Below are 56,512 nucleotides of genomic sequence, written 5' to 3'. Positions count from 1 at the left end.
GGTCCTGCGCGGCGACCTCGCCGCCGTCCTGCACGAGCACACCGCCCGCGACGCCGAGTACGTCTTCGGCGACGAGATCGTGGGCGCGACCGAGACGACGGACGGCGTGCAGGTCGCGTTCGCACACCGGCCGAGCGAGCGGTTCGACCTGGTGGTGGGCGCCGACGGCGTGCACTCCGCCGTGCGGCGGCTCGCGTTCGGCCCGGAGGAGCAGCTCGTCGAGTCGCTCGGGTACTGCTACGCCGTCGCCGACGCCGCGGCGCCGCTCGACGGGCTGGAGACCCGGCGCCCCGACGGCCGCGCCGTCGCCTACGGGTACAACGAGCCCGGCCGGCTCGCGCTGCTCGGCGGGCAGAAGGCGCCGAGCCTGTTCGTCTTCCGCGCGCCGGGCGGCGGGGCACCGTACGACCGCCACGACGCCGCGTCCCAGCGGGCGTTCCTCGAGGCCGCCTTCGCCGGCGCCGGCTGGCGCGTGCCCGCCGCGCTCGACGCCGTCCGCCGGGCCGACGACCTCTACCTCGACGCCCTCGCGCGCACCCGGATGACGTCGTTCACGCGCGGGCGGTTCGCGCTGGTCGGCGACTCGGGGCACGCCAACACCCTCGGCGGCTTCGGGACGGGCCTGTCCCTCGTCGCCGCCTACGTCCTCGCCGGCGAGCTCGTGGCGGCGCGCGGCGACCACGAGACCGCGTTCGCGGCCTACGACCGGCGGATGCGCAAGCCCACCCGGGTCGCGCGGACCGGCAACGCGGGGCCGTTCCTGGCACCGCCGACGAACGCGCGCATCCGGATGCGGGACCGGACCTTCACCACGCGGTGGATGTACCGCTCGATGCTGTGGATGACGGACGTGTTCGCGACCGACACCAGCGTCCCGGCGTACGCCCTGCGCTGAGCGTCGCGCTCAGACCCGGCGCGCCAGCAGGCTGAACGCGTTCGGGACGCGGCCGTCCCAGGCGGCGGCGTCGATGCCGTCGGGGCGCCAGAACGGGTCGGGGTGCTCCTCGAGGTGCTCGATCTCGAACCCGCCGCGCAGGCAGTCCATGACGGTCTCGGCGAGCGTGCGCTGCCGCTCCACCGCCCCGTGGCCGGGGAACGTGTCGTTGACGTGCGACGCCTCGAAGTACCCCCGGTCAGGGCGCACGCGGAGCTCGTCGGCGTCCCACGCCCACAGCGGCACCAGCGGGTGGGTCTCGTAGACGTAGAACCGCCCGCCCGGCCGCAGCAGGCGGCGCACCTCGGCGAGGAAGGCGGGCAGGTCCGCGACCCAGATGAGCGCGCCCTTGCCGGTGTAGACGAGGTCGGCGCACGCGTCGTCGAGGCCGCTGTCCGGCAGCGTCGCGCGGGTGTACCGGCAGGGCACGCCGAGCTCGTCGGCCCGGCGCTGCGCGCTCTCCACCGGCGCCGGGCTGTAGTCCAGGCCGTGCACGGACAGCGCGCCCAGCCGCGCCAGGGCGACGTCGTCCAGGCCGTGGCCGCTCATCGGGTGCACGACGTCGGCGCCCCGGACCAGCTCCCCGATCGCGGCGACCTCCGCGGGCAGCAGCCGGGCGGTCCTGGCCTGCGCGAGGTGCTCGTCGTACTCGTCGGTGTACTTGCGCGAGGCGACGGCCCACGCGGCCCGGGTGTCGTCGTCGACGGAGTCCATGCGGGGCAGCCTGGCACGGCCGACCGCCGCCACGCGCCGGTTTTTCCGAGGTGGCGGGGCCACGCCCGTAGGGCTTCCGTCAGGGTGCGCCCCGGCGCCGTATGGATCCCGTGAGGACGGGGTACACGGGCTTCCGGCGGGTGTTGCATCGTCGTCGGCACCCGGGAAGGGCGCCCGGCCCGACCCTCTCCGGAGGCCGGCCGTCGGAATCGAAGTGGGGACGTGCTGGTGCTTGACGTCGTCTACGTGCTGGGCGTGATCGCCCTGTTCGCGCTGGTCGCCGGGATCGGGAAGGCGGTGGAGAAGCTGTGATCGTCGTCGAGCTCCTCGCCGCCGCTCTCGGCGTGGCCGCGCTGGTCTACCTCGTGGTGGCCCTCGTGAAGCCGGAGAAGTTCTGATGGGCTGGGTCGGGGCGGTCCTCGCGCTCGGGACCGTCGCCCTCGTCCTCGCGGTCGTCCACCGGTCGTTCGGCGACTACATGGCGACCGTGTACACCACCCCTCGCGACTGGCGCGTCGAGCGGGGCCTGTACCGGCTGCTGGGCGTCGACCCGCGCTCCGGGCAGACGTGGCAGGCGTACGCGCGCGGCGTCCTGACCTTCTCCCTCGTCGGGCTGCTGCTCGTCTACGCCCTGCAGCGCACGCAGCAGTGGCTGCCGTACTCGCTGGGGCTGCCCGCCGTCGCGCCGGACCTGTCGTTCAACACGGCCGCGTCGTTCGTGGGGAACACGAACTGGCAGTCGTACTCGCCCGAGCAGACCGTCGGCTACACGGTGCAGCTCGCCGGGCTCGCGGTGCAGAACTTCGTCTCCGCGGCGGTCGGCATGGCCGTCGCCGTGGCGCTGGTGCGCGGGTTCGCGCACCGCCGCACGGGGACGATCGGCAACTTCTGGGTCGACCTGGTCCGGGGCTCGCTGCGCATCCTGCTGCCGCTCTCGGTGGTGGGCGCGGTGGTGCTGATGATCGGTGGCGTCGTGCAGAACTTCGACGGCTTCACCGACGTCACGACCGTGGCCGGCGGCGCGCAGAGCATCCCCGGCGGGCCGGTGGCGTCGCAGGAGGCCATCAAGCTGCTCGGCACCAACGGCGGCGGGTTCTTCAACGCGAACTCGGCCCACCCGTTCGAGAACCCGACGGCGTGGACGAACGTCGTCGAGGTGCTCCTCATGCTGGCCGTCCCGTTCTCGCTGCCGCGCACGTTCGGCCGGATGGTGGGCGACCTGCGGCAGGGGTACGCGATCCTCGCGGCGATGGGCGTGATCTTCGTGGCGTCGTTCGCCGCGCTGACGGCGCTCGAGTCCGCCGGGAGCGGCACCGCCCCGCAGCTCGCGGGCGGCGCCATGGAGGGCAAGGAGGCGCGGTTCGGCATCGTCGGGACCACGCTCTTCGCGACCACCAGCACGACGACGTCGACCGGCGCCGTGAACGCGATGCACGACTCGTTCACCGCGCTGGGCGGGATGATCCCGATGCTCAACATGATGCTCGGCGAGGTCGCGCCCGGCGGCGTCGGGTCGGGCCTCTACGGCATGCTCGTGCTGGCCGTCATCGCGGTGTTCGTCGCCGGCCTGCTGGTGGGCCGCACGCCCGAGTACCTGGGCAAGAAGATCGGGCCCCGCGAGATCAAGCTCGCCAGCCTCTACATCCTCGTCACCCCGACGCTCGTGCTGGCGGGCACCGCGCTCAGCTTCGCGATCCCGGCGGTGCGCGAGAGCGTCGTCTCGACGACGATCTGGAACCCGGGTGTGCACGGCATGTCCGAGGTCCTGTACGCCTTCACGTCCGCGGCCAACAACAACGGCTCGGCCTTCGCCGGCATCACGGCGAACACGCCCTGGATGAACACGGCGCTCGGCGTCGCGATCCTGCTCGGGCGCTTCGTGCCGATCGTGCTCGTGCTTGCCCTGGCCGGGTCGCTCGCCCGGCAGGACAAGGTGCCCGCCACCGCGGGGACGCTGCCCACGCACCGCCCGCAGTTCGTCGGGCTGCTCGTCGGGGTCGTCGTCATCCTCACCGCGCTCACCTACTTCCCCGTTCTCGCGCTGGGTCCCCTGGCGGAAGGGCTCGTGTAACTCATGACCACCCTGATCGATACCCCGTCGTCCCCCGCTCCCTCGTCACCGGAGGCCGCCCGCACGCCGGGCGGGGTCTTCACCTGGGCCCAGGTGCGGGCCGCCCTGCCGGGCGCGTTCCGCAAGCTCGACCCGCGCCAGATGTGGCGCAACCCCGTGATGTTCGTCGTGTGGGTCGGCGCTGCGCTGACCACCGTGCTCGCCGTCGTCGAGCCGTTCCTCGGCGGGCCCGTGACCTCGGGCGGCACCGTCGTCCCCGGCTCGTTCACGGCCGTGATCGCGCTGTTCCTCTGGCTCACCGTCGTGTTCGCGAACCTCGCCGAGTCGGTCGCGGAGGGCCGCGGCAAGGCCCAGGCGGACACGCTCCGCCAGACCCGCACGGCCACGGTCGCGCACCGCGTCGCCGCCTACGACGACGCGGCCGACCCCGAGGCCCTGCACGCCGCGCTCGCCGACGTGTCGTCGGCCGACCTGGACCTCGGCGACGTCGTCGTGGTCGCCGCCGGCGACCTCGTGCCGGGCGACGGCGAGATCGTGCGGGGCATCGCGTCCGTGGACGAGTCCGCCATCACCGGCGAGTCCGCGCCCGTGATCCGCGAGTCGGGGGGCGACCGGTCCGCCGTCACCGGCGGCACGCGGGTGCTGTCCGACCGGATCGTCGTGCGCATCACCTCGAAGCCGGGCGAGACGTTCGTCGACCGGATGATCGCGCTCGTCGAGGGCGCCAGCCGGCAGAAGACGCCGAACGAGATCGCGCTGAGCATCCTGCTCGCGTCGCTGTCGATCGTGTTCGTCGTCGTCGCGCTCACCCTGAACCCGATCGCGTCGTACGCGGCGAGCCCGGTGAGCGTGGCCGTGCTGGTGGCGCTGCTGGTCTGCCTCATCCCGACGACGATCGGCGCGCTGCTCTCGGCGATCGGCATCGCCGGGATGGACCGCCTCGTGCAGCGCAACGTGCTCGCGATGTCCGGCCGCGCCGTCGAGGCCGCCGGCGACGTCACGACGCTGCTCCTCGACAAGACCGGCACCATCACCTACGGCAACCGGCAGGCGAGCGAGTTCCTGCCGCTGGCCGGCGTCGACGCCCGCGACCTGGTGCGCGCCGCCGCCCTGTCGTCCCTCGCGGACCCGACGCCGGAGGGCGCGTCGATCGTGGCGCTCGCCGTCCGGGCCGGGGTGGACGTGGGGAGCCACGAGAGCACCGCGGTGCCCGGCGAGGTCGTGCCGTTCACCGCGCAGACCCGCATGTCCGGCCTCGACGAGCCGGACGGCACGCAGATCCGCAAGGGCGCCGGCAGCGCGGTCATGGCCTGGCTCGCCGGCGGCGGCGCCCCCGCCGCCCCGGTGGTCGCGGAGGTGGAGGACGCCGTCGAACGGGTCGCACGGTCCGGCGGCACGCCGCTGGTCGTGGCGGTCCGGGCGCCGGGCGGGGCCGGGCGCGTGCTCGGCGTCGTGCACCTCAAGGACGTCGTCAAGGAGGGCATCGCGGACCGGTTCGCCGAGCTGCGCGCCATGGGCATCCGCACCGTGATGGTCACCGGCGACAACCCGCTGACCGCCGCGGCCATCGCCGCCGAGGCCGGCGTCGACGACTACCTCGCCGAGGCCACGCCGGAGGACAAGCTGGAGCTCATCCGGCGCGAGCAGGAGGGCGGCAGCCTCGTCGCGATGACGGGGGACGGCACCAACGACGCCCCCGCCCTCGCGCAGGCCGACGTCGGCGTCGCGATGAACTCGGGCACGTCGGCAGCGAAGGAGGCCGGCAACATGGTCGACCTCGACTCCGACCCCACCAAGCTCATCGACGTCGTCCGCATCGGCAAGCAGCTGCTCATCACCCGCGGCGCGCTGACGACCTTCTCCATCGCGAACGACATCGCCAAGTACTTCGCGATCATCCCCGCGATGTTCATGGGCGTGTTCCCCGGCCTCGAGGCGCTCAACGTCATGGGCCTGAGCTCGCCGTCGTCCGCCGTGGTCTCCGCGATCGTGTTCAACGCGCTCGTCATCGTGCTGCTCATCCCGCTGTCCCTGCGCGGCGTGCGGTACCGGCCAATGGACGCGTCGAAGACCCTCGGGCGCAACCTCCTGGTCTTCGGCCTCGGCGGCATCGTCGCGCCGTTCGTCGGCATCTGGCTCATCGACCTCGTCGTCCGCCTCGTCCCCGGGTTCTGAACAGCACAGTGTTCTGAGCAGAGCAGGAAGAAGGAACAGCACCATGAACGCCACCACCCGCAGCACCGGCCGCACCCTCGGGGTCGCGGTCCGGGCGATGATCGTCCTCACCCTGCTGCTCGGCGTCGGCTACACGGCGGCGATCACCGGCGTCGGGCAGCTCGTGCTGCCGGCGCAGGCCGACGGCTCGCTCGTGCACGACGGCGACGGCACCGTCGTCGGGTCGGCCCTGATCGGCCAGGGCTTCACGGACGCGGAAGGGGCGCCCCTGCCGCAGTACGTCCAGCCGCGGCCGTCGGCCGCGGGCGACGGCTGGGACGGCGCCGCGTCGTCCGGGTCGAACCTCGGCCCCGAGAACCCCGACCTCGTCGCCGCGATCGGGGAGCGGCGCGCGGCCGTGGCCGCGCTCGAGGGCGTGGACCCGGCGGACGTCCCGGCGGACGCCGTCACCGCGTCCGGGTCCGGGCTGGACCCGCACATCAGCCCCGAGTACGCCGACCTCCAGGTCGCGCGGGTCGCCGCCGCCCGCGGTCTGTCCGAAAAGGAGGTCTCGGACCTCGTCGCGAGGCACACTGAGGGTCGCGCCCTGGGATACCTCGGGGAGCCCGTGGTCGACGTGCTGGAGCTCAACGTGGCCCTCGACGAGAGCACGGCCGAGCTCGGGAGGTGAGCATGGGTCGCGGCAGGTTGCGCGTCCTCCTCGGCGCGGCGCCGGGCGTGGGGAAGACCTACGCCATGCTCGAGGAGGGCAAGCGGCTGCGCGACGACGGCCGGGACGTCGTGGTCGCGCTCGTGGAGACGCACGGGCGCGCCGCGACGGCCGCGATGGCGGCGGGCCTGGAGGTCGTGCCGCGCGCGTCGGTCGTGCACCGCGGCGTCGAGCTCACCGACCTGGACCTCGACGCCGTCCTCGCGCGGCGGCCGGACGTCGCGCTGGTCGACGAGCTGGCGCACACCAACGCCCCCGGCCTGGCGCACGCGAAGCGGTGGGAGGACGTCGACGCCCTGCTCGACGCCGGCATCGACGTCCTCTCGACCGTCAACATCCAGCACATCGAGTCGCTCAACGACGTCGTCCAGAAGATCACCGGGGTGGCGCAGCAGGAGACCATCCCCGACGCCGTGCTGCGCGCCGCGGACCAGATCGAGGTCGTGGACCTCGCCCCGCAGGCGCTGCGCGACCGCCTCTCCTCCGGCGTCGTCTACCCGGCCGAACGCGTGGACGCCGCGCTGTCGAACTACTTCCGCCTCGGGAACCTCACCGCGCTGCGCGAGCTCGCCCTGCTGTGGCTGGCCGACGAGGTCGACGCGGCGCTGCAGCACTACCGCACCGAGCACGGCATCGACTCCACGTGGGAGGCCCGCGAACGCGTGGTCGTGACGCTCACCGGCGGGCCCGAGGGCGAGACGCTCCTGCGGCGCGGGGCACGGATCGCGGCGCGGTCGGCCGGCGGCGACCTGCTCGCCGTCCACGTCACCAGCCAGGACGGGCTGCGCGGCGCGACCCCGGGCGCGCTCGCCCGGCAGCGGATGCTCGTCGAGGAGCTCGGCGGCACCTACCACCAGGTGGTGGGCGACGACGTCCCCACGGCGCTCGTGGAGTTCGCGCGCGGCGTCAACGCGACGCAGCTCGTCATCGGCGTCTCCCGCCGCGGCCGCCTCGCCGCCGCCCTCAGCGGGCCCGGCATCGGCGCGACCGTGACGCGCGAGGCCGGCAACATCGACGTCCACATCGTCAACCACGCCGCCGCGGGCGGTCGCACCCGGCTGCCGCGGATGGGCGGCGCCCTGTCGGCGAAGCGCCGCCTGGCCGGCTTCCTGCTCGCCGTCCTGGGCGGGCCCTTGCTGACGTGGGGGCTCGTGTCGGTCCGCAGCGAGGAGTCGATCGTCTCCGACGTGCTGTCGTACCAGCTCCTGGTCGTCGTGGTGGCGCTGATCGGCGGGGCGGGGCCCGCGGTCTATGCCGCGATCCTGTCCGGGGTCACGCTCGACTTCTTCTTCGTGGAGCCGATCCACACCATCACCGTGGGCGAGCCGCTGCACGTCGTCGCCCTCGTCCTCTACGTCGTCACGGCCGTGCTCGTGAGCGTCGTCGTGGACCGCGCCGCCCGCACCACGCGCGCCGCCCACCGGGCCGCCGCCGAGTCGGAGGTGCTGGCGACGGTCGCCGGCAGCGTGCTGCGCGGGCAGGACGCCGTGCAGGCGCTGGTGAGCCGGGCGCGGGAGGCGTTCGGTCTCACCGGGGCCCGCCTCGTCGCCGGCGGCGCGGTGCTGGCCGCGGACGGCGGGGACGACCCCACGGGCCCGCGCACGACGATCGACGTCGGCGACCGCGCCGTCCTCGAGCTGTCCGGGGGCGACCTCGCGGCCTCCGAGCGCCGCCTCCTGAACGTCATCGCGGTCCAGCTGCAGGCCGCGCTGGAGCGCAGCGACCTGGCCGAGGTGGCGAGCGAGGTGGACCAGCTCACCGAGTCCGACCGCGTGCGCAGCGCCCTGCTGTCCGCGCTGAGCCACGACCTGCGCCGCCCGCTGAGCTCCGCCGCCGCCGCCGTGAGCGGGCTGCGCTCCGCCCGCGGCGCGCTGAGCGAGGCGGACCGGGACGAGCTGCTGGTGACGGCCGACGAGAGCCTCACCGCGCTGGCCACCCTGATCACCGACCTGCTCGACGTGAGCCGCCTGGAGGCGGGCGTCCTCGCCGTCTCGACCGCGCCCGTCGAGACCGCCGACGTCGTGCTGCCCGCGCTCGACGAGCTCGGCGTCGGCCCCGGCGAGGTGGAGCTGGACCTCGACCTCACGGCGCCGAGCGTCGTCGCCGACTCCGTGCTGCTGCAGCGCGTGCTGGTGAACCTGCTGGCCAACGCGCTGCGGCACTCGCCCTCCGCGCGGCGGGTGCGGGTCTCGACCAGCACGTTCGCCGGCACGGTCGAGATCCGGGTGGTCGACCACGGCCCCGGCATCCCCGCCGACCGGCGCGAGGACGTGTTCGTGCCCTTCCAGCGGCTCGGCGACACCGACAACACGACCGGCCTGGGGCTCGGCCTCGCGCTGTCCAAGGGGTTCGTCGAGGGCATGGGCGGCACGCTCACCCCCGAGGACACGCCCGGCGGCGGCCTCACGATGGTGGTCGCGCTCCCGGCCGCGGTCGCCGCGCCGCAGGACCAGCCCGACCAGCTCGATCAACCCGATCAGCCCGACCAGCCCGACCAGCCGGAGGCGACCGCCCCATGAAGATCCTCATCGCCGACGACGACCCGCAGATCCTGCGCGCCCTGCGGATCACGCTCACCGCGCTGGGGTACGAGATCGTCACGGCGACCACCGGGACGCAGGCGATCGCCCGCGCCATCGACCACCGGCCCGACGTGTTCATGATCGACCTGGGCATGCCGGAGCTGGAGGGCATCGACGTCATCCACGCCGTCCGCGGCTGGTCGGACGCGCCGATCCTCGTGGTGTCGGGGCGCACCGGCGCGGCCGACAAGGTCGAGGCGCTCGACGCCGGCGCGGACGACTACGTGACGAAGCCGTTCTCCATCGAGGAGCTCCTGGCCCGGATCCGCGCCCTCACCCGCCGCGTCACGCACGAGGACTCCGACCCGGTGGTGCGGTTCGGCGACGTCACGGTGGACCTCTCCGCGCACAGCGTCACGCGCGCCCGTGACGGGCAGACGGAGCACGTGCGCCTCACGCCCACCGAGTGGCAGATGCTCGAGCGGCTGGTGCGCAACCCCGGCAAGCTCGTCACCCGCCAGACGCTCCTCACCGAGATCTGGGGGTCGGAGCACGTGACCGACACCGGGTACCTGCGGCTGTACGTGGCGCAGCTGCGCAAGAAGCTCGAGCCCGACCCCGCCGCCCCGCGCTACCTCGTCACCGAGTCCGGCATGGGCTACCGCTTCGACCCGGACGGCGGGGAGTCGTGAGGATCGGGCTCGTCCCCGTATGCGTCCCGTGAGGTCCGGGTCCCGCGGGACCGCCCCGCAGTAGACCGGAGGCATGAGCCTCACGACGCTGTTCACCACCCTGGTCCGCACCCGCCGCCCCGCGCTCGAGGGGTGGCCGGAGGGCACCGAGCTCACCGGCGACGACGTGCTCGTCGACCGCACCAGCCTGGCCCGGCTCGCCGAGCACTACCCGACGCCGCGCGTCTACGTCCCGGTGGGTGCCGACGTCACCCGGGTCGACCGCTACTGGGGCGACCCCACGGCGCGGACGGTCGTCCTCGCCCGCGTGCTGGACGCCGTCCCGCGGCTCGGGGACGACGCACGACAGGCCTGGCTCGACGCCGACCTCGGCGGGTGCGCCGTCCTGCTCGACCGGGCGCGGCTCGTGGGCCGGGCGTCCGCGGAGCCTCGGCGCCCGTTCACCGTGCACCCGGCCCCGGGCCGCGGCGGGCCGGTCGTGCTGCTGCCGCGCGACCTCCGCCGCGGCGACGTCCTCGCCGTCCCCTGCGCCGGGCTGGTCGACGCCGCCGACCTCGCCCGGTAGCCCGCCCGGAACGCGCCGGAGGCCCGGTGGGTCCTCCCCACCGGGCCTCCGTCACGTGCTGCGGGCCGTCAGGCCTTCGCGCCGGCGCCCACCGGCTCGCGGCCGGCGCCGTCCTGCGCGGTCTCGGCCTGGGCGGCGGCGTCCTGCACGTCGTCCTGCGCAGTCTCGTCCTCGTCGAACAGGTGCTCCGACGACGCGGCGCGGTACTGCTCGAGGTCGAGGATGCCCTCGCGCTTGGCGACGATGGTCGGGACCAGCGTCTGCCCGGCGACGTTCACCGCGGTGCGGCCCATGTCGAGGATCGGGTCGACGGCGAGGAGCAGGCCCACGCCCGCCAGCGGCAGGCCCAGCGTGGACAGCGTGAGGGTCAGCATGACCATCGCGCCGGTGAGGCCCGCGGTGGCGGCCGAGCCCACCACGGACACGAACGCGATGAGCAGGTAGTCGGTCAGCGACAGGTCGATGCCGAAGATCTGCGCCACGAAGATCGCGGAGATCGCCGGGTAGATCGAGGCGCAACCGTCCATCTTCGTCGTCGAGCCCAGCGGCACCGCGAACGACGCGTACTCGCTCGGCACGCCGAGGTTCCGCTCGGTGACGCGCTGCGTGACGGGCATCGTGCCCACGGACGAGCGGGAGACGAACGCGAGCTGGATCGCCGGCCACGCGCCCTTGAACCAGGCGATGACGCCGAGGCCGTTGGCCTTGAGCAGCACCGGGTAGACGACGAACAGGACCAGCGCGAGGCCCACGTAGATCGCCACGGAGAACGAGGCGAGCGAGCGCAGCGACTCCCAGCCGTAGGTGGCGACGGCGTTGCCGATGAGGCCCATCGTGCCCAGCGGCGCGAGGCGGATGATCCACCACAGCACCTTCTGCACGATGGCGAGCGCGGACTTGTTGAACGCGAGGAACGGGTCGGCCTTGGCGCCCGACTTCAGCGCGGCGATGCCGATGACCAGCGCGACGACGAGGATCTGCAGCACGTTGAAGCTGATGCCGGTCTCGGCGCTCAGCGCGCCGTCGGCCCCGGCCTCGACCGACGTCTTCGCGCCCAGGCCGAGCACGTTGGTCGGGATGAGGCCGTTGAGGAAGTCGAGCCACGTGCCGGTGCTGGACGGCTCGGCCGCCTCCGCCGTGGTGAGCGTCGTGTTGTGACCCGGCTGGAACACGAGGCCCAGGCCGATGCCGATCGCCACGGAGATCGCGGCGGTGATGGCGAACCAGAGCAGCGTCTGGCCGGCCAGGCGGGCCGCGTTGGTGACGGAGCGCAGGTTCGCGATCGACGCGACGATGGCCGTGAAGATCAGCGGCGGCACGATCGCCTTGAGCAGGGTGACGAACGACGAGCCGATGGTGTCGAGCGTCGTGGTCAGGCCGTTGGGCGTCTCGCCGTCGGCCTGCGGGCCGAGGGCCAGCGCCAGCCAGCCGAGCAGCACGCCCAGCGCGAGGCCCAGCAGGATCTGGACCGAGAACGACGGGAAGCGCAGGCCCTTGCGTTCGCGCGGCTGCGCGCCGGGGACCTTGGTTGCGGAAGACACAGGTGAACCTTTCGCCTCGGGCGCCCGAGGGCGCCTGGGTGTGGACGACGGCGGCAGGCGGTCGTCCGGATGATCAGGGGGTGCACGAGGGTGCGGGGGACGCGGGCTCGGGGCCGCGTCGTGGAGCGGCGTCGTCGGCGTCGACGACGGTCACCGTTGGGGTCAGCGACGCGGGAGGTTCACCGACACAGCGCGCTGGCGACGCGACGGAAGTCGACGTCGAGACGCGCGGTGAGGTCGGTCCTCGCGGGGACGCTGACGGTCACGGGAGCTCCATGCACGATCGAAGGTGGCCGGATCCGGCGATCGAATGATCGACGTGATCGAACGTAGGTATCGAACCCACGAATGCCAGACCATAGCAGCGGGATACCACGATGCCCAGGGGGTCCCCCGGGTGTGTGAGGCACCTCATGGGAGTCGTACGGTCGGCAGGTGACCTCCGCTCCCCTGCCCCCCGACCCGCTCTGGCCGCGCGCCGGCTCCTGGCCTGCACCGTCGCCCGGGGCCCCTGCCGACCTGGCCCTGATCGGCGTCCCCACCTGGCGCACGTCGCTGTCGCCGACCGGTGCTCACGCCACGCCCGCCGCCGTGCGCGCCGCGCTGCGCCGGTACAGCCCCGCGCTGAGCCGTGGCGCCGACGGCGCGCCCGTCGACCTGGGCGAGCCGGCCGTCGTCGACCACGGCGACGTCGACGAGCCGGACGGGCCGGACGGCGAGGCCCGCGCGCGAGCCGCGGTGGGGGCGGCGCTGGCGGGGGCGCGCGCCGTCGTCGCGCTGGGCGGGGACAACGCGCTCACGGTCCCGGTGGCCCTCGGCGCCTGGGGGGACGACGTCGCGACCGCCGGCCTGGTCACCGTCGACGCGCACTACGACCTGCGCGACGGCGTCTCCAACGGCTCGCCCGTACGGCGGCTGATCGAGGCCGGCCTGGACCCCGCGCGCGTCGTGCAGATCGGCATCGCGGACTTCGCCAACTCGGCGGCCTACGCCCGCCGGGCGCGCGACCTGGGCATCACGGTCGTGACGCTCGACGAGGTCCGTCGGCAGGTCCACGAGCGAGGTCCCGGCGGGCCGGGCGACGTCGTCCGCGCGGCCCTGGACGTCGCAGGCGCCGCGGGCGGGCCGGTGCACCTGGACGTCGACGTGGACGTCTGCGACCGCTCCGTCGCCCCCGGCTGCCCCGCGTCCGTGCCGGGCGGGCTGGCGGCCTGGGAGCTGCGCGCCCTCGTCCGCGCGGCCGCCACCGACCCGCGCGTCCGCTCCGTCGACCTCGCCGAGGTGGACGCGACCGCCGACGCCCCCGACGGCCGCACCGTCCGCCTCGCCGCCCTCTGCGTGCTGGAGGTGCTCGCGGGCCTCGCCCTCCGCGAGGTAGTACCGAACCCCGCGAAGTAGTACCAATCCTGCCGAGGCAGGACGGACAAAAACCGCACATCCCTCAGATCCTGAGGGCAGGGCGCTACCTCGCGGATTCTCGTACTACCTCGCGGAGGTGCGTACTACCTCGGCAGGACTGGTGCTACCTCGCGGGGTGGCCGTCCTTCCACACCGCGTGCACGAGCGGGACGCCGGGACGGTAGGCGAGGTGCGTGCGGGACGGGGCGTCGAGGACGACGACGTCGGCGCGGGCGCCGGGCGCGAGGTGCCCGACGTCGTCGCGACGCAGCGCACGGGCGCCGCCCGCGGTCGCGGCCCAGACGGCCTCGGCGACGGTCATGCCCGTCTCCCGCACCGCGAGCGCCACCATGAGCGGCATCGAGCTCGTGTACGACGAGCCGGGGTTGCAGTCGCTGGCCAGCGCGACGACGGCGCCCGCGTCGAGCAGGCGGCGCGCGTCGGGGTACGGCTGCCGGGTGGAGAACTCGACGCCGGGCAGCAGCGTCGCGACGGTTCCCTGCGCTTCCCCACCCCACGACGCCGCGAGCGCCGCGACGTCGTCGTCGGACAGGTAGGTGCAGTGGTCGACGGCGGCGGCGCCGAGGTCGACGGCGAGGCGCACGCCCTCGCCCGGCCCGAGCTGGTTCGCGTGCACGCGGACGCCCAGCCCGGCGGCGGCGCCCGCCTCCAGCACGCGGCGCGACTGCTCCGGGGTGAACGCGCCGGTCTCGCAGAACACGTCCACCCAGCGCGCGTGCGGGGCGCACGCGGCGAGCATGTCGCCGACGACGAGGTCGACGTAGCCGTCCGGGTCGTCGGAGAACTCGGGCGGCACCACGTGCGCGCCGAGGAACGTCACCTCGTCGGTGACCTCCCGGGCGAGGCGCACGGCCCGCTCCTCGTCGGGGACGCTCAGCCCGTAGCCGCTCTTGGTCTCGAGGGTCGTGGTGCCCTGCGCGAGCGCCTGGTCGACGTGCCGGCGCAGCACCGCCCGCAGCTCGTCGTCCGACGCCGCGCGCGTGGCCGCGACCGTGGTGCGGATCCCGCCGGCCGCGTACGGACGGCCGGCCATGCGCGCCTCGAACTCCGCCGACCGGTCGCCGGCGAACACCAGGTGGCTGTGCGAGTCCACGAAGCCGGGCACGACCGCGCGCCCCTCGACGCCGACGACGCGGTCGGGCGCACGCCCCAGCGCCGCCTCGACGCCGTCGGCGCACGCGCTCTCCGGGCCCGCCCAGGCCACGCGCCCGCCGTCGAGCAGCAGCGCGGCGTCCCGGATCACGCCCGTCGGGTCGTCCACCGGGTCGACGCCGACGGCCTCGGGGGCGTTCGTCGTGAGCTCGCCGATCCCCAGGATCAGCGTGGCCGGGTGCGAACCGCCCGGGTGCTCCACCTCGCGCATGCCTACGACTCTCGCATCGGCACGCGGAGCCCGCCCCGCGACGCCGCGGCCGCGGCGTCGTCGTACCCGGCGTCGACGTGCCGCAGGACGCCGAGCCCCGGGTCGTTGGACAGCACGCGCGCCAGCTTCTGCGCCGCCAGGTCGGTGCCGTCCGCGACGGACACCTGCCCGGCGTGGATGGACCGCCCCATCCCGACGCCGCCGCCGTGGTGCAGCGACACCCAGGTGGCGCCGGACGACGCGGCGGTGAGCGCGTTGAGCAGCGGCCAGTCGGCGATGGCGTCGGAGCCGTCGGCCATGCCCTCGGTCTCCCGGTACGGGGAGGCGACGGAGCCGGAGTCGAGGTGGTCGCGGCCGATGACGACCGGCGCGCTCACCTCCCCGGACGCGACGAGGTCGTTGAACGCCAGCCCCGCACGGTCGCGCTCGCCGTGGCCGAGCCAGCAGATGCGGGCCGGCAGGCCCTGGAACGCGACGCGCTCCTGGGCGGCGCGGATCCAGCGGTGCAGGTGGTCGTCGTCGGGGAAGAGGTCGAGGACGGCCTTGTCGGTGGCGGCGATGTCACGCGCGTCGCCGGACAGCGCGGCCCAGCGGAACGGGCCCTTGCCCTGCGCGAACAGCGGCCGGATGTAGGCGGGGACGAAGCCCGGGAAGTCGAACGCCCGGTCGAAGCCGCCGCGGCGCGCCTCGTCGCGGATCGAGTTGCCGTAGTCGAACACCTCCGCGCCCGCGTCGAGGAAGCCGACCATGCCCTCCACGTGCCGGGCCATCGACTCGCGCGCCCGGTCGGTGAACTCCTCCGGCTTGGCGTCCGCGTAGTCGTGCCACTCGTCGACGGAGACCCCCACCGGCAGGTACGACAGCGGGTCGTGCGCCGACGTCTGGTCCGTGACGACGTCCACCGCCACGCCCCGACGCAGCAGCTCCGGCACGACCTCCGCGCTGTTCCCCTCGACGCCCACCGACAGCGCCCGGCGCCCCGCCTTCGCCGCCTCGACCCGCCGGACGGCGTCGTCCAGGTCGTCGGCCACCTCGTCGAGGTAGCGCTCGCGCACGCGCCGCTCCAGGCGCGACCGGTCGACGTCGACCACGAGGCACACGCCGCCGTTGAGCGTGACGGCCAGCGGCTGCGCGCCGCCCATGCCGCCGCACCCGCCGGTCAGCGTGATTGTCCCCGCGAGCGTGCCGCCGAACCGCTTGGCGGCGACGGCCGCGAGCGTCTCGTACGTGCCCTGGAGGATGCCCTGCGCGCCGATGTAGATCCACGACCCGGCCGTCATCTGGCCGTACATCGTGAGGCCCTGCGCCTCGAGCTTCCGGAACTCCGGCCACGTGGCCCAGTCGCCCACGAGGTTGCTGTTGGCGAGGAGCACGCGCGGCGCCCACTCGTGCGTGCGCAGCACGCCCACCGGCTTCCCGGACTGGACGAGCAGCGTCTCGTCGTCGGCCAGCGTCGTGAGGGTGCGGACGATGGCGTGGTAGCTCGGCCAGTCGCGCGCCGCCCGGCCGGTGCCGCCGTAGACGACCAGGTCGTCGGGGCGCTCCGCCACCTCCGGGTCGAGGTTGTTCATGAGCATCCGCAGCGGCGCCTCGGTCTGCCAGCTGCGGGCGGTGAGCGTCGTGCCGCGCGGCGCGCGCACGGGGACGGGGGTCCCCCGGTCGTAGGACATGGCGTGGGACATCGTCGTCTCCTTCGGGAGCGGCTCGGGGGTTCGGGAGGGTCAGCGGAGCGGGCCGACGGCGGCGCTCGCGGCGGCGACGACCTCGCCGTCGGCCACGAGCCGCGTCACGGCGTCGATCTCGGGGGCGAGGAACCGGTCCGGCCCGGGGCCGGGGACGGCGGCGCGCAGCAGCGCGTGGACGGCGCCGGTGCCGGCGGCGGGCGACAGGCCCGTCGCGGGGGTGCAGCGCAGGTCGAGGGCCCGGGCGGCGGTCATGAGCTCGACGGCGAGCACGCGGCCCAGTCCGTCGACGGCGCGGCGCAGCTTGCGTGCGCCGGCCCAGCCCATGGACACGTGGTCCTCCTGCATCGCGGACGACGGGATGGAGTCGACGCTCGCCGGCGCGGCCAGCCGCTTGAGCTCCGAGACGATCCCGGCGGCCGTGTACTGGGCGATCATCAGGCCGGAGTCGACGCCCGGGTCGTCGGCGAGGAACGCCGGCAGGCCCTCGTTGCGCGCGACGTCGAGGAACCGGTCGGTGCGCCGCTCGCTCATGCTCGCCACGTCGGCCACGGCGATCGCGAGGAAGTCGAGCACGTACGCGACGGGCGCGCCGTGGAAGTTGCCGTTCGACTCGACCCGGCCGTCCACCGTGACGACGGGGTTGTCGATCGCCGACGCGAGCTCACGCCCCGCGACCGACGTCGCGTGCTCGACGGTGTCCCGCGCGGCCCCGTGCACCTGCGGCGCGCAGCGCAGCGAGTACGCGTCCTGCACGCGGGTGCACTCCGGGCGGCCGTCGGCGTCGAAGGTCCGGTGGCTCGCCACGACCGGCGACCCGGCGAGCAGCGCCCGCAGGTTCGCGGCCGACGCCGCCTGCCCCGGGTGCGGCCGCATGCCGACCAGGTCCTCGGCGAACGGCGCGTCCGAGCCGAGCAGCGCCTCGACGCTCGACGCCGCGGCGACGTCCGCCGTCGCGAGCAGGCGGTGCAGGTCGTCCAGCGCGAGGCACAGCATCCCGAGCATGCCGTCGGTGCCGTTGATGAGGGCCAGGCCCTCCTTCTCGCGCAGCTCCAGCGGCGCGATGCCGGCCGCCGCGAGCGCCTCGGCGGCGTCGACGAGGTCGCCGACGGCGCCCCCCGATACCGTCACACGCACCGGGCCCTCCCCCAGCGCGGCGAGCGCCACGTGCGCCAGCGGCGCCAGGTCGCCGGAGCACCCGAGCGACCCGTACTCGTGCACGACCGGCGTGATGCCGGCGTTGAGCATCGCCGCGTACGTCTCCGCGACCACCGGGCGGGCGCCCGTGCGGCCGGTGGCGAGCGTCGCGAGCCGCAGCAGCTGGAGCGCGCGCACCACCTCGCGCTCCACCTCGGGGCCGCTGCCCGCGCCGTGCGAGCGCACCAGCCCGAGCTGCAGCTGCGCCCGCTTGTCGGTGGGGATGTGGCGGCGGGCGAGGGCGCCGAAGCCGGTGGAGACGCCGTAGTGCGGGCGGGCGTCGTCGGCGAGGTCCTCGACGACGGCGCGGCTCGCGGCCATCCCGGCCAGGGCGCGGCCGGTGAGGTGGACCTGCGCGCCGTGGCGGGCGACCGCGACGACGGCGTCGACGGTCAGCGGGTCGCCGCCGACCTCGACGACACGGTTCTCGGCGACGGCGCGAGTGGTGGTGACGGTCATGCCGCCAGCACACACCGTCCGCGGCGCGCTGGACACGGGTCCCGACGAGGTTCAGTCTGGGATCCCAGACACGACGACCGCGCGCGAAGGGGGCCCGATGGCGGACGTCCCGGCGGCGCGCAGCACGCTGCGGGTGCTGACCTACCTGGCCGCGCAGGCGGGCCCGGTCCCGGCGGCAGCGGTCGCGCAGCACCTGGGCCTGCCGCGGTCCACCGTCTACCACCTGCTGTCCGTGCTGGTGGACGAGGGCTTCGTGACGCACCTGCCGGAGGAGCACCGCTACGGGCTGGGGACGGCGTCGCTGTCGCTCGGGTCGGCGTACGCGCGGCAGGCGCCGCTCGCCCGGCTGGCGCGCCCCGTCGTCGCGCGGCTGGTCGAGACGACGGGCGAGAGCGCGCACCTCGCCGTGCTGCACGGCCGCGAGGTGCTGTACCTCGTGGAGCAGCGCGCGCCGCACCGGCCGAGCCTCGTGACCGACGTCGACGTCCGCCTGCCCAGCCACCTCACCGCCAGCGGCCGCGCGGTGCTGGCCCTGCTGCCGGCCCCGCAGGTGCGGGCGCTGTTCCCGTCGGCCGCGGCGCTCGCCGACCGCACCGGCGTCGGCCCGCGCACGCTGCGCGACCTGCGCGAGGTGCTGCGCGACACCCGCCGTCGCGGCCACGCCACCGAGGACGGCGAGGTCACGACCGGCCTCGCGTCCGTCGCGCACGCCGCCCTCGACCACACCGGCCGCCCGGTGGCGGGCGTGGCGCTGACGTTCTGGTCCGACGACGTCGACGCCGCGCGTCGCGACGACCTCGCCGCCGCGGCCGGTCGCGCCGCCGCCGAGATCAGCCGCCGGCTGGGCGCCCGCTGACCCCGCCGCGCGCATCGAGCGCGGGTCAGTCGAGCCACTCCTGCGCGGCGGCGACGAGCGTCGCGACGCCGAGGTCCAGCGTCGGCTCGGGCTCGGGCGCGAAGAACGGCGAGTGGTTGGACGCGACGCCCTCGGGGAGCCTGCCGGCCGTCAGGTCGACGCCGGCGAACCGGGCCGGGTCGAAGCCGCCGAGGAACCAGTACACGAGCGGCGCACCGGCGTCGGTGGCGAGCTCGCCGACGTCCTCCGACGCCGCCATCGGCGGCAGGGTCAGGACGGCGGGCCGGCCGCCGGCCGACTCGATCAGGCCCCGCTGCCCCTCCAGCGCGGCGGCCAGCACCGGGCGGGTGCGCTCGGTCGCCGCCGGGTCGTTGACCATGGCCGCGAAGGTGGTGATCGTCTCGACCTCGGGCGCCTCGCTGGCGCCGGACGCGACGGCCTCGGCCTCGACGATGCGGCGGATCGCACCGAGCACGCGATCGCGCACCGGCTCGGTGAAGGTCCGCACGTTGACGAGCAGCTCGGCGCGGTCCGGGATGATGTTGGGCTGGGTCCCGGCGTGGATCGCCCCGACCGTCACGACCGCCGAGTCGCTCGCCGCGATCTCGCGGGACACGACGCCCTGCAGCCGCTGCACCGTGGCCGCGGCCATGAGCACGGGGTCCACGGTGGTCTCCGGCATCGACCCGTGGCCCCCGCGCCCGTGCAGGGTGATCCGCAGCGAGTCCGTGGCCGACATCGCGACGCCCGGCGTCACGCTCACCACGCCGGCGGGCGTGGGCATGACGTGCTGGCCGAGCACGACGTCCGGCGCGCCGCCGACGGTCGCGTAGAGGCCGTCGTCGAGCATGGCCCGCGCGCCGTTGCCCAGCTCCTCCGCCGGCTGGAAGACGAGCAGCAGCGTGCCCGACCAGGCGTCCCGGCGCGCCGCGAGCTCGGCCGCGGCGCCGAGCAGGCAGGTGACGTGCACGTCGTGGCCGCAGGCGTGCATGACGCCGGTCTCCTGACCGTCGGCGGCCGTCGTGACCTGCGTCGACGCGTACGGCAGCCCGGTCCGCTCGGCGACCGGCAGCCCGTCCATGTCCGCGCGCAGCAGCACGCGCGGTCCCGCGCCGTTCGCCAGGACGCCCGCGACGCCTGTCCCGCCGATCCCCTCGTGCACGTCGTAGCCCCAGCCGCGGAGCCGGTCGGCCACGATCCGGGCCGTGCGGTGCTCGGCGAAACCGAGCTCCGGGTGGGCGTGCAGGTCGGTGTAGATCGCCGTCAGCTCGGACGTCGTCAGCGCGCTCATGGCGTCATCCTGCCGCCGCGGGGCGTCGCCGTCCTGGGCAGCCGGGACGGTCGCTGTGTGCAAGATCTCCACGGCCCTATAAGGGAATGTTCAGGTTGGCAGTGCAGAATCGTGGCCATGACGTCAGCGACGACGAGCACCACGAAGGGCAAGACGACGACCCGTCTCGCCGCGGCGAGCCTCCTCGCCCTCGCGATGATGCTCGGCGCGTGTTCCGCCCCCGCCGACGTCGAACAGTTCATCGCCGACGCGCAGAGCCAGGCCGAGGCCATCGACTCCGACCTGCAGCGCATCGAGGAGCAGGTGACCGGCATCCCCGACGAGCTCCGCACCGACGTCACGAACGCGATGGCCTCCGCCCAGGCCGCGACCGACGAGGCACGCGAGGCACTCGCGCGGGCCGAGAAGTCGCAGGACGGCGCGGTCGTCGCCCTCGAGGACGCGCAGGTGGCCCTCGAGGCGGCATCCGCCGAGGTCAAGCACGTGACGGACGAGGCGCGGGAGAACGGCTCCGACAAGGTGGCCGACCTGCTGTCCACCCTGCAGGAGCAGATCGACGCCCTGCGCGGTGAGACGGAGAACGCCGCCGCCTGACGCGGCGCGTCGGCGTCAGGGTCAGTCCGGGTCGCTCGGGTCGATCGGCAGATGGTGGTCGAGGTTGACCGTGCCGCGCCGCCAGTACCCGGAGACCTGCACCTGCTCGGCGGGGAGCCCCAGCTCGCGCCGGAGGTAGCGGCGCACGGGGACCAGGTCGTCGGCCTCGCCGAGCCCGACGAACAGCTCGTCCGGCTCCAGCCCACCCAGGGAGCGGACGGCGTCCGCGAGCTGCCCTGGGCCGTCGGTCCGGTAGAGGATCTCGACTGCCGCGCCGTCCAGCTCGCTCTCGACGTGCGCCTCGTCGACGTCGTCGCCGATCTCGACGATCGCGGTCACCGGCACGTCCGTCCCGACGGCAGCCACCCAGCGGGCGAGGGCAGGCAGGCCGGTCTCGTCGCCGGCCAGAGTCAGCCGGCCGATCCCGTCCGGCACCCCGACGCTGCCGCGCGGCCCCGCGAGGACGACCTCGGCGCCCACGGCCGCCCGGGACGCCCAGGCGGACGCCGGCCCCTCGTCGCCGTGCAGCACCCAGTCGATGTCGACCTCGGCCACCCCGTCGACCGTCCGCGTGGCCCGCACGGTGAGGTCCCGCGAGATGGAGACGACGCCGGTCGGCCGCTGCAGCCCGCCGTCCGCGGCCAGGGTGGGGGCGTGCAGCTCGCCGGTGGCCGGGTCGGGCAGGAACACCTTCACGTGGTCCTCCGGGCCGGGCGCCCGCAGCGCCGCGAGCGACGTCGGGGCGCCCGGGTCCGCGCCGTCGACGTCGCGGAACGTGGTGCGGCGCAGCGTGCCGGTCAGCTCGGTGACGGCGTGCACGCGCACGCGGCGGGGGACCAGGTCGAGGCGGGTGCGGGGTCGCGTGAACACCCGTCGATTCCACCACGACGATCAGTTCGGTACGGAGCAGATCTGTTCGGCACAGTCCCGTGCCGAACAGATCCACTCGTTGCCGAAGTGACGGTCCGGCCGGCTCAGCCGAAGAACACCCGCAGGTCGGCGACGACGTCGTCCGGCACCTCCAGCGCGGCGTAGTGGCCCCCGCGCGAGAACTCGGACCAGTGCTGGATGTTGGAGTTGTCCCGCTCGGCGAGGCTGCGGATGGTCTGGAAGTCGTCCTTGAACACGGCCACTCCGAGACGGCCGGTGCTCACGACCGGCTCCGCCCCGGTCCGCTGCTCGGAGTAGTGGTAGCGGGCGGCGTTGGCGTAGGTGTTGGTCAGCCAGTACAGGCTCGCCTGCGCCAGCACCTGGTCGGCCGAGACGAGCGCGGTGCCGTTGCCGAAGCTCTCGAACAGCTCGGAGTAGGCCAGCGTCGCCACGGGCGAGTCCGCCAGGCCTGCCGCGACGGTCTGCGGACGTGACGCGTTCATGGTGTTGTACGCGCCCACGGACTGGAACCACTGCATGTGCCCGAGCGCCGCGTACTCCTTCGGCCCGAAGCCGTCCATCTCGCCCTCGGCCCCGGAGGGGAACGAGAACAGGTGCAGCACGTGGGCGCCGAGGAACCCGTCGGGCTCGGCGACGGCGAGCTCGCGGGAGATCATCGCACCCGCGTCGCTGCCGTGGATCCCGTAGGCGCCGTACCCGAGCCCTCGCATCAGCCCGTCGTACAGGCTCGCCACCTGGGACATCGTCCAGTCCCTGCCGTTCGGGGCCGGCGCGACCGGGGTCGAGAACCCGAACCCGGGCATCGACGGCACGACGACGTCGAACGCGTCCTCGGCACGCCCGCCGTGGGCGACGGGGTCGACGAGCGGGTCGATCATGTCGAGGAAGTCGAGCACCGAGCCGGGGTAGGTGTGGGCGAGCAGCAGCGGCGTCGCGCCCGGGTGCGGCGAGCGCACGTGCAGGAAGTGGATCGTCTGCCCGTCGATCTCGGTCGTGAACTGCGGGTAGGCGTTGAGCCGTGCCTCCACGGCGCGCCAGTCGAAGGCCTTCCAGCGCTCGACCATGTCGCGCAGGTACGACTCGGGGGTGCCGTACTCCCACGAGTCGCCGGGGGCGGCCGGCGCGAAGCGGGTGCGCTCGAGGCGCTGCTGCAGGTCGTCCAGGTCGGCCTGCGGGACGTGCACGGTGAAGGGGCGGAGCTCGAGGGTGGCGGCTGTCGAGGTGGTCGTCGAGGTCATGGCGTGCTCCCGAGATCGTGGGCCGGGCGTTCTCCCCAGCTCCTGACACCCACCGTAGACAGGGTTCCGGAATACTTCTTTCCGTTATTCTGACCTCGTTCCGACGAGTTTCTGAACGCGTCTCCCCTGTCGCCCCCGGAGGCCCCGATGGGCTCTGCATCCGCACGACTTCTCGCCCTGCTGGGGCTGCTCCAGTCCCGCCCCGACTGGTCCGGCGCGGAGCTCGCCGACCGCCTCGACGTCACCGACCGCACCGTGCGCAACGACGTCGCGCGCCTGCGAGAGCTCGGCTACCCCGTGCACGCCGTGCGCGGCCCGGGCGGGCGCTACCGGCTCGGGGCGGGGGCGCGGCTCCCCCCGCTGCTGCTCGACGACGGCGAGGCGGTCGCCGTCGCCGTCGGGCTGCGCGCCGCGACCGGCACCGCGGGCTTCGAGGAGTCCGGTCAGTCCGCGCTCACCAAGCTGGAGCAGGTGCTGCCCGACCGCCTGCGGAGCCGCCTGGCCGCGATCCGCGACGCGAGCACCACGGGCCCTGAGAACACCGGCTCCAACGTCGCGGACCCGGGGATCGACTCGGGCACGCTGTCCGCCGTCGCCGACGCGATCCGCGACCACCAGGGGCTGCGAGCTCTCTACCGCGACGAGCCGGTGGAGCTCGAGCCGTACCGCCTGGTCTCGTGGCAGCGCCGCTGGTTCCTCGTCGCGCGGAGCGTCGGCCCCGCCGCAGGCCCCGGGGCCGGCGCCTGGGCACCCTTCCGCGTCGACTGGCTGCGGCTGCGCACGCCGGGCGGAAGGCGGTTCCGGCCGGAGCCGTTCCCCGGCGACTTCTCGGAGTTCGTGGTGCGCGAGGTCGCGCGCACGGGCTGGGCCGTGCACGCCCGCATCGTGGTGGACGCCCCCGCCGAGGAGGTGCTGGCCCGCATCAACCCCGCCGTCGGCACCGTCGAGCCGCTGCCCGACGGCCGCAGCGTCCTCGTCACCGGCGGCGACAGCGTCGAGGCGGTCGCCGTCTGGATCGGCATGCTCGGCCTCGACTTCCACGTCACCGAACCGCCCGAGCTGGTCGACCACCTGCGCGTGCTGGCGGCGCGCTACGCCCGCGCCGTCCCGGGCTGACGACGTGCTCGACCTGCGCCCCGCGCTGCGTCACACTGTGCCGGTGAGCGATCCGCACCAGCCCGGTCAGCCGTACCAGGAGCCGAGCCCGCAGCAGCCCCAGCCCGGATACGGCGAGCAGCCCTACCAGCAGCACGCGTACCCGCAGCAGGGCTACCCGGCCGGGCAGGGCCAGTACCCCCACGCGCCGTACCCGGCGTACCCCGCCTACGCGCCGGAGCCGCCCGGCAAGACGATGGGCATCGTCGGCTTCGTGCTCGCGTTCGTCATCGCGCCCGCCGGCATCGTGGTGTCCGCGATGGCGCTGTCGGAGTCGAAGAAGGTGGGCTACCCGAACGTCCTCGGCAAGTGGGGGCTGTGGCTGTCCATCGCGTTCACCGCGCTCTGGGTGCTGTACGTGCTGTTCATCGTGCTCGCGGTGTTCGGCGGCCTGTTCGCGTCGTTCGCCACGACCTCGACGCTCGACGGGTACGGGATGTCGGTCTGACCTGTCCGGTCACGTCAGCACGCGCACCGGCGCCCCCGCCGCCCAGGCGGCGACGTCCTCCACGGCCTGGCCGTAGAAGGTGCGGTACGTCGCCTCGGTGACGTATCCGACGTGCGGCGTGAGCACGGTGCGCGGCGCGGAGCGCAGCGGGTGGTCGGCGGGCAGCGGCTCGACGTCGTACACGTCCAGCCCGGCCCCGCCGATCCGGCCGTCGTGCAGCGCGGCGAGCAGGGCGTCCGTGTCCACGAGCGGCCCGCGCGAGGTGTTGACGAGCACGGCGGTGGGTCTCATGCGCGCCAGGTCGTCGGCGCCCACGATGCCGCGGCTGCGGTCGCTCAGCTTGTAGTGCACGGTGACGACGTCGGACGTCGCGAACAGCTCGTCCTTCGCGACGGCGCGCACCCCGGCCTCCTCGGCCGTCGCCGGGTCGAGGCGCTGGCTCCACGCGACGACGTCCATCCCGAACGCCTGACCGACGCGCGCCACGCGCGTGCCGAGTCGCCCCAGCCCGACGACGCCCAGCCGGCGACCCTCCAGGTCTCCGCCCACGGTGTGCTGCCACCCGCCGTCGCGCATCGCCCGGTCCTCGGCGGGCACGTGCCGCAGCACCGCGAGGATCAGCGCCCACGTGAGTTCGGGCGTCGCGTTCGCCGGGGACTCCGTGCCGCACACGACGACGCCGCGCTCGCGCGCCGCGTCGAGATCGATCGCCGCGTTCTGCCGCCCGGTCGTCACCAGCAGCCGCAGGTCGGGCAGGCGGGCCAGCCGCGCCGCGGTGAACGGCGTGCGCTCCCGCATCGCGACGACGACGTCGTACCCCGCGAGCGCCGCGGCCACCGCGTCGTCGTCGGCCAGCGGGTGGTCGAGGACGTCGACCTCGGCCCCCAGGCTCGCCCAGTCCGCGAAGCGGTGGGCGACCCGCTGGTAGTCGTCCAGGACGGCGACGCGCACGATGACCTCCTCGTTCGGCCCGGCTCTCGGGCGGTGCCGACCTTACCCGCGCCACCGGGGTGGTCGGGGTACGACATCAGGCCGGCTGCGCCACGGCCAGGTTCGCCTCCCCGACGAGCTCCAGCAGCCGCGCGGCGGTGGGCTCGGCCGTCGGCGACGCGATGGCGGCGACCACCCACTCGGGCGTCCCGCGCTCGGGCAGCTCCAGCACCGCGAGGCCCGCGGCCTGCGGCTTGGTCGCGACGTGCTGCGGGACGACGGCGATGCCGAGGCCGCGCTGCACGAAGTCGAGCAGCGTGTGCACGTCGTCGACGCTCATCCGCACCCGTCGCTCGAGGTGCCGGGCGCCGAACGCGTCGTCGGCGAGCCGCCGGATGGCCCACTGCTCCCGGAAGTCGACGAAGTCGCGGTCGACGAGGTCCTCCCACGCGATCTCGGGGGCCGCGGCGAGCGGGTCGGTCGCGTGCGTGAGCAGCACGATCGGGCGGCGGCCGAGCTCGAGCCGGCGCAGGGACCCGAGGTGCTCGGTGGCCGCGACGAATGCGACGTCGAGGTCGCCCGCCCGCACCTGCGCGGTGAGCTCGCGCGAGCCGGCCTGGGTGAACTGGACGTCCACGAGCGGGTAGCGCAGGCGGAAGCGCTCGAGCAGCGGCGCCACGTCGACCACGCCGAGGCACTGCTCGGAGCCCAGCCGGAGCCGACCCGAGAGCTGCTGGCTGGCGCGCACCACCGCGTCACGGCCCGCCGACGCCTGCGCCAGCATCCGCCGGGCGAAGGGCAGCAGGGCGCGCCCGGCGTCCGTGAGGGAGACCTGGCGGGTGGTGCGCAGGAACAGCGAGGTGCCGAGCTCGCGCTCGAGGTTGCGGATCGCGGCGGACAGCCCGGACTGCGTGACCCCGCACAGGGCGGCGGCCCGTGTGAAGTGGCCCTCGTCGGCCACCGCGACGAGGTACTCCATCTGACGCAGCTCCATTGATCACTCCCAGTGCTGGAACCTATGAGGTCAAGTTGTTGGACTCATCAACGTCATCTTCCTATCGTCGGAGGCACCGACGACACAAGGAGTGCTGTGAACGCTCGCACGATCGGAAACCAGTCTGTCAGCGCGATCGGGCTCGGCGGAATGCCGATGTCCATCGAGGGCCGCCCCGACGAGGCGCGCTCGGTCGCCACGATCCACGCGGCGCTGGACGCCGGGATCACCCTGATCGACACCGCCGACGCCTATCACCTGCACGCCGACGAGGTCGGCCACAACGAGGAGCTGATCGCCCGCGCGCTGCGCTCGTGGGGCGGCGACGCGTCGAGCGTGCTGGTCGCCACCAAGGGCGGCCACCTGCGCCCCGGCGACGGGTCGTGGACGCAGGACGGCCGCCCCGAGCACCTCAGGAAGGCTGCCCGGGAGTCCGCCCGCCGCCTCGGCGTCGAGGCGATCGGGCTCTACCAGTTCCACCGGCCGGACCCCGCCGTGCCGTACGCCGAGTCGATCGGCGCGCTGGTCGAGCTGCTCGACGAGGGCGTCATCGTCCAGGCCGGCATCTCGAACGCGAGCGTCGCGCAGATCGACGAGGCGAACGACGTGCTGGGCGGGCGGCTCGCGTCCGTGCAGAACCAGTTCTCGCCCGCGTTCCGCTCCAGCCTGGCCGAGCTCGAGCACTGCGCGTCCCTCGGCGTCGCGTTCCTGCCGTGGTCGCCGCTCGGCGGGATCCGCCGGGCGGGCGAGGTCGGCACCGCGCACGCCGCGTTCGGACGCGTCGCCGAGGCCCGCGGCGTCAGCCCGCAGCAGGTGACGCTCGCGTGGGAGCTGGCGCTCGCGCCCGTCGTCGTGCCGATCCCGGGGGCGTCACGACCGGCCAGCGTCGAGGACTCCGCGCGTGCCGTCGACCTCGTCCTCACGGCCGAGGAGCTCGCCGAGCTCTCCGGCTCCTGACCCGCCGCACCACCACCGCCGACCCACCTCTCCCCCGATCGAGGAGGATTCATGCGAACCGTCCCCCTGGGCGCCACCGGCCGCCAGGTCCCGAACGTCGTGCTCGGCCTCATGCGCATCCAGCAGCTGGACGACGACGCCGTCCGCGAGCTGGTCCGCACCGGCCGCGACGCCGGCATCGACTTCGTCGACCACGCCGACGTCTACGGCGACGACCTGCACGGCTGCGAGCGCCGCTTCGCCGAAGCCATGCGTCTCACGCCGTCCGAGCGCGAGCAGCTCACCATCCAGTCCAAGGCCGGCATCGTGCGCGAGGGGCCGTACTTCGACTTCTCGTACGAGCACCTGGTCGAGTCGGTCGAGGGCTCCCTCGAAGCGCTCGGCACCGACCACCTCGACGTGCTCCTGCTGCACCGCCCCGACGCGCTCGTGGAGCCGGACGAGGTGGCGCGCGCGTTCGACCACCTCGAGTCGTCCGGCAAGGTCCGCTCGTTCGGCGTCTCCAACCACACGCCCGGCCAGATCGAGCTGCTGAAGAAGTCGGTGCGCCAGCCGATCGTCGCGAACCAGCTCCAGCTCTCGATCACGCACGCGCCGATCGTGGCGCAGGGCGTCGCGGCCAACATGGCCGGCGAGGACCAGTCGCTCACCCTCGACGGCGGCGGCATCCTCGACTACTGCCGCCTGAACGACATCACCGTGCAGGCCTGGTCGCCGTTCCAGGCCGGGTTCTTCACCGGCGTCTTCCTCGGCTCGGACGACTACCCCGAGCTCAACGCGGTGATCGACCGTCTCGCCGCGAAGTACGACGTGCCGCCCATCGCGATCGCGGTCGCGTGGATCACGCGCCACCCGGCGGGGATGCAGGTCGTGCTGGGGACGACGACGCCGGAGCGCGTCGCCGGCGCGGCGCAGGGCTCGGACCTCCCGCTCACGCGGGCCGAGTGGTACGAGCTGTTCCGGGCCGCCGGGTACCGCGTGCCCTGAGCGCCGACCGGCCGGGACCCGTCACCCCTCGACGGGTTCCGGCCGGTGCACCCCGCGCGGCCGGTAGCCGAGCTGGTCGGCCAGCCCGGCGAGGTCGGCGAGCAGCCACACGATCGCCAGCCACATCTCCGTGCCCTGCAGGCCCGGCGTCGTCGCCGGGGTACCGGCGGTCGACGGGTGCGCAGCCCGGAAGGCGAAGCCCTCGCCGGCCGACCAGCGGCGCAGCGCCTGCGCGAGCAGGCCCCGCGCCAGCTCGACGACCTCGTCGCCGCGGTGGCCGGTGCCGCGGGTGAGCCACAGCGGGTGGGCGACGTCGAGCACGTCGCACGCGTTCTGCTGCTCCGGCCGGAAGAACCGCGGGTCGCGGGCGTGCTCCAGCACGGTGTCGACCACGCGCTCCGGGAACGGCACGGGCAGCCCGAGCTGGGCGAACGTGCCCCGCGACGCCCGGTAGTAGCCGTTGACGACCTGCAGCAGCCCGTCGGGCCCGCCCGGCGTGCCCCACGTGCCCGTGCGCGGGTCCGCCCGGGTGAGCAGCCACCCGAGCAGGGACTCCTGCGCCCCCGGCGACCCGGCGACGCCGGCGCGGCGGTTCCAGTGCATCGCGGTGCCGAGGATGTCGACCCAGTGGCCGGCCGACCACGCGCCGGCGTGCCAGTCCTGCCGCTCCAGGCCGTCGATCACGTCGCCCGGGGTCGCGTCCGCCACGACGGCGACGGGGTGCGCGAAGGCGCTGCCCAGGAGGTCGAGCGCGTACCCGACGGACAGGACGTGGTAGCCGGCGGCGGGGTCGAACAGGCCCGGGCGGGGCGGCACGGGTGCGAGGTCGGCCCCGAGCTCGCCGACCATGCCCGTGGCCGGGTCCTGCCAGGACCGCAGCCGGGCGACCTGCTCCTCGGCCGGCAGCTGCGGCGGGGGACCGCCGAGCAGCAGGTCCGCGATCTCGACGGCGTCGCACTGGGCCCGGACGGTGGGCGCCGTGCCGGGGGCGTCGACGAACAGCCCGGTCGCGGGGTCCCAGCAGCGGTCGAGCAGCGACCGGGCCTGCTCGCGGGCCGTGTCGGCGAACTCGCGCACCTCTCGCGCGAGCCCACCGGCGGCCGGCGCCGCGGCGGCCTGCGGCACCCGCCAGCGGATCAGCCGCGCCGGGTTGCCACCCACGACGGCGCCCGCCGGCACGTCCTTGGTGACGACCGCCCCCGCGGCCAGCACCGCCTTGTCCCCCACGGCGACGCCGTCGAGCACGACGACGTGGGAGCCGATCCACACGTCGTCGCCGACGGTGATCCCCGCGGAGGTCAGCGGCTGGCGGTGCACCTCCGTGTCCGGGTCCGTCGAGTGGTTGAAGCCGAGCACGGACGTGTGCGAGCCGATCCGGACGGCGTCGCCGAGGCGCACGTCGCCGCGCACCACCGTGTACGGGTTGAGGGTGCAGTCGCGGCCCGCCCGCAGGCTGCCGCTGACGTACGCGCCCGCGGCGACGTAGGTGCGGTCGCCCAGCTCGAGAACCTCGTTCGTCACCGACGCCTGCTCGGACACGAAGCACCGCTCGCCGAGCACGTACCCGCGCTCGCGGCAGAGCTCCGCCTGCAGGGCGAGCTGGCGGTCGCGCCGTTCGTCGTCGGCGTCGGCCCAGAACCGCCAGGGCGTGAAGTCGAGCGCGCTCCGGTCGAGCTCGGCCGTCACCGGTTCCTGCGTGTGCGTTCGCACGGTCATCTCGACTCCTGCTCGTCGGGCTTCGTCGGCCGCCGTCGGCTCGGACGTGCACGAGTGTCGGACGGCAACCCCCCGCAGACACCGTCGTCGGCTAGAAATGAACAGACTCGAACAAGCAGTTCCGGCTCCCCAGGAGGCATCGGTGGCACCCACGCCCGGCCCGGAGCTGAGCACGGCGCGGCGCGAGCACATCATGCGGGAGCTGCGCACCCACGGGACCGTCGCGGTCGGCGCGCTCGCCGCCCAGCTCGGCGTGTCCGCGATGACGGTCCGGCGCGACGTGAACGCGCTGGCCGCGAAAGGGCTCCTCGTCCGCGTGCACGGCGGCGCAGCGCTGCCGGAGCCGTCCGCGGGCGTCGCCCCGGCGCCCGCGCCCGAGCCCACCGCCCGGGGCTCGCGGCTCACGATCGGCCTCGTCGTGCCGCAGCTCGACTACTACTTCCCCCGGGTCGTGGCCGGGGCGCGGGCCGCCGCGGCGCGCGCCGGGGTCCGGCTCGTCATCCGCACCACGGCCTACGACCCCGACGAGGACCGTCACCAGTGCCGGCGGCTCGCGGAGGCGGGGGTGGACGGGCTCGTCGTGACGCCCACGCTGGACGGGCCGCTCGTCGGCGAGCTCCTGGGCTGGCTCGACCGGCTGCGCACGCCGGTGCTGCTCGCCGACCGCCGGCCGCCGGAGATCAGCCCTTTCAAGAGCCTGGAGTGGGTGGTGTCCGACCACGCGTCCGGCGCGGCGACCGCGGTGTGGCACCTGCACGCCCAGGGGCACCGGCGCATCGGGCTGCTGTCGATCGCGGGGACGACGACGTCGCGCGCCCTCGGCCACGGGTGGCACGACGCGCTGCGCACCCTGGGGATCGACCCCGACGAGCAGGTCGTCGGGCACAGCGACGGCTTCGACCGCCCGGGCCGCGCCGAACGGCTCGCGTCGACCCTGGACGAGATCCGGCGCACGGGCACCACGGCCCTGCTGCTGCACTCCGACCCGTTCGCGCTCACCTTCGCGCAGTACTGCCAGGACCACGGCGTCCGGGTGCCCGACGACCTCGCGATCGTCGCGTACGACGACGAGGTCGCCGAGCTGGGCGACCCGCCGCTCACCGCCGTCCGGCCCCCGACGTACGACGTCGGGCGGCTCGCCGTGGAGACCATGGTCGCCCGGCTCACGGAGGGCGACCGCCGCCCGACGCACCGCCTGCTGCTCGACCCGACGCTCACCGTCCGCGCGTCGAGCGTGCGCCCCCGGCGGTGACCGCGGGGCTCCGCATACGCTCCCGCAACATGACGCCTGGTGGGCTGGAGCGATGACCGTCCCCGTGCCCGCGCCCCGCTCGCGGCTCCTGCCCCTGCTGTTCGCGGCGTACCTCCTCCTGCTCGCCTGGACCGTTCTCTGGAAGCTCGACGTCCCCCGGGTCGGCGAGGCGGGCCAGCGCGTGGTCAAGCTCGTGCCGTTCGCGGCCACCGCCCACGCGGGCGCCAGCGAGCCCGTCGAGCTCGTGCTCAACCTCCTGCTCTTCCTGCCCTGCGGCGTCTACCTCGGGCTCCTCGCGCCGTCCTGGCCGTGGTGGCGGGTCGCGGGCGCTCTCGCCGGCGCGAGCGCGCTCCTCGAGACAGCGCAGTACGTCCTCGCCGTCGGGAGCTCGGACGTCACCGACGTCGTCGTCAACACCGCGGGCGGTCTCGCCGGGCTGGGCGTCGTCGTCCTCGTGCGCCGGTCGCTCCGGGCCCGGACGGCCGCGGTCGTGACGCGGTGGTGCACCGCCGGGACGGCGCTCGCGCTCCTCGCGGCGGGGCTGTTCGTCGCCTCGCCCGTGCGCCTCACCGGGCCGCCTCCGGGCGACGTCGTGGTCGGGTGTGAGGACGGCGCGGCGGGCGGGCACGAATCACCTTGCCGAGGTTGAGAGAATGGGACGTCGTGAGCACCGAGCCCAGCCCCGCACCGCAGTCGTCGTCGGACGACGGCGGTGCGCGTCGTCCCCAGGACCGGGGACACGGTCGGGGTCGCGGGCGGGGCCGAGGGCGCGGTCGCGGGCAGGGGCGCGGCCCCCGGCAGGCGGGCCCGCGCCGCGTCAGCCGCGAGCAGCTCGAGAAGGCCGCCGCGCTGCGCGCCGCCGTCGAGGTGCCACCCATCGTCTACCCCGAGCAGCTGCCGGTCTCGGCGCGCCGGGAGGACATCGCCGCCGCGATCCGCGACCACCAGGTCGTCGTCGTCGCGGGCGAGACGGGGTCCGGCAAGACGACGCAGCTGCCGAAGATCCTGCTGGAGCTCGGGCGCGGCCGGAAGGGCCAGATCGGGCACACGCAGCCGAGGCGGATCGCGGCGCGCAGCGTCGCCGAGCGCGTCGCGGAGGAGCTGTCCACCCCGCTGGGCGGCGTCGTCGGCTATCAGGTGCGGTTCACCGACGAGTCGAGCGACGAGACGCTCGTCAAGGTGATGACCGACGGCATCCTGCTGGCCCAGATCCAGCGGGACCCGGACCTGCTCGCGTACGACACGATCGTCATCGACGAGGCGCACGAGCGGTCGCTCAACATCGACTTCCTGCTCGGCTACCTGTCCCGGCTGCTGCCGCGCCGCCCGGACCTCAAGCTCGTCATCACGTCCGCGACGATCGACTCGGAGCGCTTCGCCGCCCACTTCTCGCCGTCGCACCTGGCCGAGATCGGCGGGGCGCCCGAGGCCGTCGTCGACGTGCTGCCCGACGCCGCGCCCGTCGTCGAGGTCACCGGGCGCACGTACCCCGTCGAGATCCGCTGGCGCCCCCTGTCCCCGGACACCGACCCCGACCAGCCCAAGAAGGCCAAGGGCGAGGAGAAGGACCTGGTCACGGGCATCGTCGAGGCCTGCGACGAGCTGATGCGCGAGGGCCCCGGCGACATCCTCGTGTTCCTGTCCGGCGAGCGGGAGATCCACGACGCCGCGGACGCCCTGGAGGGGCACCTCAAGGACCGCGTGCGGGACGCCAGGCGCCCCGACCACGTCGAGATCCTGCCGCTGTACTCGCGGCTGTCGGCCGCGGAGCAGCACCGCGTCTTCCAGTCGCACCCGGGCCGCCGCATCGTGCTGTCGACGAACGTCGCGGAGACGTCGCTGACGGTGCCGGGCATCCACTACGTCGTCGACCCGGGCACGGCGCGCATCTCGCGCTACTCCAAGGCGACCAAGGTGCAGCGGCTGCCGATCGAGCCGATCAGCCAGGCGTCGGCCAACCAGCGCTCCGGGCGCTCGGGCCGCGTGGCCGACGGCGTCGCGATCCGGCTCTACTCGCAGGACGACTTCGAGAACCGGCCGGAGTTCACCGAGCCGGAGATCCTGCGCACGTCGCTGGCGTCCGTGCTGCTGCAGATGATCAGCGTCGGCGTCGTGACGACTCCCGACGACGTGGCGAAGTTCCCGTTCGTCGAGCCCCCGGACACGCGGGCCGTGCGCGACGGCGTGCAGCTGCTGTCCGAGCTGGGCGCGCTGGAGACGACGGACGGCGCGACGCGCCTCACCGACGTCGGCCGCACGCTCGCGCAGCTGCCGATGGACCCGCGCCTGGCCCGCATGATCATCGAGGGCTCGAAGCGCGGCGTCGCGCGCGAGGTCGCGATCGTCGCCGCGCTGCTGTCCATCCAGGACCCGCGCGAGCGCCCTTCGGAGTCCCGCGCGCAGGCCGACCAGCTGCACGCCCGGTTCACCGACCAGTCGTCCGACTTCCTCACCGCGCTGAACCTGTGGGAGTACGTCCGCGGCCAGCAGCACGAGATGGGCTCGTCCGCGTTCCGCCGGATGTGCAAGGCCGAGTACCTCAACTTCCTGCGCATCCGCGAGTGGCAGGACGTCGTCGCGCAGCTGCGCGAGATGGCCAAGCCGCTCGGCATCGACATGTCGTTCAGGCCCCGCGCGGCGTCCTCGGTCGAGGACGAGGCGGTCGAGGTGGACCACCGCCTCACGTGGGACGACGACACCATCCACCGGTCGCTGCTGGCGGGGCTGCTCAGCCAGATCGGCATGCAGGACACCGGCGAGATCAAGGCGTCGTCGGTGGCGCACCTGCGCGGCGAGGCCCGCGCCCGCGCGCTGCGCCAGGCCGCCAAGCGCGCCCGCAACGAGTACGTCGGCGCGCGCGGCGCCCGGTTCGCGATCTTCCCCGGCTCGCCGCTGAGCAAGAAGCCGCCGGAGTGGATCATGGCCGGCGAGCTCGTCGAGACGTCCCGGCTGTGGGCGCGCGACGTCGCCCGCATCAAGCCCGAGTGGGCCGAGGAGCTCGCGGGCCCGCTCGCCAAGCACACCTACTCCGACCCGCACTGGTCCACCAAGCAGGGCGCGGCCATGGCCACGGAGAAGGTGCTGCTGTACGGCGTGCCGATCGTCGCCGACCGGCCCGTGCTCTACGCCAAGGTGGACCCGGAGGCCGCGCGCGAGATGTTCGTGCGGCACGCGCTCGTCGAGGGGCAGTGGACCACGCACCACCAGTTCTTCGCCGAGAACCGGCGCCTGCTCGCCGAGGCGGAGGAGCTCGAGGCGCGCTCGCGGCAGCGCGGGCTCGTCGCGTCGGAGGACGACCTCTTCGCCTTCTACGACGAGCGCGTGCCCGACGACGTCGTCAGCGCCGCCCACTTCGACCGCTGGTGGCGCACGGCGCAGCGCGAGACGCCGGACCTGCTGACGTTCACGCTCGACCAGCTGGTCGACGCCGACGCCGTGGACACGTCCGAGTTCCCGGAGACCTGGACGCAGGGCGAGGTCACGTTGCCGCTGACGTACCAGTTCCAGCCCGGCGCGGCGGCCGACGGCGTCACCGTGCACGTCCCGCTGTCGATCCTCAACCGGGTCGCCCCCGACGGCTTCGACTGGATGGTGCCGGGCCTGCTCGACGAGCTGTGCGTCGCCACCATCAAGTCCCTGCCCAAGGCCGTGCGCGTGCAGCTCGTCCCCGCGCCGGACGTCGGCCGCGCCGTTGCCGGCTGGCTGCGCGCGAACACGCCGTCGTGGGAGGACATGACCCGCGCCGGCGACATGGCCGAGCCGTTCCACGCCGCGTTCTCCCGCGCCGTCCGCGCGCTGCGCGACGTCGTCATCCCCGACGACGTCTGGGACGCCGAGCGCGTCGAGCGGCTACCCGCGCACCTGCGCATGACGTTCCGGGTCGAGGACGCCGCCCCCGCGGGCGCGCGGGACACGACGAAGGGCGCACCGAAGGGGAAGGGCCGGAGGGGCAGGGGCCGTCGCCCCGCGCCCGTCCCGCTCGACGAGTCCAAGGACCTGCTGTCGCTCCAGAAGCGGCTCGCCGCGCAGGCCGAGGCCGCCGTCCGCGCGGCCGTGAAGGGCGCCGTCGGGCTGGCTCTGGAGGAGGCGCGACGCTCGGCGGGCACCGCCGCGTCCGCGCCGTCCGCTCCGACGCCGGGGCGCCCCGCGCGGACCGCCCCCGCGCCGACCGCGACCGGCGGCGCGAGCGCCGTCGTCCCCGAGCAGACCGGCCTCACGACCTGGCCGGAGGGCCTGCCCGACGGCGCGCTCCCCGCGAGCGTCTCGACCGACCTCGGCGGCGGGGTGGTGGTGCGCGGTTACCCCGCGCTCGTCGAGGAGGAGGACGCGCAGCGCAAGCCGTCGGTCGCGCTGCGCGTGCTCGCCGACGCGTCCGGCCGCGACGCCGCGCACGCGCGCGGCGTGCGCCGCCTGCTACTGGCGGAGACGGCGCTGCAGGCGGGCCGCATCACGTCGCGCTGGACGTCGAAGCAGTCGCTGACGCTGGCGGCCGCGCCGTACCGGAACACCGAGGCGCTGGTCGGCGACCTGCAGCTCGCCGCCGTCATCGCCCTGACCAGCCCGGACGCGGAGAAGGCGCCGGGCACCCCGACGGGCGGCCCGGTCGCCACGCAGGTCCGTGACGCCGAGGTGTACGCGGCGGCGCGCGAGTTCGTCCGCCGGCACCTGGAGGACGAGGTGCACCGGGTCGTGGGGCACGTCGTCGCCGCGCTGGCCGCCTGGCGCACGGTCGAGGGCGAGGTCCGCGCGTCGTCGTCGCTCGCGCTGCTCAACACGCTGCAGGACATCCGCGACCACGTCGCCGGGCTGATCCACGACGGGTTCGTCGCGCAGACGCCGCCGCGCCGCGTCCCGCACCTGGTGCGCTACCTGCGCGCGGCGTCGTACCGGCTGGAGAAGGCGCAGACGAACCCCGCACGCGATGCGGAGCTCGCCTGGCGCGTGCACGACGTCGCCGAGGCCTACGACAAGGCCCGCGCCGCGTACGCCGCCGGCCCCGCCGACCCGGCCCGGGCGGCGGAGCTGGCGGACGTGCGCTGGCTGATCGAGGAGCTGCGCGTCTCGCTGTTCGCCCAGCAGCTCGGCACGGACGGCGCCGTCAGCGAGAAACGCATCCGCAAGGTGCTCAGCCCGAACGGCTGGTGACCCGGCCCCGACGCCGCGTCAGCTGCGGTAGGCCGCCCTCCCGTAGCCGCTGCGCGGCGCGGCCTCGCCCTTCGGCACCAGGAGCACCTGCACCGCCGTCGGCCGCGGGGTGTACGACGACGTGCCGGACGCCGCGCCGTCGTGCGCCCAGCCCAGCCAGCCGACGCCCTGGACGTACGTGCGGTAATAGAGGCGGTAGTGGTCCGCCATGCTTCCCGTGAGGCGCATGCGGTAGGCCGAGGTCGGCAATCCGTAGCCGGTCGACCCGGCCGTCCGGTCGTCGCCGACGTACGCCCGCCATCCGTCGCCCTTGACCTTGGCGGAGACCTGCACGCTGCCGGAGTACCGGCCGTCGAGGTCCACCCGCAGGGCGTTCAGCCGCTGGGGCGCGCTGACGCTGTCGGCGCGCCCCGCCGTCGATCCCCCGCCCATGGGCACGCGCCACACCTTGCCGGGATCCATGAACGCCTCGACGTGCACCTGCTTCTGCGTCGACCGCGAGTAGGAGGGCGCGTTGCCGGTGCCTGACGCCGTGGGCGTCTTCCCGTGGGGCAGCACCTTGATCTGCACCCCCTCGATGCGGCTGCCGTAGCCGATCGTGCCCGACGTGCCGCCGTTCGTCGCCCAGCCCAGCCAGCCGCGCCCGGGTACGTAGACGCGGTAGAAGACGTCGTAGTACGGCGACACCGGCCCCGCCGTGTCGATGCGGATCGCCTCGAGCCGGCGCTTCTCGCCGATGCTGCCGACGTAGTCCATGGAGTCCCGGCGCTTCAGGTCCGTCCAGCCCCGGCCCTGCACGTAGCCCGTCATGTCGAACCACAGCGGCACGTCGTCGGACGGGCTCAGGGCGATGTCGTACGCGCGGGAGTAGAAGCTGGCGGCGAGCAGCTCGACCGAGCGCCCTCCCCCGACGACGCCGGCGGTCGCCCCGTCACGGAACTCCCGGAAGTCGAGGTACTTCACCCATCGATTCCCGATGGACCGCACGCCGTAGACCGCGTGTATCTCGTCGCGGTCGCCCACCAGGACGGGCGACGACGTCACGGAGCGTGGCTCCATCCGCGGGCCGTGCGCGGTCACCTTCACCGACAGCCGGTGGCCCTGATCCGTCGGGACGCCCAGGTAGTCCTTCGTCGTCGCGCCCTTGATCGCTTTCCCGTCGCGCAGCCACTGGTAGGTGTACGACGCCGGAGCGGGCGAGAACGCGGACACCCGGGCCGTCAGGTCGGTGGTCACGCTGACCTTGCCGGTGTCCGAGCCGACCGAGACCTTGCCGCCCCCGAACGAGCACGACCCCCCGCACACGCGCGCCGTCGACACGACGGGCGTGGCCCCGGCGAACTGCCGGTACTCCACCTGCAGGTCGCGGAACCCCGTCCCGAGGGCCGCCTCGTCGACCATCACTCGCTCGGTCGCCGCGGCAGCCGGCACCCGGGCGAGCTCGACGCCGCGGTACCGCAGGACGAACTCACCGTCGAGCCGGGAGAGGTCCCACGCCACGGCCGAGGAGACCGTGAGTTCGAGCGGGAGGCGACCGTCACCCGGGACGCTGTCCTTGGGCTCGACGACGGTCACGGCGGGAGCCGGACGCACCGGGGCACCGGCGGCGACCCGGATCGTCCGGGAGGTCCGTCCCCCTTGCAACCCGGCGGCGTCGACCGGCGCCACCTTGAGGTACTGGTCGCCCTCCACCGCCGGCACGAACGGGATCACCGTCGGTCCCGCCTCGGCCGCGGCGATCCTCGTCGTCCTCTCGGGGAACCCGTCGTACTCCTGCGTGAAGCCGTAGTCGTAGGCGACCGTCTCGTCGTCGCCGGGCAGGACGACGAACGCCCCGCGGGCCCCGACGCCTCCGCCCGCCTGGTCGGACGGGTACACCGCGGGTTCGCCCAGGACCGGCACCGTCGTCGGCTTCGCCGGCCCCTGGTCGAACGCGAAGTCGCACTGCAGCGCCGCACCGTCGGCACCGTCCGCGCCCCGCGCGCGGACCCGGAACGTGTACGTCGAGCCCTCGACGAGCCCGGCCCGGGCCAGCCGCACGACGCGGGAGACACGGCCGTCCTGCTCCAGGTCGAAGTCCTGGTCGAGCGCGACCGTGCCGTCGGCGCGCAGCACCTCGAAGCGAGCTGTGGTCGGCGCAGGGTCGCCGAAGGTCGCCTCCAGCGGCAGAGAGCCGGTGTCGGCGCTCGCGATCGTGGTGGACAGAGGCTCGGGTCCGCACTCCTCCGAGTTCACCCACAACCCCGACGGGGCAGCCGGCTCGCCGGTAGCCGCCGCGGCCGGTCCGAGCCCTGCCGTCACGACCGCCAGGGCGCTCACGCCGACCCACAGCGGTCGTAGCCTCCGGGCCGTCCGCGTCAGACGCTCGCGCGCCCCGCCTCGCTGCTGCATCGTGCTCCCCGCTCCTGGCAGAACACCCGGACGGCGCCGTCCGAGGGCGAGGACGCACGCTCGCCGAGCGGGAGCATAGCGCCAGGTCAACGGCTGCTGGAAGCGCCCTGGGGAGCTGTGGTCGGCGCGATGGTCCGGGTCGCCGGTGCCGGCTTCTCGGTCAGCAGCAGGACGCCGGTGACCACCAGCGCGAGCGCGGTCACGCCGTGCACGGCCAGCGCCGTGACTGTCGATCCGCCGGTGGACAGGATGAGCGCGGCGTCGCTGAGGGGCACGAGGGTCCAGATCGTCAGCACCCAGCCGAGCGCGCGGCGCTGGCCCGTGAGCAGCAGCGCGAGGGGGACCAGCCCGGACGTGAGGTCGCGGGCACCCTTCGTGACGAGGAAGGTGGCCGCGTCGCCCTCGGGCCACACCGCCATGCCGAACTGCGGCGCGGTCGCCGCGGGGAAGAACAGGTAGCTGATACCCACGTAGCCGATGCCGACGGCGAGCAGCACGGTGAGCGTGGTGGCGAGGTGCTTGCGGAACATGGGGATCTCCTGGGTCTGCGGGTCGGTCAGGGGCGGGCGGCGCGGTCGGGGCGCGGGGGGGGCGTCAGCGGTCGCGACGCGCGAGGGGGCCGAGGAAGGCGACGGCGGCACGGGTGACGGGCGACGTCGGCCGCATGACGTCGCGATAGCGGTGCAGGACGCCGACCAGCGGGACGAGCCCGACGCGCCCCTCGCGCTGCAGCCGGTCCATGGCGGTGAAGAACTCCTCGACGCGGCCGGCGGGCGTGCTGAGCCACCGCAGGACGGCCGGCTCGTCCCCCGGGTTCCACATGTGGTGGGCGGTGCCGCGCGGGACGACGAACGCCTCACCCGCCGCGTAGTCGCGCTCGTCGTCGGCGAACCCCACCCGGACGGTGCCCGAGAGCACCGTGAACTCCTCGTCGTGGTGCGGATGCACGTGCTTTGGCGGGCGCTCGCCCCGCGGCTCGTAGGTGGCCTCCACCTCGAGGCGGTCGGTCGTGCTCTCGCGCACCACCAGGGACTCGGACCCGTTGAGCGTCAGTGTTGTCGCCATTACTCCTCCTCAAGTTACTTATGTACGAGTGACTTGAGGCGAAGGTAGACCGCAAGTAACTCGCGCGCAAGCTAAAGTGCCGGGGTGGACGACAACGACCGCATCGACGCCCTGGTCCAGCAGTGGGCCGACCAGCGACCCGACATCGACCGCGACACGATGGCGCTGCTCGCGCGGCTGACCCGCGCGGCCGCGCTCGTGGACGCCCGGACCGAGAGCGTCGCGGCGGGCTACGGCGTGAACCGCGGCGACGGCGACGTCATGTTCGCCCTGCGCCGGTCGGGCGAGCCGTACCGCCTCTCCCCCACCAGCCTCGCCCGGGCGCTGCTCATGACCACGGGCACGATGACGGGCCGGCTCGACCGGCTGGAGAAGCGCGGCTGGATCGTCCGCGTGCCGAGCGCCCACGACCGGCGCAGCCTCGACGTCGAGCTCACCCCCGAGGGCCTGCGCCTGGTGGACGAGGCCGTCACGAAGCACGCCGCCGGCCAGGCCGACGCCGTCGCCCCCCTCACCAGCCGCGACCGCTCCGACCTCGACCGCGTCACCCGCAAGCTCGTCGCGCACCTCACGCAGGGCTGAACCGGCGCGACGGCGTCAGCAGGCGTCGTAGGCGTACCCGTCCTCCACGGCAGCGACGAGGTCCCGGTCACGCAGGATCGTCAGCGGCGCGCGGTCGTCCCGCGCGCAGACGTCGTCGAAGGTCAGGCCCGCGTCGTCGAGGGCGTCGGGGTACTCCACCTGCAGCACACGGTCGCCGTAGACGTCGGTGTACGCGGCGCACTCGTCCCACGCGGCGCACTCCTCGGTGACGGCGAGGTCGAAGCCGAGCTCGTCGTGCGCGACCCGCGTGATCTCGGCGGCGTTCTTCTGCGCGACGGCGAGCCCCGCTCCGTGCGCCAGGTCGACGTACGCCCGGGCCAGCGCGTACGCGCCCGCCTCGTCGATCTGGTCGAACCGCGTCCACGTGTCGAGGTTGTCGAGCTCGACGGCGTCGAAGCCGTCCTCCGCGCACCCCGTCACCACCGGCCCGAGCACCTCGAGGATCCCCGCGCGCTGGTCGGCGGTCGACGGGTCCAGCACGTGCTCGTCCGGCCAGTCCGGGTCGACGACGAGGTCGCCGTCCGCGTCGTGCAGCAGCAGCTCCTCGCGGTCCGCCCACAGGTCCGCCTGGTCGGGCTGGGTCTGGAAGCCGTTGACGTAGCAGACGGAGTACGCCCCGGGCAGCGGGTCGGCCGTCGCGTCGCGGACGACGACGTCGATCGCCGTCGCGCCCGCCACCTCGTCGTACGCGCCGCCGAGCTGATAGTCGAAGGTGCCGCTCGTGGGCGGCAGCGAGACCTCCGACGGCGTCTCGGACGCCGCGACCGAGGACGCCGACGACGCCGGCCCCGGGGCGCACGCCCCCGGCGCCGCGAGCGCGAGCACGGCCGTGAGCACCGCCGTCGTCCGCCGAGCCTTTCCGCGTGTCACTGCCCGAGTATCACCTGGCCGCACCCGGTGGCGCGCGCCTACGGTCGGCCCATGCCGCTGCACGACGACGAGGTCCCCGTCACCGCCGACGACGTCCGCCGCCTGATCGCGGCGCAGCACCCGCGGTGGGCCGCGCTGCCCGTGACGCCGGTGCGGGAGTCCGGCACCGACCATCTGCTGTTCCGGCTCGGTGCGGACCTGGTGGCCCGGATGCCGAAGGTCGGGTGGTCCGGCGAGCAGGCGCGGTCCGACGCGCGCTGGCTGCCGTACCTCGCCCCGCTCCTGCCGCTGACCGTGCCGGCGCCGCTCGCTGTCGGCGAGCCGGACGACGGCTACCCGTTCCCCTGGTCGGTGGCGCCGTGGGTCCCCGGCGCGCCGCCGTCGGACCCGCTCGACCCGTCCACGGAGCCGAACCTCGACCCGGCGCGCGCCGCCGTCGACCTTGGCGGCTTCGTCACCGCGCTGCGCGCCGCCGACCCGACGGGCGGACCCTCCAAGACGGGCACGAGCCGCGGCGTGCCGCTCGCCCACCTCGACGACGACGTCCGCCGCGCCACCGCCGATGCCGGCGACCGCGTCGACGGCCCCGCCGTCCTCAAGGCGTGGGACGCGGCCCTGGAGGCCGCCGCCGACCCGGTGCCCGGCAGATGGCTGCACGGCGACCTCATGCCCGGCAACCTGGTCGTCGACGGTGGCCGCCTCACCGCCGTCATCGACTGGGGCACCATCGGCATCGGCGACCCGGCGGCGGACCTGCCCCCCGCCTGGTGGCTGTTCGCCGGCCGCGACCGCGACGCGTTCCGCGAGGCGGCCGGGGCGGGTCCCGGCGGCGACCTCGACGACGGCGCCTGGGAGCGAGGGCGCGGCTGGACGCTGGTGCAGGGCATCATCGCCCTGCCGTACTACTGGGACCGCTGGCCCGCGTTCGCGCGGGCCTCCCAGCGGCGCGTCGCAGCCGCCGTCTCCGACTGATCCGGTCGGGGTCCCTCAGGGTCGGGCTACTCAGGGTCGAACCGGGGGACCACCCGATACCGAGCGCGCGGCGCCGCTCGTACCGTCGAAGCATGACCACACCGACCTCGACCCCGTACGTCCAGCCCTCCCCCGCGCCGAAGCGCAAGCTGTTCCGCCCGAAGCACGGTCGCGTGCTCGGCGGCGTCTGCGCCGGCCTCGCCGACTACCTCGGCTGGAGCCGCGGCCTCGTCCGCGTGCTCTCCGTCGCGTCGATCCTCATCCCCGGCCCGCAGGTGCTCGCCTACATCGTGCTGTGGATCCTCATGCCCGACGAGGACAAGGCCCTGCGGACGGCCTGACGTCCAGGCGCCCCTGCCCTCGACCCGCTCGCGACCCCCAGGAGGAACCGTGGAGCTCGTCCTCGAACGCGGCGACCTCACGACCGTCGCCTCGGACGCCATCGTCAACGCCGCGAACTCGTCGCTGCTGGGCGGCGGCGGGGTCGACGGCGCCATCCACGCCGCCGCGGGCCCGCGCCTGCTGGAGGCGTGCCGCGAGCTGCGCCGCAGCACCCTGCCCGACGGCCTGCCGGTGGGCGACGCCGTCGCGACGCCCGGCTTCGACCTGCCCGCCGCGTGGGTGATCCACACGGTGGGGCCGAACCGGCACGCCGGGCAGACGGACCCCGCACTGCTCGCCTCGTGCTTCTCCCGGTCGCTGGACGTCGCGGCCGACCTCCGCGCCCGGACCGTCGCGTTCCCCGCCGTCGGTGCCGGCGTGTACGGCTGGTCGCCCGACGACGTCGCGCGCGAAGCCCTGGAGGCCGTGCGGTCGTGGGACGACGCCAACCCGGCGGCCATCGACGAGGTCCGCTTCGTGCTCTTCAACGAGCCCGTGCTGTCCGCCTTCGAGCGGGCGTCGGCGGCCGCGCGAGCGTCCCTGTCGGTCAGGAATTCGTGACGGATTCCTGACCGACAGAGACGCTCGACAGCCTGGCGCCGCCGTCAGCGCTTGGGGTAGCCCGCCTGCGGCTTGTCGGCGTCGAGGTCTTCGACGTCCTCGAAGTGGATCTGCTGGTGCTTCACCGTGCGGTTGTACAGCCAGGTGATGAACGACAGCACCAGCCCGACGGCGAGCAGGCCGCCGGCGATGACGTACTGCTCCTGCTGCTCCTCGCTGCGCGCCCACGGACCCGCGAGGAAGGCGCAGGTCACGGCGCCGAGCACCGCGATCCACGTCTTGGTGCGGAAGTGCTCGTGCTGCACGGGCTTGCGTCGCAGCACCAGCAGCGCCACGTTCACCACCGCGAACACGGTGAGCAGCAGCAGCGACGTCGTCCCGCCCAGCAGGCTGATCGCGTCCGAGCCGGCCTCGGTGGCGCTGGCCCGGACCACGTAGATGATGAGCCCGAACGAGATGAGCGTGGTGACGATGATCGACACCCACGGCGTCTTGCGGGTGCGGTGCACCTTGCCGAAGCTGCGCGGCAGCACGCCCTGGTGGGCCAGGCCGTACAGCAGCCGCGACGCCATGAGCATGTTGATGAGCGCGGAGTTCGCGACGGCGAACATGCCGATGAACGGGAAGATCGTGTCGAACGGCAGGCCTGGCGCCCCGGCCGCGACCACCTGGGTGAGGGCGGACCCCTTCGAGTCGTCGGCCAGGTCGCCCACCGGGACCAGCGCGACGGCCGTGATCGCGACCAGCACGTAGATGAGCCCCGTGATCGACAGGCCCGTGAGCATGGTGCGCGGGAAGTCCTTCACGGGGTCGCGGCACTCCTCGGCCATGTTCACGGAGTCCTCGAAGCCCACCATCGCGAAGAAGGCGAGCGTCGTCGCCGCCGTCACGGCCAGGAAGACGCTCTTGTCGTCGGCGCTCTCGAAGACCACCACGCGGGAGAAGTCCGCCCGGCCCTGGGTCATGCCCCACATGCCGACGAAGATCACCATGAGCAGGCCGGACAGCTCGACGATCGTGAGCACGACGTTCGCCTTGACGCTCTCGCCGACGCCGCGGAAGTTCACCAGCGCCACCAGGGTCATGAACCCCAGCGCGATCAGCAGCAGCCCCGCCCCACCCGGCTCGAGGCCCAGGCCGAAGCCGTCGTTGAGGAAGCCCGCGAACGCGTTCGAGGCCGTCGACGCCGACGTGATGCCGGAGCACATCACCATGAACGCGATGATGAACGTGACGAAGTGGATGCCGAACGCCTTGTGCGTGTACAGCGCGGCGCCCGCGGCCTGCGGATACTTGGTGACCAGCTCCAGGTAGGAGAACGCGGTCAGCGTCGCCACCACGAACGCGATGAGGAACGGCGCCCAGGCGGCGCCGCCGACCTCGCCGGCGACCTGCCCGGTGAGGGCGTAGACCCCGGTGCCGAGGATGTCCCCGACGATGAAGAGCAGCAGGAGCTTGCGCCCCATCACCCGCTTGAGGCCCGGTTCGGGGGCGGTGCCGCCCGCCCCGCTGCCGGCCTCGTCGATCGTCTGGCTCATCGCGACCTCCTGGATCCTGGGTGGACCGTCGTTGGCACCACCTCATGGAACCGCGCCGAGGCCTGACCTGCATGGGCGACGCGCGGGAGGGCAGGGCAGAGTGGCCCGCAACAAGGTCTCGCACGGTGCGGGTGCAGGGGGCAACCGGACTGACGAGGAGCACGCGGGTGCGACGAGCGGTGGTCACGGGTGCGGGGGCGGTCACGCCCGTCGGCGGCACGGTCAGGGAGACGTGGGCGGCCCTCCGGGCCGGCGCGAACGGGGCCGGCGCGATCACGGACGACTGGGCCGGCACCCTGCCGGTGCGCATCGCCGCGCGGGCGGACGACGCCTTCGCCGACGGCCTGAGCGTGCCCGAGCGCCGCGCGCGCGACCGGGTCGAGCAGCTGACCCTCGTCGCGGGCCGGGAGGCCTGGTCGTCGGCGGGGTCGCCGGACGTGGACCCCACCCGGCTCGGCGTGGCCGTCGGCACGGCGCACGGCGGCATCGCGACGACCGTCGCCATGCAGGACACCCTCGGCTCGGCCGGGTACCGCAGCGTGTCCCCGCACACCATCACGATGGCGATGGCGAACGGTCCGGCGGCGTACCTGTCCCTCGAGCTGGGAGCCAAGGCCGGCGCCCGCGCGCCCGTGAGCGCGTGCGCCGCGGGGGTGGAGGCGATCGTCCAGGGCCGCGACCTGATCCGCTCGGGGGCCGCGGACGTCGTGGTGTGCGGCGGGGCGGAAGCCAGCATCGTGCCGCTGTCGCTCACCGGGTTCGGCCGGGTCCGCGCGCTGTCGACCCGCAACGACGAGCCGCTGCGCGCCTCGCGCCCGTTCGACGTCCACCGCGACGGCTTCGTCATGGGCGAGGGCGCCGTGCTCGTGGTGCTCGAGGACGAGGAGCACGCCCGCGCCCGCGGCGCGACGGTCCTGGGCGCCGTCGACGGGACGTCCCTCACCTCCGACGCGTTCGACATCGTCGGCGGCGACCCGGCCAACCAGGCCCGCACCATCACGCTCGCGCTGCACGACGCCGGCCTGGCACCGGGCGACGTCGGGCTGGTGCACGCGCACGCGACGTCCACGCCGATGGGCGACGTCAACGAGGCCGCGGCCCTGCGCGCCGCGCTCGGCAGCCCGCCCGCCGTGACCGCCACGAAAGCGTCCACGGGACACCTGCTCGGCGCGTCCGGCGCCCTGGGCGCGCTGGTCGGGCTGCTGGCCCTGCGCGACGGCGTCGTGCCCCCGACCATCAACCTCGACGACCCCGACCCGGAGGTCGACCTCGACGTCGTCACCGCCCCCCGGACGACGACGGCGCGCCACGCCCTCGTCGACGCTTTCGGCTTCGGCGGGCACAGCGCCGCCCTGGTGCTCTCACGGGGATGAGCGCCGGAGCCCGCGGGGGGTCAGACGAGCACGGAGGCCAGGAAGCCCTCGACCGCCTCGAAGTAGGCCTCGGGCTGGTCGCGACGCACGCAGTGGCCGGCGTCGGCGACGACGACGGTCCTCAGCAGGGGGTTCTCCGGTCCGGGCTCGGCGGGGGACGGGCCGACACTGTCCCGGTCGGGCAGGACCAGCAGGGTCGGCACCGTCAACCGGGGCACGAGGTCGGCCCAGCTCTCGCGGCCGAGGTGCAACCCTGCACGCAGGTAGTCCCGCTGCACCTGTGGCTTGGACAGCGCCCACGCCTCGACCTCTGGCCGGTTCCACCCGCTCTCGGTGACGAGCGCCTCGAGCTCGCCGCGTGCGACGCGCGCGCTCATGTCCTCGACGAACGCGAGGAACCCGGCAGCGTGCTCGGCCGGGCTGGGGCCGCCGTCGGCGCGCGGTGGGTCCTCGAGCACCAGGGCTCGAACCGCCGTGGGGCGGGCGACCGCCGCGCGCAGCGCGAGCGCCCCGCCCATCGAGTGGCCGAGGAGCACCACCGGCTCCGGCTGATCGTCGAGGACGGCGAGCACGTCGGCGAGCATCAGGTCGGCCGTGCGGCCCAACTCGTCGTCGCGAAACCGCGGCGAGGTGCCGTGGCCGCGCATGCTCGGTGCGACGATGCGCCACTCCGACCGCCAGCGGTCCACCAGGTCGGGGAAGTTGTCGCCCGCGTCGGACAGGCCGTGGAGCACCACGGCCGTGCGAGACGTCGAATCGCCCGCGGTGTGGATCGTCAGCGCTGAGGTCACGGACCGGGAGCCTAGCGTCACCCCGCTGGGTGACGGGGAGTGCGACGGAGGGAGCCGATCGCGACGCCGAGCCCGTCGACGACCGGCGCGGACCGAACCCTGGGTGACATCCGGTCACGATTCGGGCGAAGGTTCCCCTGGCGCCTTGACACCGTGACCGCGCCGGTCGTGCGATGAGAGCGAGACCGGGGCGCAAGGATGCGCCAGGCCGGTGACGCGCGCTGCGCGCACACCGACCCCCACCGGCCCGAGGGCGTAGGGGTGAGGCAGATGCGAGGAGCTCCCAGGACGTCGGCTGTCGCCGCGGTCGCGGCCGTGGCGGCGTTGGCGCTGGCCGCGTGCGGCGGCAACGGCGGTGAACCGGAGAGCAGCGGCAGCGGCGGCGCGGACGAGGTGGAGGTCTTCACCTGGTGGGCGGCCGGGTCGGAGAAGGCCGGTCTGGACGCGCTGGTCAAGGTGTTCGACGAGCAGCACCCGGACGTGACGTTCGTCAACGGGGCCGTGGCCGGCGGCGCAGGGTCGCAGGCGAAGGACCTGCTGCAGACCCGCCTGCAGGCGCAGGACCCGCCGGACACGTTCCAGGCCCACGCGGGCGCGGAGCTGCAGGACTACATCGACGCCGCGCAGATCGAGCCCGTCTCCGACCTCTACGACGAGTTCGGGCTCACCGACGTCTTCCCGCCCGACCTCATGGACCGGCTCACGGCGGACGACGGCCAGATCTACTCGATCCCGTCGAACATCCACCGCGCCAACGTGGTGTGGTCCAACCGGCAGGTGCTCACCGACGCCGGTCTCGACCCGGACGCCACGTACCCCGACCTCTCGGCGTGGATGGACGACCTCGCGACGCTCAAGAAGGCGGGCGTCACGCCCCTCGCCGTCGCTCAGGCGTGGACGCAGGTACAGCTGCTCGAGACGGTGCTGCTGGCCGACCTGGGTGCGGAGGGCTACTCCGGGCTGTGGGACGGGTCGACCGACTGGAAGGGTCCGGAGGTCACGGCGGCCCTGGAGGACTTCGAGACCCTCATGGGCTACACGAACACCGACCGTGACGGCCTGGACTGGCCGGAGTCGCAGCAGCTCGTCATCGACGGCAAGGCCGCGTTCACCGTCATGGGCGACTGGGCGGAGGCGTCGTACGAGGAGCAGGAGCAGGAGCTCGGCACCGACTACTCGGCCTTCGCCGTCCCGGGCACGGACGGCGTCTTCGACTTCCTCGCCGACTCGTTCACGCTGCCCGTGGGCGCCCCGCACCCCGACGGGGCCAAGGCGTGGCTCGAGACGGTCGGGTCGGCCGAGGGCCAGGAGGCGTTCAACAAGGCCAAGGGCTCCATCCCGGCCCGCACGGACGTCGACATGTCGACCTTCGGCGAGTACCAGCAGTCCGCGGCCGAGGCGTTCAAGAGCGACACGATCGTGTCCTCGCTGGCGCACGGGGCGGCGGTCCCGGTGGCGACGCTCACGGCCATCACGGACGCCACGAGCAAGTTCACCTCGGGGGCGTCCGACCTGGCGGCGTTCCAGTCGGAGCTGGCCGCCGCGAACGCCGGCTGAGGCGCCGATGGCCACCGCCACGCGCAGGCGGGCGGGGGTGCGCCGGGCGGTCCGCCGCGCCGGCGCTCCCCTGCTCCTGCTCCTGCCCTCGCTGATCCTGGTCGGGGTGTTCGTCTACGGCCTCATCGTGGCGAACGCCCGGCAGTCGGCCACCGACAACCACACGGCCGCGCAGGCGACGGGCCAGGCGCCGACGACGGGCGTCGGGCTGCGCAACTACCTCGACCTGCTGGGCAGCGAGGAGTTCCAGCACTCGCTGACCAACCTCGTGCTGTACACCGTGGTGTTCCTCGTGGGCACGATGGTCATCGGCTTCCTGTGGGCCTGGCTGCTCGACAAGCCGCTGCGGGGCGAGGGGTTCTTCCGGTCGATCTACCTGTTCCCGATGGCGGTCTCGTTCATCGCGTCCGGGGTGGTGTGGCGGTGGCTGCTCAACTCCAACCAGGACGAGCAGGCGTCCGGCCTCAACCGGCTGTTCCAGATGATCGGCCTGGACGCGCTGCAGAACAACTGGTGGAACAACGTGTCCGTGGGCATCGTCGCCATCGCGATCCCCGCGATCTGGCAGCTCTCCGGCTACGTGATGGCGCTGTTCCTCGCCGGCTTCCGCGGCATCCCCGTGGAGCTGCGCGAGGCCGCCCGGGTGGACGGCGCGAGCGAGTGGAAGCTGTACCGGCACGTGCTGTTCCCGCAGCTGTCGCCGATCGCGCTGTCCGCGCTCATCATCATCGGCCACATGTCGCTCAAGGCGTTCGACCTCATCATGTCGATCTCCAAGCCGGCGAACTACCAGACCAAGGTGCCCGCCGTGGACATGTACGTGTTCAAGTCGGCCTTCGACTACGCGAACGCGGCCGCCGTCGGCACGATCCTGCTGGTCATCGTGGCGATCGTCATCGTGCCGTACCTGGTCCACACGCATCGGCAGGACAAGCGATGACCGCCGTCGTCGAGGAGGCCGGGCGCCCCATCGACCTCGGCCGCCGCGCCGCGCCCCGCGGCCGGTTCACCGTGGGCCGCACGCTGCGCTACCTGGTGCTGCTCCTCTTCGTGCTCGTGGTGCTGGTGCCGGTGTACGTGCTGCTCGTGACCAGCTTCAAGGGCCCCGGCGACGCCGCCCCCACCCGCGCGTGGAACCTGCCGCAGGCGTGGACCACCGCCAACTGGGAGACGGCGTGGTCCACCCTCTCGCCCGCCATCGCGCGCACCGTGCAGATGGTGGTGCCGGCCGCGCTGATCTCGGCGTTCCTCGGGTCGCTCAACGGGTTCGTGCTGTCGCGGTGGCGCTTCCCCGGGGCGGACCTCGTGTTCACGCTGATCCTGTTCGGCATGTTCATCCCGTACCAGGCGGTGATGATCCCGCTGAACCAGCTCGTGCTCGGGCTGGGCGTGCCGAGCGGCGTCCCCTCGCTGATCCTGCTGCACGTCGTCTACGGCATCCCCATCACGACGCTGATCTTCCGCAACTACTACATGACGGTGCCGCAGGAGCTCATCGAGGCGGCGCGCGTCGACGGCGCGGGGATGCTGCGCACGTACGCCTGGATCGTGCTGCCGATCTCCGTGCCGAGCTTCGTCGTCGTGCTCATCTGGCAGTTCACCTCGGCGTGGAACGACTTCCTGTTCGCCGTGTTCTTCTCCTCCAGCCAGAACGGGCCGGTCACCCTCGCGCTGAACAACCTGGCGAACGGCGCGCTGCTGCAGGACTACGGCGTCTCCATGGCGGGCGCGCTGTTCGCGTCGCTGCCCACGCTGCTCGTGTACGTGCTGCTGGGCCGGTACTTCATGGGCGGGCTGATGTCCGGGTCGGTCAAGGGCTGAGCGGACCGCGCGGGCCTGTGGACGACTGCGGTCGGGTGTCGGGAGCACCGGGCAGGCTGGGGGTATGACGACGACCACCGGCCCGGAGCCCGACGCCCCGCCAGTCACCGCCCGCTGCTTCGGCGACGGCGACCCGCTCTACGAGGCGTACCACGACACGGAGTGGGCCGTGCCCGTGCACGGCGAGGCCGCGCTGCTGGAGCGCATCGCGCTGGAGGGGTTCCAGTCCGGCCTGTCGTGGATCACCGTGCTGCGCAAGCGCCCCGCGTTCCGGGAGGTGTTCCTCGACTTCCAGCCCGAGCGCGTCGCCGCCCTCGGCGAGGACGACGTCGAGCGGCTCCTCGGCGACGCCCGGATCATCCGCAACCGGCAGAAGATCGAGGCCACGATCGGCAACGCGCGCGCCGTGCTCGCCCTGCACGACGCCGGCCGCACGCTCGACGAGCTGTTCTGGTCGTTCGCTCCCCCGCCCCGCGAGCGCCGGCTGGGCGCCTGGGACACCGTGCCGGCCAGCACTCCCGAGTCGGTGGCCCTCGCCAAGGCGCTGAAGAAGGAGGGGTTCCGCTTCTTCGGCCCGACGACGGCGTACGCGGCCATGCAGGCCTGCGGGCTCGTGGACGACCACCTCGCCACGTGCCCGGTGGTCACGGGCCGCCGGTCAGCGGCGGGCGGCGCGGCGTAGGGCGGCGAACGCCCCCGTCGACCACAGCGCGAGCGCGACGAGAGCCGGCTGGAAGAACAGTCGGACGAACCGCTTGGCGTCGGTGTCGAGGCCGAACCCGTCCTTCCGTTCGAGCCACTGGCCGACGTTCCCGGGGAAGATCACGACGAAGAACGCCGCGACGACCAGCCCGACCGCGACCTTCCACCGGGAGAGCGCGACGAGCGACCCGCCCAGCACGATCTCCACGACCCCGGACGCGAGAACGGTGACGTCCTCGTCGACCGGGAACCAGGCGGGGACCTGGGCACGGAACTCCTCGCGGGCGACCGTGAGGTGCGTGATCCCGGCCCCGGCGAGCGCCACGCCGAGCGTGACCCTCCCGATCCGGCGAGGTATCGACGTGGGCTCCGGTCGCACGAGCTCCTGCAGGTCCATCCCGCGATGCTCGCAGCACCGCAGTGATGACGCACCCGCGGGCCCGGCCGGGCGGCCCTCGACGGGCGGCCGGCCGCGCCACCTGGTCCACTGTCCGCATGACCGGGTTCTGGTGGGGTCTGCTGGGCAGCTCGTCGCTGCTGATCGGTGCGGCCCTCGTCCTGTGGCGGACGCCGAGCCGGCGGCTCACGGGCCTCGTCATGGCGTTCGGCGCGGGGGTGCTCATCAGCGCGGTCGCGTACGACCTGGTCGAGGACGCCTCCCGCGCGGCGAGCGGCTGGGTGCTGCTCGCGGGGCTGGCCGCCGGGGCGCTGACGTTCTTCGTCGGCGACCTGCTCATCGACCGGCGCGGCGGCCAGGACCGCAAGCGGTCCACGGGCGTGCAGTCCAAGGGGTCGGGCGGCGCGATCGCGCTGGGCACCGTGCTCGACGGCATCCCCGAGTCCGTGGTGCTGGGCTCGACCCTGGTCGGGGGTGGCGGGGTGAGCGTCGCGGTGCTCGCCGCCGTGTTCATCTCCAACCTGCCCGAGGCGATGTCCGCGACCGTGGGGCTGCGGCAGGCGGGCACCTCCATCGGGCGGCTGGCGCTGCTGTGGGGCGGCACCACCCTCGTGTCCGCCCTCGCGGCCGGGGTGGGGTACGCCGTGCTGGGCACCGCGGACCCGGTGACCATCGCCGTCGTGCAGGCCTTCGCCGCCGGCGCCCTGCTGACCATGCTGGTCGACACGATGATCCCCGAGGCCACCGAGTTCGGCGGCCCCGTCACCGGGCTCGTCACCGTGCTCGGCTTCGCGACCGCCTTCGGGCTGTCGGCGCTGGGCTAGGTCGGGGCCGAAGCCGATCCTCGACCTCGCCGCCCGCGCAGCCCGAACGGGTCGAAGCCGGGCGCCGTGGGCGACGACGTCGCACCCCTCGCCTACCGGCGGACCGTGCACGGCCCGAGGAACCACGGCGTCTCCGTGCGGGAGCGCGACGGCGCGCGCACCCACACCCTGCACGTCTTCGCCGACGACCTCTGGGAGACGTGCCCGCAGCGGCAAGCGCGCGCTCGTCGAGGAGCTGCTCAACGCCGAGCGCGCGGACCGCGGGCTGCAGCCGACGGCGGCCTGGGACACGGAGGCCCGGCCGCCGCCGGAGGTCCGCCCGTGCGTCAGACCGCGGCGCGGTCCGCCTCCTCGACGGCGGCGACCTGCTGCTGCACCTCGCGGACGCGGGCGACGTCGAGCTTCTCGGAGCGGTCGAAGCGGTACACGCCGTTCTGCTCCTGGAACACGTCGGTGAGCTGGGTGTAGCAGTAGCCGAACATCAGCGGGTCGCCGAGCAGCACCTCGGTCAGGCCGCGGAACCGGGCGTGGAAATCCTCCTCGTCCGCGACGCGCTGGCCGTAGCCCCACGACTCGGCGGCGTCGTTCCCCGCCGCGGCGGCCGCCGCCTCCGGGTTCCACCAGATGCCGCCGTACTCGGACACGAAGTACGGCTGGCCGCGGTACGGCAGCGACATGACGGCGTTGTCGTCGCGCCGGTTCTCGTACGGGGCTCCGTCGGCGAGCCCCGCCATCTGGACGGCGAACGCCGCCGGGTCCTGCTCGTAGCTGTGCGAGTCCCACACGTCGGTCTCGAGCACGCGGTGCGCGTAGCCGCTGGCGTCGATCACCGGGCGCGACGGGTCGGCGAGCTTGGTCGCGAGGAACATGCCGCGGGTGACGTCGTCGAGCACGGTCATCCGGTCGTGCAGGTCCTGGTGCGTCTCGTTGAGCGGGCACCAGCCGATGATCGACGGGTGCGAGTGGTCCCGCTCCAGCACCTCGAGCCACTGGGTGGTGAACGACGCGGTGGGCTGCTGGTTGTGGCCGACGGTGCCCTGCCCGCTCACGCCCCAGTCGCCGAACTCGCCCCACACGAGGTAGCCGAGGCGGTCCGCGTGGAACAGGAACCGCTCCTCGAAGACCTTCTGGTGCAGCCGCGCGCCGTTGAAGCCGGCCTGCAGACCGAGCTCGATGTCGCGCACGAGCGCGGCGTCCGACGGCGCCGTCATCAGCGACTCGGGCCAGTAGCCCTGGTCGAGCACCAGCCGCTGGAAGACGGCGCGGCCGTTGATCCGCACCGCCTGGCCGTCGATCGCGACGGACCGCAGGCCCGCGTAGGAGTCCACGGCGTCGACGAGCGCGCCGTCGCCGTCGCGCAGCTCCACGCGCAGGCCGTACAGGTGCGGGTCCCCCGGGCCCCACAGTCGCACGCGACCCTCGGGGACGACGACGCGCAGCGCGGGCGCGAGGTCGACGTCGGCGCGCGCGGTCTCGGACGCCACGACGCCGTCGGCGTCGGTGAGCGTCGCGGTGACGGTGTGGCCGGGGCGGTTCGCGGTGAGCGGCAGCACGACGTCGAACGCGCTGCTCGCCACGTGCGGCGTGACGCGCGGCCGGCGCAGGTGCGCGGCCGGCACGGGCTCCAGCCACACCGTCTGCCAGATGCCGGTGGTGCGCGTGTACTGGCAGTGCGTGTTCGCGTACCAGGTGGCCTGCTTGCCGCGGGCCTGCCGGGCCTCGCGCGGGTCGCGGGCCCGCACGACGACCGTCACGGTGTCGCCGGGCGCCGCCACGCCGTGCAGGTCGGCCGTGAAGGGCGAGAACCCGCCGCGGTGACGCACCACCTCGGTGCCGTCCACCCACACGGTGGTGTCGTGGTCGACGGCGCCGAAGTGCAGCAGCACGTGCGTGTCGTCGCCGGCGACGGCGGCCCACTCGGCCGGGACGGTCACCTCGCGGCGGTACCAGACCGCCTCGAGGAAGTCGCTGTCCCCGATCCCGGACAGCTCCGACTCGGGCGCGAACGGCACGGTGATGGTGCCGGCGAGCTCGCGGTCGCGCAGACCGCGTTCCAGTCCCGAGTCGCCGCGGTCCAGCTCGAACTGCCACGTGCCGTTGAGGTTCAGCCAGCGCTCGCGCACCACCTGCGGGCGCGGGTACTCCGGGCGAGGGACGTCGGCGCCGACCTGGGCGGAGGGCGGGTCGAGGTGAGTGAGGTGGTCTGCCATGGCGGCTGCTCCGTCGCGGTCGGCGTGGTCGATGGTCCGGGCTGATTCAACCTCCGTGATCCGAGAAACGCAACGTTGTACCACCAGGACTCGTCGACGTGGCGCCGTCAGCCCTGTCGACGGGAGCTCTCGCGGACGAGCAACCGATGGGGCACGACGACGTCCTCGGGCGCTCCTCCGGTACGCTCCACCTGCGCCACCAGGCGGCCGACGGCGGCCTCAGCGACCCCTCGCACGTCCGGCGCGATCGTCGTGAGGCCCGGGTTCGCGTAGCGGCCGTCCTCGGTGTTGTCCCAGCCCACCACGCCGACGTCCTCCGGCACCCGGACGCCGTTCGTGCGAAGCGCGTGCATCGCCCCGAGCGCGAGCAGGTCGTTGCCGCACACGAGGCCGTCGATCTCGCCCGCACGGGGCAGCACCTCCTCGACGGCGCGGGCTCCGGACCGCCGGCTGTAGTCCGCCACCGGGAGCAGCCAGGGAGGCCGCACCTCGAGCCCGGCCGCGCGCAGCTCCTCGACGAACCCGCGCTGGCGGGGGGCTCCGGACCGCTCCGGCACCTCGGGTTCCGCGCCCAGGAAGGCGAGCCGACGACGCCCGGTACCGAGCAGGTGGCGCGTGGCCTCCCGCGCGGCGGCGACGTTGTCGATGCTCACATGGTCCGTGGTCAGCGCCCCGCCGGGGTGCCAGGGCCGCTCGCCGAGCAGCACCATCGGCGTGCTGCCGCGCAGCTCGTCGACGTCGTCGAGGCTGAGGTCGAGCGGGCTGAACACGATGCCGTCGATGAGACGCACGTCGAAGCCGCGCGCCACGAGGCGCTCCGCCTCCGGGACCCCGCGCGTCTCGTCGATCAGCACCCGGTAGCCCCGCGCCGCCGCCACCTCGATCGTCTCGTGAGCGAGGGTCGAGAAGTAGGGCGAGTCGATCTGCGGCACCGCCAGCGCGAGGATCCCGGTGCGTCCCTGGCGCAGCTGACGGCCGGCGAGGTTGGGCCTGTAGCCGAGGTCGGCGATGACCCGTTCGACCCGTCCGCGGGTCGCCGCGCCGACCCGGCCCGTGCCGTTCACGACGTTCGAGACCGTCTTCCACGACACCCCGGCGGCCGCCGCGACCTCCTTGACCCCCGGCGGCTTCGTCGTGGCGGCCGGGCTCCCCGTGCTCGTCGTGCCGTCGTCGCCCACTCGTCCTCCTCGCCGTCGGTCCCGGACCGGGTCCGACGAAAACGGCGCGCCACCCCTTGACGGGAGGTGCCGCGGTAGTTCATCGTGATCCAACGTTAGATCGCAACGTTGCACCATGCTCGACCATGACGTGTCAGCAGACGCTGTGTCGACGACGACCCAGAAAGACGGACCACGTGACAGTGACCGGTGAGACGGCTCCGGCGGCCCCCTCCGCCGCACCCACCCGTGCCAGCAACCCGCGAAGCGCCCGATCCCGCCGCCGTGAGGCGGGTGCGGGGTTCGCGTTCTTGTCGCCGTGGTTGGTGGGGTTCGTGGTGTTGACGGCGTTCCCGATGGTGGCGTCGTTGTATCTGGCGTTCACGGACTATGACTTGTTCCGGCCGCCGTCGTGGGTCGGGATCGACAACTTCGTGAAGTTGTTCGAGGACCCGCGTTTTTGGACGTCGGCGAAGGTGACGGCGATCTATGTGCTGGTCGGCACGCCGATCAAGCTCGCGGCGGCGTTGTTGGTCGCGATGGTGCTGAACATGAAGCACCGGGGTCAGGGCGCGTACCGGTCGATCTTCTACGCCCCGAGCCTGATCGGTGCTTCGGTGTCGATCGCGATCGTGTGGAAGGCGATGTTCATCGATGACGGCATCGTGGACCGGATCCAGCAGCTGTTCGGGCTGCCGGCCGGGGGGTGGGTGGGTGACCCGTCCAAGACGATGCCGATGTTCGTGCTGCTCGCGGTGTGGACGTTCGGCGCCCCGATGGTCATCTTCCTCGCGGGGTTGAA

General features: G+C 74.0%; 49 protein-coding genes (1 of these 49 cut by a window edge). 29 read left to right on the top strand and 20 right to left on the bottom strand.

Annotation, left to right across the window (positions count from 1 at the left end; translation table 11 throughout):
• Window positions 1–895, top strand: the 3' portion of a protein-coding gene (locus tag ACFCZN_RS17545) for an FAD-dependent monooxygenase (protein ID WP_430557601.1). 293 nt of this gene lie to the left of the window's left edge; the window shows 895 of its 1,188 coding nt (coding positions 294–1,188); the start codon falls outside the window, past its left edge; the stop codon is at window positions 893–895.
• Window positions 896–904: 9 nt separating this feature from the next.
• Here the strand turns inward: ACFCZN_RS17545 and ACFCZN_RS17540 are convergent, their stop codons facing one another.
• On the bottom strand, window positions 905–1,648 hold the full coding sequence (locus ACFCZN_RS17540) for a class I SAM-dependent methyltransferase (protein ID WP_430557600.1): 744 nt from the start codon (window positions 1,646–1,648) through the stop codon (window positions 905–907).
• Window positions 1,649–1,956: 308 nt separating this feature from the next.
• Here ACFCZN_RS17540 and ACFCZN_RS17535 point away from each other — a divergent pair, with 308 nt between their 5' ends.
• The 7 genes from ACFCZN_RS17535 (at window position 1,957) to ACFCZN_RS17505 (ending at window position 10,382) form a co-directional block, all read left to right on the top strand.
• A complete protein-coding gene (locus ACFCZN_RS17535; RefSeq protein ID WP_429734823.1) occupies window positions 1,957–2,046 on the top strand; it encodes a potassium-transporting ATPase subunit F in 90 nt (29 codons plus the stop codon).
• Entirely contained in the window at window positions 2,046–3,719 is a 1,674-nt protein-coding gene (gene kdpA / locus ACFCZN_RS17530) for a potassium-transporting ATPase subunit KdpA (RefSeq protein WP_430557599.1), read from the top strand. Before ACFCZN_RS17535 ends, kdpA begins: the two co-directional genes overlap by 1 nt.
• Window positions 3,720–3,722: 3 nt before the next feature.
• On the top strand, window positions 3,723–5,894 hold the full coding sequence (gene kdpB, locus ACFCZN_RS17525; protein WP_429765293.1) for a potassium-transporting ATPase subunit KdpB: 2,172 nt from the start codon (window positions 3,723–3,725) through the stop codon (window positions 5,892–5,894).
• A 43-nt stretch (window positions 5,895–5,937) separates the two neighbouring features.
• Window positions 5,938–6,564, top strand: a complete 627-nt coding sequence (kdpC, locus tag ACFCZN_RS17520; protein ID WP_430557598.1) for a K(+)-transporting ATPase subunit C — start codon at window positions 5,938–5,940, stop codon at window positions 6,562–6,564.
• A 2-nt stretch (window positions 6,565–6,566) separates the two neighbouring features.
• Window positions 6,567–9,122: an ATP-binding protein gene (locus tag ACFCZN_RS17515; RefSeq protein WP_430557597.1), complete on the top strand. Its 2,556-nt coding sequence runs from the start codon at window positions 6,567–6,569 to the stop codon at window positions 9,120–9,122.
• Window positions 9,119–9,817, top strand: coding sequence for a response regulator (locus ACFCZN_RS17510; protein ID WP_430557596.1), 699 nt, complete (start codon window positions 9,119–9,121; stop codon window positions 9,815–9,817). Before ACFCZN_RS17515 ends, ACFCZN_RS17510 begins: the two co-directional genes overlap by 4 nt.
• Window positions 9,818–9,890: 73 nt before the next feature.
• Entirely contained in the window at window positions 9,891–10,382 is a 492-nt protein-coding gene (locus ACFCZN_RS17505) for a hypothetical protein (protein ID WP_429765287.1), read from the top strand.
• A gap of 68 nt (window positions 10,383–10,450) precedes the next feature.
• Here the strand turns inward: ACFCZN_RS17505 and ACFCZN_RS17500 are convergent, their stop codons facing one another.
• Window positions 10,451–11,923 carry a dicarboxylate/amino acid:cation symporter gene (locus tag ACFCZN_RS17500; RefSeq protein ID WP_430557595.1) on the bottom strand — a complete coding sequence of 491 codons (1,473 nt, stop codon included), beginning with the start codon at window positions 11,921–11,923 and terminating at the stop codon, window positions 10,451–10,453.
• Between the two features lie 435 nt (window positions 11,924–12,358).
• On the opposite strand from ACFCZN_RS17500, the gene ACFCZN_RS17495 reads away from it, so the two are divergent.
• A complete protein-coding gene (locus ACFCZN_RS17495; RefSeq protein WP_430557594.1) occupies window positions 12,359–13,321 on the top strand; it encodes an arginase family protein in 963 nt (320 codons plus the stop codon).
• Window positions 13,322–13,445: 124 nt separating this feature from the next.
• Here the strand turns inward: ACFCZN_RS17495 and hutI are convergent, their stop codons facing one another.
• The 3 genes from hutI to hutH are packed head-to-tail and all read right to left on the bottom strand — an operon-like array spanning window position 13,446 to window position 18,043.
• Window positions 13,446–14,705 carry an imidazolonepropionase gene (gene hutI, locus ACFCZN_RS17490; protein ID WP_430557593.1) on the bottom strand — a complete coding sequence of 420 codons (1,260 nt, stop codon included), beginning with the start codon at window positions 14,703–14,705 and terminating at the stop codon, window positions 13,446–13,448.
• 2 nt (window positions 14,706–14,707) lie between these two features.
• Window positions 14,708–16,387, bottom strand: coding sequence for a urocanate hydratase (gene hutU, locus ACFCZN_RS17485; RefSeq protein WP_430557592.1), 1,680 nt, complete (start codon window positions 16,385–16,387; stop codon window positions 14,708–14,710).
• Window positions 16,388–16,426: 39 nt separating this feature from the next.
• Window positions 16,427–18,043 (bottom strand): histidine ammonia-lyase, encoded by a 1,617-nt coding sequence (gene hutH / locus ACFCZN_RS17480; RefSeq protein ID WP_430557591.1) that lies wholly within the window; start codon window positions 18,041–18,043, stop codon window positions 16,427–16,429.
• Between the two features lie 97 nt (window positions 18,044–18,140).
• Between hutH and ACFCZN_RS17475 the strand changes: the two genes are divergently transcribed.
• Window positions 18,141–18,899, top strand: a complete 759-nt coding sequence (locus ACFCZN_RS17475) for an IclR family transcriptional regulator (RefSeq protein ID WP_430557590.1) — start codon at window positions 18,141–18,143, stop codon at window positions 18,897–18,899.
• A 25-nt stretch (window positions 18,900–18,924) separates the two neighbouring features.
• On the opposite strand, the gene ACFCZN_RS17470 is transcribed toward ACFCZN_RS17475, so the two are convergent.
• The gene (locus ACFCZN_RS17470) at window positions 18,925–20,190 is read right to left on the bottom strand and encodes an amidohydrolase (RefSeq protein WP_430557589.1); all 1,266 of its coding nucleotides are present in this window, start codon (window positions 20,188–20,190) and stop codon (window positions 18,925–18,927) included.
• A 117-nt stretch (window positions 20,191–20,307) separates the two neighbouring features.
• Here ACFCZN_RS17470 and ACFCZN_RS17465 point away from each other — a divergent pair, with 117 nt between their 5' ends.
• Window positions 20,308–20,784 carry a hypothetical protein gene (locus ACFCZN_RS17465; protein ID WP_429765275.1) on the top strand — a complete coding sequence of 159 codons (477 nt, stop codon included), beginning with the start codon at window positions 20,308–20,310 and terminating at the stop codon, window positions 20,782–20,784.
• A 21-nt stretch (window positions 20,785–20,805) separates the two neighbouring features.
• On the opposite strand, the gene ACFCZN_RS17460 is transcribed toward ACFCZN_RS17465, so the two are convergent.
• Window positions 20,806–21,654: a siderophore-interacting protein gene (locus tag ACFCZN_RS17460; protein ID WP_430557588.1), complete on the bottom strand. Its 849-nt coding sequence runs from the start codon at window positions 21,652–21,654 to the stop codon at window positions 20,806–20,808.
• 104 nt (window positions 21,655–21,758) lie between these two features.
• A complete protein-coding gene (locus tag ACFCZN_RS17455; RefSeq protein ID WP_430557587.1) occupies window positions 21,759–22,913 on the bottom strand; it encodes an epoxide hydrolase family protein in 1,155 nt (384 codons plus the stop codon).
• A 147-nt stretch (window positions 22,914–23,060) separates the two neighbouring features.
• Between ACFCZN_RS17455 and ACFCZN_RS17450 the strand changes: the two genes are divergently transcribed.
• Both ACFCZN_RS17450 and ACFCZN_RS17445 read left to right on the top strand, forming a co-directional pair.
• On the top strand, window positions 23,061–24,029 hold the full coding sequence (locus ACFCZN_RS17450; protein ID WP_430557586.1) for a helix-turn-helix transcriptional regulator: 969 nt from the start codon (window positions 23,061–23,063) through the stop codon (window positions 24,027–24,029).
• A gap of 43 nt (window positions 24,030–24,072) precedes the next feature.
• Window positions 24,073–24,516: a hypothetical protein gene (locus tag ACFCZN_RS17445; protein ID WP_429765264.1), complete on the top strand. Its 444-nt coding sequence runs from the start codon at window positions 24,073–24,075 to the stop codon at window positions 24,514–24,516.
• Between the two features lie 9 nt (window positions 24,517–24,525).
• Here ACFCZN_RS17445 and ACFCZN_RS17440 read toward each other — a convergent pair whose 3' ends face one another.
• Together ACFCZN_RS17440 and ACFCZN_RS17435 are read right to left on the bottom strand one after the other, a co-directional pair.
• The gene (locus ACFCZN_RS17440; protein WP_430557585.1) at window positions 24,526–25,467 is read right to left on the bottom strand and encodes a D-2-hydroxyacid dehydrogenase family protein; all 942 of its coding nucleotides are present in this window, start codon (window positions 25,465–25,467) and stop codon (window positions 24,526–24,528) included.
• Between the two features lie 76 nt (window positions 25,468–25,543).
• Window positions 25,544–26,440, bottom strand: coding sequence for a LysR family transcriptional regulator (locus tag ACFCZN_RS17435; protein WP_429765260.1), 897 nt, complete (start codon window positions 26,438–26,440; stop codon window positions 25,544–25,546).
• A 96-nt stretch (window positions 26,441–26,536) separates the two neighbouring features.
• Between ACFCZN_RS17435 and ACFCZN_RS17430 the strand changes: the two genes are divergently transcribed.
• Both ACFCZN_RS17430 and ACFCZN_RS17425 read left to right on the top strand, forming a co-directional pair.
• Window positions 26,537–27,397, top strand: a complete 861-nt coding sequence (locus ACFCZN_RS17430) for an aldo/keto reductase (protein WP_430557584.1) — start codon at window positions 26,537–26,539, stop codon at window positions 27,395–27,397.
• A 51-nt stretch (window positions 27,398–27,448) separates the two neighbouring features.
• Window positions 27,449–28,384, top strand: a complete 936-nt coding sequence (locus ACFCZN_RS17425; protein WP_430557583.1) for an aldo/keto reductase family oxidoreductase — start codon at window positions 27,449–27,451, stop codon at window positions 28,382–28,384.
• Window positions 28,385–28,405: 21 nt separating this feature from the next.
• Here ACFCZN_RS17425 and ACFCZN_RS17420 read toward each other — a convergent pair whose 3' ends face one another.
• Window positions 28,406–30,100, bottom strand: a complete 1,695-nt coding sequence (locus ACFCZN_RS17420; protein ID WP_430557582.1) for an acyltransferase — start codon at window positions 30,098–30,100, stop codon at window positions 28,406–28,408.
• 142 nt (window positions 30,101–30,242) lie between these two features.
• On the opposite strand from ACFCZN_RS17420, the gene ACFCZN_RS17415 reads away from it, so the two are divergent.
• Genes ACFCZN_RS17415 through hrpA form a run of 3 tightly spaced genes read left to right on the top strand, consistent with a single transcriptional unit; the run spans window position 30,243 to window position 36,497 of the window.
• Window positions 30,243–31,352, top strand: coding sequence for a substrate-binding domain-containing protein (locus tag ACFCZN_RS17415; protein ID WP_430557581.1), 1,110 nt, complete (start codon window positions 30,243–30,245; stop codon window positions 31,350–31,352).
• Between the two features lie 52 nt (window positions 31,353–31,404).
• Window positions 31,405–32,001 (top strand): VanZ family protein, encoded by a 597-nt coding sequence (locus ACFCZN_RS17410; RefSeq protein WP_430557580.1) that lies wholly within the window; start codon window positions 31,405–31,407, stop codon window positions 31,999–32,001.
• A gap of 14 nt (window positions 32,002–32,015) precedes the next feature.
• A complete protein-coding gene (hrpA, locus tag ACFCZN_RS17405; protein ID WP_430557579.1) occupies window positions 32,016–36,497 on the top strand; it encodes an ATP-dependent RNA helicase HrpA in 4,482 nt (1,493 codons plus the stop codon).
• An 18-nt stretch (window positions 36,498–36,515) separates the two neighbouring features.
• On the opposite strand, the gene ACFCZN_RS17400 is transcribed toward hrpA, so the two are convergent.
• The 3 genes from ACFCZN_RS17400 to ACFCZN_RS17390 all read right to left on the bottom strand — a co-directional run bounded on the left by ACFCZN_RS17400 (window position 36,516) and on the right by ACFCZN_RS17390 (window position 39,953).
• A complete protein-coding gene (locus ACFCZN_RS17400; RefSeq protein WP_430557578.1) occupies window positions 36,516–38,816 on the bottom strand; it encodes a hypothetical protein in 2,301 nt (766 codons plus the stop codon).
• A gap of 158 nt (window positions 38,817–38,974) precedes the next feature.
• On the bottom strand, window positions 38,975–39,418 hold the full coding sequence (locus tag ACFCZN_RS17395) for a DUF4267 domain-containing protein (protein WP_430557577.1): 444 nt from the start codon (window positions 39,416–39,418) through the stop codon (window positions 38,975–38,977).
• 64 nt (window positions 39,419–39,482) lie between these two features.
• Window positions 39,483–39,953, bottom strand: coding sequence for a cupin domain-containing protein (locus ACFCZN_RS17390; RefSeq protein ID WP_430557576.1), 471 nt, complete (start codon window positions 39,951–39,953; stop codon window positions 39,483–39,485).
• 84 nt (window positions 39,954–40,037) lie between these two features.
• On the opposite strand from ACFCZN_RS17390, the gene ACFCZN_RS17385 reads away from it, so the two are divergent.
• Window positions 40,038–40,535: a MarR family winged helix-turn-helix transcriptional regulator gene (locus ACFCZN_RS17385; protein WP_430557575.1), complete on the top strand. Its 498-nt coding sequence runs from the start codon at window positions 40,038–40,040 to the stop codon at window positions 40,533–40,535.
• Between the two features lie 15 nt (window positions 40,536–40,550).
• Here the strand turns inward: ACFCZN_RS17385 and ACFCZN_RS17380 are convergent, their stop codons facing one another.
• On the bottom strand, window positions 40,551–41,426 hold the full coding sequence (locus ACFCZN_RS17380) for an endo alpha-1,4 polygalactosaminidase (RefSeq protein WP_430557574.1): 876 nt from the start codon (window positions 41,424–41,426) through the stop codon (window positions 40,551–40,553).
• A 51-nt stretch (window positions 41,427–41,477) separates the two neighbouring features.
• On the opposite strand from ACFCZN_RS17380, the gene ACFCZN_RS17375 reads away from it, so the two are divergent.
• The 3 genes from ACFCZN_RS17375 to ACFCZN_RS17365 all read left to right on the top strand — a co-directional run bounded on the left by ACFCZN_RS17375 (window position 41,478) and on the right by ACFCZN_RS17365 (window position 43,340).
• Window positions 41,478–42,398, top strand: a complete 921-nt coding sequence (locus ACFCZN_RS17375; RefSeq protein ID WP_430557573.1) for an aminoglycoside phosphotransferase family protein — start codon at window positions 41,478–41,480, stop codon at window positions 42,396–42,398.
• A gap of 92 nt (window positions 42,399–42,490) precedes the next feature.
• Complete coding sequence (locus ACFCZN_RS17370; RefSeq protein ID WP_430547669.1) at window positions 42,491–42,739, top strand: PspC domain-containing protein; 249 nt, start codon at window positions 42,491–42,493, stop codon at window positions 42,737–42,739.
• A 49-nt stretch (window positions 42,740–42,788) separates the two neighbouring features.
• Window positions 42,789–43,340 carry an O-acetyl-ADP-ribose deacetylase gene (locus ACFCZN_RS17365; protein WP_430557572.1) on the top strand — a complete coding sequence of 184 codons (552 nt, stop codon included), beginning with the start codon at window positions 42,789–42,791 and terminating at the stop codon, window positions 43,338–43,340.
• A gap of 44 nt (window positions 43,341–43,384) precedes the next feature.
• Here the strand turns inward: ACFCZN_RS17365 and ACFCZN_RS17360 are convergent, their stop codons facing one another.
• Window positions 43,385–44,878, bottom strand: a complete 1,494-nt coding sequence (locus ACFCZN_RS17360) for an APC family permease (RefSeq protein WP_430557571.1) — start codon at window positions 44,876–44,878, stop codon at window positions 43,385–43,387.
• A gap of 167 nt (window positions 44,879–45,045) precedes the next feature.
• Between ACFCZN_RS17360 and ACFCZN_RS17355 the strand changes: the two genes are divergently transcribed.
• Complete coding sequence (locus ACFCZN_RS17355; RefSeq protein ID WP_429765219.1) at window positions 45,046–46,251, top strand: beta-ketoacyl-[acyl-carrier-protein] synthase family protein; 1,206 nt, start codon at window positions 45,046–45,048, stop codon at window positions 46,249–46,251.
• A gap of 20 nt (window positions 46,252–46,271) precedes the next feature.
• Here ACFCZN_RS17355 and ACFCZN_RS17350 read toward each other — a convergent pair whose 3' ends face one another.
• Window positions 46,272–47,042, bottom strand: coding sequence for an alpha/beta fold hydrolase (locus ACFCZN_RS17350; protein WP_430557570.1), 771 nt, complete (start codon window positions 47,040–47,042; stop codon window positions 46,272–46,274).
• Window positions 47,043–47,312: 270 nt separating this feature from the next.
• On the opposite strand from ACFCZN_RS17350, the gene ACFCZN_RS17345 reads away from it, so the two are divergent.
• The 4 genes from ACFCZN_RS17345 to ACFCZN_RS17330 all read left to right on the top strand — a co-directional run bounded on the left by ACFCZN_RS17345 (window position 47,313) and on the right by ACFCZN_RS17330 (window position 51,102).
• Complete coding sequence (locus ACFCZN_RS17345; protein WP_430557569.1) at window positions 47,313–48,599, top strand: ABC transporter substrate-binding protein; 1,287 nt, start codon at window positions 47,313–47,315, stop codon at window positions 48,597–48,599.
• Window positions 48,600–48,606: 7 nt separating this feature from the next.
• Window positions 48,607–49,539 carry a carbohydrate ABC transporter permease gene (locus ACFCZN_RS17340; protein ID WP_429765214.1) on the top strand — a complete coding sequence of 311 codons (933 nt, stop codon included), beginning with the start codon at window positions 48,607–48,609 and terminating at the stop codon, window positions 49,537–49,539.
• Complete coding sequence (locus ACFCZN_RS17335) at window positions 49,536–50,420, top strand: carbohydrate ABC transporter permease (RefSeq protein WP_430557568.1); 885 nt, start codon at window positions 49,536–49,538, stop codon at window positions 50,418–50,420. Before ACFCZN_RS17340 ends, ACFCZN_RS17335 begins: the two co-directional genes overlap by 4 nt.
• 64 nt (window positions 50,421–50,484) lie before the next feature.
• On the top strand, window positions 50,485–51,102 hold the full coding sequence (locus tag ACFCZN_RS17330) for a DNA-3-methyladenine glycosylase I (protein WP_429765213.1): 618 nt from the start codon (window positions 50,485–50,487) through the stop codon (window positions 51,100–51,102).
• On the opposite strand, the gene ACFCZN_RS17325 is transcribed toward ACFCZN_RS17330, so the two are convergent.
• Window positions 51,079–51,519, bottom strand: a complete 441-nt coding sequence (locus ACFCZN_RS17325; protein ID WP_429765212.1) for a DoxX family protein — start codon at window positions 51,517–51,519, stop codon at window positions 51,079–51,081. The genes ACFCZN_RS17330 and ACFCZN_RS17325 overlap by 24 nt on opposite strands.
• A 98-nt stretch (window positions 51,520–51,617) precedes the next feature.
• On the opposite strand from ACFCZN_RS17325, the gene ACFCZN_RS17320 reads away from it, so the two are divergent.
• Window positions 51,618–52,343: a ZIP family metal transporter gene (locus tag ACFCZN_RS17320; protein WP_430557567.1), complete on the top strand. Its 726-nt coding sequence runs from the start codon at window positions 51,618–51,620 to the stop codon at window positions 52,341–52,343.
• 326 nt (window positions 52,344–52,669) lie between these two features.
• On the opposite strand, the gene ACFCZN_RS17315 is transcribed toward ACFCZN_RS17320, so the two are convergent.
• Together ACFCZN_RS17315 and ACFCZN_RS17310 are read right to left on the bottom strand one after the other, a co-directional pair.
• Window positions 52,670–54,553 carry a glycoside hydrolase family 2 protein gene (locus tag ACFCZN_RS17315; protein WP_430557566.1) on the bottom strand — a complete coding sequence of 628 codons (1,884 nt, stop codon included), beginning with the start codon at window positions 54,551–54,553 and terminating at the stop codon, window positions 52,670–52,672.
• Between the two features lie 107 nt (window positions 54,554–54,660).
• On the bottom strand, window positions 54,661–55,731 hold the full coding sequence (locus ACFCZN_RS17310; protein ID WP_430557565.1) for a LacI family DNA-binding transcriptional regulator: 1,071 nt from the start codon (window positions 55,729–55,731) through the stop codon (window positions 54,661–54,663).
• A gap of 176 nt (window positions 55,732–55,907) precedes the next feature.
• Here ACFCZN_RS17310 and ACFCZN_RS17305 point away from each other — a divergent pair.
• Window positions 55,908–56,512: carbohydrate ABC transporter permease (locus tag ACFCZN_RS17305; protein ID WP_430557564.1), on the top strand; the 605-nt coding region annotated here is incomplete at its 3' end.

This window comes from Isoptericola sp. NPDC056134 (assembly GCF_042264825.1).
Classification (GTDB): domain Bacteria; phylum Actinomycetota; class Actinomycetes; order Actinomycetales; family Cellulomonadaceae; genus Isoptericola; species Isoptericola nanjingensis.
This window is presented reverse-complemented; position numbering and strand designations above follow the sequence as displayed.

What these genes read in the sequence shown, in the direction of transcription:
- ACFCZN_RS17410 (WP_430557580.1), top strand. Translation starts at nt 31,405, where the DNA reads ATGACCGTCCCCGTGCCCGCGCCCCGCTCGCGGCTCCTGCCCCTGCTG.
- ACFCZN_RS17475 (WP_430557590.1), top strand. Translation starts at nt 18,141, where the DNA reads ATGGCGGACGTCCCGGCGGCGCGCAGCACGCTGCGGGTGCTGACCTAC.
- ACFCZN_RS17515 (WP_430557597.1), top strand. Translation starts at nt 6,567, where the DNA reads ATGGGTCGCGGCAGGTTGCGCGTCCTCCTCGGCGCGGCGCCGGGCGTG.
- ACFCZN_RS17345 (WP_430557569.1), top strand. Translation starts at nt 47,313, where the DNA reads ATGCGAGGAGCTCCCAGGACGTCGGCTGTCGCCGCGGTCGCGGCCGTG.
- ACFCZN_RS17320 (WP_430557567.1), top strand. Translation starts at nt 51,618, where the DNA reads ATGACCGGGTTCTGGTGGGGTCTGCTGGGCAGCTCGTCGCTGCTGATC.
- ACFCZN_RS17390 (WP_430557576.1), bottom strand. Translation starts at nt 39,953, where the DNA reads ATGGCGACAACACTGACGCTCAACGGGTCCGAGTCCCTGGTGGTGCGC.
- kdpA (WP_430557599.1), top strand. Translation starts at nt 2,046, where the DNA reads ATGGGCTGGGTCGGGGCGGTCCTCGCGCTCGGGACCGTCGCCCTCGTC.
- ACFCZN_RS17420 (WP_430557582.1), bottom strand. Translation starts at nt 30,100, where the DNA reads ATGACCGTGCGAACGCACACGCAGGAACCGGTGACGGCCGAGCTCGAC.
- ACFCZN_RS17325 (WP_429765212.1), bottom strand. Translation starts at nt 51,519, where the DNA reads ATGGACCTGCAGGAGCTCGTGCGACCGGAGCCCACGTCGATACCTCGC.
- ACFCZN_RS17375 (WP_430557573.1), top strand. Translation starts at nt 41,478, where the DNA reads ATGCCGCTGCACGACGACGAGGTCCCCGTCACCGCCGACGACGTCCGC.
- ACFCZN_RS17455 (WP_430557587.1), bottom strand. Translation starts at nt 22,913, where the DNA reads ATGACCTCGACGACCACCTCGACAGCCGCCACCCTCGAGCTCCGCCCC.
- ACFCZN_RS17360 (WP_430557571.1), bottom strand. Translation starts at nt 44,878, where the DNA reads ATGAGCCAGACGATCGACGAGGCCGGCAGCGGGGCGGGCGGCACCGCC.
- ACFCZN_RS17425 (WP_430557583.1), top strand. Translation starts at nt 27,449, where the DNA reads ATGCGAACCGTCCCCCTGGGCGCCACCGGCCGCCAGGTCCCGAACGTC.
- ACFCZN_RS17370 (WP_430547669.1), top strand. Translation starts at nt 42,491, where the DNA reads ATGACCACACCGACCTCGACCCCGTACGTCCAGCCCTCCCCCGCGCCG.
- hutI (WP_430557593.1), bottom strand. Translation starts at nt 14,705, where the DNA reads ATGCGCGAGGTGGAGCACCCGGGCGGTTCGCACCCGGCCACGCTGATC.
- ACFCZN_RS17435 (WP_429765260.1), bottom strand. Translation starts at nt 26,440, where the DNA reads ATGGAGCTGCGTCAGATGGAGTACCTCGTCGCGGTGGCCGACGAGGGC.
- ACFCZN_RS17395 (WP_430557577.1), bottom strand. Translation starts at nt 39,418, where the DNA reads ATGTTCCGCAAGCACCTCGCCACCACGCTCACCGTGCTGCTCGCCGTC.
- ACFCZN_RS17470 (WP_430557589.1), bottom strand. Translation starts at nt 20,190, where the DNA reads ATGAGCGCGCTGACGACGTCCGAGCTGACGGCGATCTACACCGACCTG.
- ACFCZN_RS17540 (WP_430557600.1), bottom strand. Translation starts at nt 1,648, where the DNA reads ATGGACTCCGTCGACGACGACACCCGGGCCGCGTGGGCCGTCGCCTCG.
- hutU (WP_430557592.1), bottom strand. Translation starts at nt 16,387, where the DNA reads ATGTCCCACGCCATGTCCTACGACCGGGGGACCCCCGTCCCCGTGCGC.
- ACFCZN_RS17505 (WP_429765287.1), top strand. Translation starts at nt 9,891, where the DNA reads ATGAGCCTCACGACGCTGTTCACCACCCTGGTCCGCACCCGCCGCCCC.
- ACFCZN_RS17315 (WP_430557566.1), bottom strand. Translation starts at nt 54,553, where the DNA reads ATGGCAGACCACCTCACTCACCTCGACCCGCCCTCCGCCCAGGTCGGC.
- ACFCZN_RS17340 (WP_429765214.1), top strand. Translation starts at nt 48,607, where the DNA reads ATGGCCACCGCCACGCGCAGGCGGGCGGGGGTGCGCCGGGCGGTCCGC.
- ACFCZN_RS17330 (WP_429765213.1), top strand. Translation starts at nt 50,485, where the DNA reads ATGACGACGACCACCGGCCCGGAGCCCGACGCCCCGCCAGTCACCGCC.
- ACFCZN_RS17510 (WP_430557596.1), top strand. Translation starts at nt 9,119, where the DNA reads ATGAAGATCCTCATCGCCGACGACGACCCGCAGATCCTGCGCGCCCTG.
- kdpB (WP_429765293.1), top strand. Translation starts at nt 3,723, where the DNA reads ATGACCACCCTGATCGATACCCCGTCGTCCCCCGCTCCCTCGTCACCG.
- ACFCZN_RS17465 (WP_429765275.1), top strand. Translation starts at nt 20,308, where the DNA reads ATGACGTCAGCGACGACGAGCACCACGAAGGGCAAGACGACGACCCGT.
- ACFCZN_RS17450 (WP_430557586.1), top strand. Translation starts at nt 23,061, where the DNA reads ATGGGCTCTGCATCCGCACGACTTCTCGCCCTGCTGGGGCTGCTCCAG.
- ACFCZN_RS17335 (WP_430557568.1), top strand. Translation starts at nt 49,536, where the DNA reads ATGACCGCCGTCGTCGAGGAGGCCGGGCGCCCCATCGACCTCGGCCGC.
- hutH (WP_430557591.1), bottom strand. Translation starts at nt 18,043, where the DNA reads ATGACCGTCACCACCACTCGCGCCGTCGCCGAGAACCGTGTCGTCGAG.
- kdpC (WP_430557598.1), top strand. Translation starts at nt 5,938, where the DNA reads ATGAACGCCACCACCCGCAGCACCGGCCGCACCCTCGGGGTCGCGGTC.